This window comes from Brevibacterium permense, from assembly GCF_025506275.1.
In the GTDB taxonomy this organism is placed as follows: Bacteria; Actinomycetota; Actinomycetes; order Actinomycetales; family Brevibacteriaceae; genus Brevibacterium; species Brevibacterium permense_A.
Genome location: NZ_QYCP01000091.1, coordinates 115343 through 173013, shown reverse-complemented (window position 1 = coordinate 173013; position 57671 = coordinate 115343). Strand labels below are relative to the sequence as shown.

The 57671-nt window shown below is 65.0% G+C and carries 48 protein-coding genes and 4 tRNA genes (2 of these 52 running past the window's edge); 41 read left to right on the top strand and 11 right to left on the bottom strand.

Annotated features, from left to right (window positions below; all coding sequences use genetic code 11):
* Window positions 1-721: the start of an AMP-dependent synthetase/ligase gene (locus D3I60_RS13145; RefSeq protein WP_262776741.1), read on the bottom strand. 1088 nt of this gene lie to the left of the window's left edge; only the first 721 of its 1809 coding nucleotides appear in the window; the start codon lies at window positions 719-721; its stop codon lies off the left edge, out of view.
* A 189-nt stretch (window positions 722-910) separates the two neighbouring features.
* Here D3I60_RS13145 and leuS point away from each other — a divergent pair, with 189 nt between their 5' ends.
* Window positions 911-3826 carry a leucine--tRNA ligase gene (gene leuS / locus D3I60_RS13140; protein WP_262776740.1) on the top strand — a complete coding sequence of 972 codons (2916 nt, stop codon included), beginning with the start codon at window positions 911-913 and terminating at the stop codon, window positions 3824-3826.
* Between the two features lie 96 nt (window positions 3827-3922).
* A complete protein-coding gene (gene nadE / locus D3I60_RS13135; protein WP_262776739.1) occupies window positions 3923-4756 on the top strand; it encodes an ammonia-dependent NAD(+) synthetase in 834 nt (277 codons plus the stop codon).
* A 103-nt stretch (window positions 4757-4859) separates the two neighbouring features.
* Here the strand turns inward: nadE and D3I60_RS13130 are convergent, their stop codons facing one another.
* Window positions 4860-5576: a hypothetical protein gene (locus D3I60_RS13130; RefSeq protein WP_262776738.1), complete on the bottom strand. Its 717-nt coding sequence runs from the start codon at window positions 5574-5576 to the stop codon at window positions 4860-4862.
* A gap of 95 nt (window positions 5577-5671) precedes the next feature.
* Between D3I60_RS13130 and D3I60_RS13125 the strand changes: the two genes are divergently transcribed.
* The 5 genes from D3I60_RS13125 (at window position 5672) to holA (ending at window position 12281) form a co-directional block, all read left to right on the top strand.
* The gene (locus tag D3I60_RS13125; protein WP_262776737.1) at window positions 5672-6979 is read left to right on the top strand and encodes a UDP-glucose dehydrogenase family protein; all 1308 of its coding nucleotides are present in this window, start codon (window positions 5672-5674) and stop codon (window positions 6977-6979) included.
* An 11-nt stretch (window positions 6980-6990) separates the two neighbouring features.
* The gene (locus D3I60_RS13120; RefSeq protein WP_262776736.1) at window positions 6991-7851 is read left to right on the top strand and encodes a DegV family protein; all 861 of its coding nucleotides are present in this window, start codon (window positions 6991-6993) and stop codon (window positions 7849-7851) included.
* A 127-nt stretch (window positions 7852-7978) separates the two neighbouring features.
* The gene (locus D3I60_RS13115) at window positions 7979-8914 is read left to right on the top strand and encodes a ComEA family DNA-binding protein (RefSeq protein ID WP_262776735.1); all 936 of its coding nucleotides are present in this window, start codon (window positions 7979-7981) and stop codon (window positions 8912-8914) included.
* Between the two features lie 208 nt (window positions 8915-9122).
* On the top strand, window positions 9123-11237 hold the full coding sequence (locus D3I60_RS13110; protein ID WP_262776734.1) for a ComEC/Rec2 family competence protein: 2115 nt from the start codon (window positions 9123-9125) through the stop codon (window positions 11235-11237).
* Between the two features lie 60 nt (window positions 11238-11297).
* Entirely contained in the window at window positions 11298-12281 is a 984-nt protein-coding gene (holA, locus tag D3I60_RS13105) for a DNA polymerase III subunit delta (RefSeq protein ID WP_262776733.1), read from the top strand.
* A 129-nt stretch (window positions 12282-12410) separates the two neighbouring features.
* On the opposite strand, the gene rpsT is transcribed toward holA, so the two are convergent.
* The 3 genes from rpsT to D3I60_RS13090 all read right to left on the bottom strand — a co-directional run bounded on the left by rpsT (window position 12411) and on the right by D3I60_RS13090 (window position 14442).
* A complete protein-coding gene (gene rpsT / locus D3I60_RS13100) occupies window positions 12411-12671 on the bottom strand; it encodes a 30S ribosomal protein S20 (RefSeq protein WP_262776732.1) in 261 nt (86 codons plus the stop codon).
* A 245-nt stretch (window positions 12672-12916) separates the two neighbouring features.
* Complete coding sequence (locus D3I60_RS13095) at window positions 12917-13531, bottom strand: type II toxin-antitoxin system PemK/MazF family toxin (RefSeq protein WP_262776731.1); 615 nt, start codon at window positions 13529-13531, stop codon at window positions 12917-12919.
* Window positions 13532-13677: 146 nt separating this feature from the next.
* The gene (locus D3I60_RS13090) at window positions 13678-14442 is read right to left on the bottom strand and encodes an endonuclease/exonuclease/phosphatase family protein (protein WP_262776730.1); all 765 of its coding nucleotides are present in this window, start codon (window positions 14440-14442) and stop codon (window positions 13678-13680) included.
* Between the two features lie 161 nt (window positions 14443-14603).
* Between D3I60_RS13090 and lepA the strand changes: the two genes are divergently transcribed.
* Window positions 14604-16472, top strand: a complete 1869-nt coding sequence (gene lepA / locus D3I60_RS13085) for a translation elongation factor 4 (RefSeq protein ID WP_101547210.1) — start codon at window positions 14604-14606, stop codon at window positions 16470-16472.
* Entirely contained in the window at window positions 16473-17702 is a 1230-nt protein-coding gene (gene hemW / locus D3I60_RS13080) for a radical SAM family heme chaperone HemW (RefSeq protein WP_262776729.1), read from the top strand.
* A gap of 87 nt (window positions 17703-17789) precedes the next feature.
* Here the strand turns inward: hemW and D3I60_RS13075 are convergent, their stop codons facing one another.
* From D3I60_RS13075 to D3I60_RS13065, 3 genes are all read right to left on the bottom strand, one after another.
* The gene (locus D3I60_RS13075) at window positions 17790-18602 is read right to left on the bottom strand and encodes a DUF4870 domain-containing protein (RefSeq protein WP_262776728.1); all 813 of its coding nucleotides are present in this window, start codon (window positions 18600-18602) and stop codon (window positions 17790-17792) included.
* Between the two features lie 85 nt (window positions 18603-18687).
* Entirely contained in the window at window positions 18688-19380 is a 693-nt protein-coding gene (locus D3I60_RS13070) for a DUF4870 domain-containing protein (RefSeq protein ID WP_262776727.1), read from the bottom strand.
* A 151-nt stretch (window positions 19381-19531) separates the two neighbouring features.
* Window positions 19532-20395 carry a DUF3097 domain-containing protein gene (locus D3I60_RS13065; protein ID WP_262776726.1) on the bottom strand — a complete coding sequence of 288 codons (864 nt, stop codon included), beginning with the start codon at window positions 20393-20395 and terminating at the stop codon, window positions 19532-19534.
* A 160-nt stretch (window positions 20396-20555) separates the two neighbouring features.
* Between D3I60_RS13065 and hrcA the strand changes: the two genes are divergently transcribed.
* From hrcA to zapE, 8 genes are all read left to right on the top strand, one after another.
* Window positions 20556-21596, top strand: coding sequence for a heat-inducible transcriptional repressor HrcA (hrcA, locus tag D3I60_RS13060; RefSeq protein WP_262776725.1), 1041 nt, complete (start codon window positions 20556-20558; stop codon window positions 21594-21596).
* A 122-nt stretch (window positions 21597-21718) separates the two neighbouring features.
* Window positions 21719-22834 (top strand): molecular chaperone DnaJ, encoded by a 1116-nt coding sequence (dnaJ, locus tag D3I60_RS13055; RefSeq protein ID WP_262776724.1) that lies wholly within the window; start codon window positions 21719-21721, stop codon window positions 22832-22834.
* Window positions 22831-23592 (top strand): 16S rRNA (uracil(1498)-N(3))-methyltransferase, encoded by a 762-nt coding sequence (locus D3I60_RS13050; protein ID WP_262776723.1) that lies wholly within the window; start codon window positions 22831-22833, stop codon window positions 23590-23592. Before dnaJ ends, D3I60_RS13050 begins: the two co-directional genes overlap by 4 nt.
* Window positions 23593-23647: 55 nt before the next feature.
* The gene (locus tag D3I60_RS13045) at window positions 23648-24727 is read left to right on the top strand and encodes a PhoH family protein (protein WP_262776722.1); all 1080 of its coding nucleotides are present in this window, start codon (window positions 23648-23650) and stop codon (window positions 24725-24727) included.
* Window positions 24724-25212, top strand: a complete 489-nt coding sequence (gene ybeY / locus D3I60_RS13040; RefSeq protein ID WP_262776721.1) for an rRNA maturation RNase YbeY — start codon at window positions 24724-24726, stop codon at window positions 25210-25212. Before D3I60_RS13045 ends, ybeY begins: the two co-directional genes overlap by 4 nt.
* A gap of 8 nt (window positions 25213-25220) precedes the next feature.
* A complete protein-coding gene (locus tag D3I60_RS13035; RefSeq protein WP_262776758.1) occupies window positions 25221-26528 on the top strand; it encodes a hemolysin family protein in 1308 nt (435 codons plus the stop codon).
* 1 nt (window position 26529) lies between these two features.
* Window positions 26530-27468 carry a GTPase Era gene (era, locus tag D3I60_RS13030; protein ID WP_172169757.1) on the top strand — a complete coding sequence of 313 codons (939 nt, stop codon included), beginning with the start codon at window positions 26530-26532 and terminating at the stop codon, window positions 27466-27468.
* A gap of 154 nt (window positions 27469-27622) precedes the next feature.
* Window positions 27623-28630, top strand: a complete 1008-nt coding sequence (gene zapE, locus D3I60_RS13025; RefSeq protein WP_262776720.1) for a cell division protein ZapE — start codon at window positions 27623-27625, stop codon at window positions 28628-28630.
* 62 nt (window positions 28631-28692) lie between these two features.
* Here the strand turns inward: zapE and D3I60_RS13020 are convergent, their stop codons facing one another.
* Entirely contained in the window at window positions 28693-29169 is a 477-nt protein-coding gene (locus D3I60_RS13020; RefSeq protein WP_262776719.1) for a PGPGW domain-containing protein, read from the bottom strand.
* Between the two features lie 136 nt (window positions 29170-29305).
* Between D3I60_RS13020 and D3I60_RS13015 the strand changes: the two genes are divergently transcribed.
* The 17 genes from D3I60_RS13015 to D3I60_RS12935 all read left to right on the top strand — a co-directional run bounded on the left by D3I60_RS13015 (window position 29306) and on the right by D3I60_RS12935 (window position 46393).
* Window positions 29306-29378: transfer RNA gene (locus D3I60_RS13015), tRNA-Gly, on the top strand.
* Between the two features lie 26 nt (window positions 29379-29404).
* Window positions 29405-29475, top strand: a tRNA-Cys gene (locus tag D3I60_RS13010).
* Window positions 29476-29505: 30 nt separating this feature from the next.
* A tRNA-Val gene (locus tag D3I60_RS13005) sits at window positions 29506-29577 on the top strand.
* 37 nt (window positions 29578-29614) lie between these two features.
* Window positions 29615-29686: transfer RNA gene (locus tag D3I60_RS13000), tRNA-Val, on the top strand.
* Window positions 29687-30223: 537 nt separating this feature from the next.
* On the top strand, window positions 30224-31537 hold the full coding sequence (locus D3I60_RS12995; RefSeq protein WP_262776718.1) for a DUF4190 domain-containing protein: 1314 nt from the start codon (window positions 30224-30226) through the stop codon (window positions 31535-31537).
* Between the two features lie 196 nt (window positions 31538-31733).
* On the top strand, window positions 31734-33740 hold the full coding sequence (thrS, locus tag D3I60_RS12990) for a threonine--tRNA ligase (protein WP_262776717.1): 2007 nt from the start codon (window positions 31734-31736) through the stop codon (window positions 33738-33740).
* Window positions 33737-34342 carry an HIT family protein gene (locus tag D3I60_RS12985; RefSeq protein ID WP_262776716.1) on the top strand — a complete coding sequence of 202 codons (606 nt, stop codon included), beginning with the start codon at window positions 33737-33739 and terminating at the stop codon, window positions 34340-34342. The genes thrS and D3I60_RS12985 overlap by 4 nt, the downstream gene beginning before the upstream one ends.
* Window positions 34339-36381, top strand: coding sequence for an alpha/beta hydrolase family protein (locus tag D3I60_RS12980; RefSeq protein WP_262776715.1), 2043 nt, complete (start codon window positions 34339-34341; stop codon window positions 36379-36381). Before D3I60_RS12985 ends, D3I60_RS12980 begins: the two co-directional genes overlap by 4 nt.
* A gap of 130 nt (window positions 36382-36511) precedes the next feature.
* Window positions 36512-36991 carry an NUDIX hydrolase gene (locus tag D3I60_RS12975; RefSeq protein WP_262776714.1) on the top strand — a complete coding sequence of 160 codons (480 nt, stop codon included), beginning with the start codon at window positions 36512-36514 and terminating at the stop codon, window positions 36989-36991.
* Between the two features lie 137 nt (window positions 36992-37128).
* Entirely contained in the window at window positions 37129-37881 is a 753-nt protein-coding gene (locus tag D3I60_RS12970; RefSeq protein ID WP_025777859.1) for a YebC/PmpR family DNA-binding transcriptional regulator, read from the top strand.
* Window positions 37881-38477: a crossover junction endodeoxyribonuclease RuvC gene (ruvC, locus tag D3I60_RS12965; RefSeq protein ID WP_262776713.1), complete on the top strand. Its 597-nt coding sequence runs from the start codon at window positions 37881-37883 to the stop codon at window positions 38475-38477. The genes D3I60_RS12970 and ruvC overlap by 1 nt, the downstream gene beginning before the upstream one ends.
* Window positions 38478-38541: 64 nt before the next feature.
* Window positions 38542-39138, top strand: a complete 597-nt coding sequence (gene ruvA / locus D3I60_RS12960; protein WP_262776712.1) for a Holliday junction branch migration protein RuvA — start codon at window positions 38542-38544, stop codon at window positions 39136-39138.
* Window positions 39135-40211 (top strand): Holliday junction branch migration DNA helicase RuvB, encoded by a 1077-nt coding sequence (ruvB, locus tag D3I60_RS12955; RefSeq protein WP_262776711.1) that lies wholly within the window; start codon window positions 39135-39137, stop codon window positions 40209-40211. Before ruvA ends, ruvB begins: the two co-directional genes overlap by 4 nt.
* 80 nt (window positions 40212-40291) lie before the next feature.
* On the top strand, window positions 40292-40867 hold the full coding sequence (gene yajC, locus D3I60_RS12950) for a preprotein translocase subunit YajC (RefSeq protein WP_262776710.1): 576 nt from the start codon (window positions 40292-40294) through the stop codon (window positions 40865-40867).
* 38 nt (window positions 40868-40905) lie between these two features.
* Window positions 40906-43062 carry a protein translocase subunit SecD gene (secD, locus tag D3I60_RS12945; RefSeq protein ID WP_262776709.1) on the top strand — a complete coding sequence of 719 codons (2157 nt, stop codon included), beginning with the start codon at window positions 40906-40908 and terminating at the stop codon, window positions 43060-43062.
* The gene (gene secF, locus D3I60_RS12940; RefSeq protein WP_262776708.1) at window positions 43059-44075 is read left to right on the top strand and encodes a protein translocase subunit SecF; all 1017 of its coding nucleotides are present in this window, start codon (window positions 43059-43061) and stop codon (window positions 44073-44075) included. Before secD ends, secF begins: the two co-directional genes overlap by 4 nt.
* A gap of 20 nt (window positions 44076-44095) precedes the next feature.
* Window positions 44096-46393 carry a RelA/SpoT family protein gene (locus tag D3I60_RS12935; protein ID WP_346659570.1) on the top strand — a complete coding sequence of 766 codons (2298 nt, stop codon included), beginning with the start codon at window positions 44096-44098 and terminating at the stop codon, window positions 46391-46393.
* On the opposite strand, the gene D3I60_RS12930 is transcribed toward D3I60_RS12935, so the two are convergent.
* Together D3I60_RS12930 and D3I60_RS12925 are read right to left on the bottom strand one after the other, a co-directional pair.
* The gene (locus tag D3I60_RS12930) at window positions 46372-46926 is read right to left on the bottom strand and encodes a hypothetical protein (protein WP_262776707.1); all 555 of its coding nucleotides are present in this window, start codon (window positions 46924-46926) and stop codon (window positions 46372-46374) included. The genes D3I60_RS12935 and D3I60_RS12930 overlap by 22 nt on opposite strands.
* A gap of 122 nt (window positions 46927-47048) precedes the next feature.
* Window positions 47049-48401 (bottom strand): DUF349 domain-containing protein, encoded by a 1353-nt coding sequence (locus D3I60_RS12925; RefSeq protein ID WP_262776706.1) that lies wholly within the window; start codon window positions 48399-48401, stop codon window positions 47049-47051.
* Between the two features lie 119 nt (window positions 48402-48520).
* On the opposite strand from D3I60_RS12925, the gene D3I60_RS12920 reads away from it, so the two are divergent.
* From D3I60_RS12920 to alaS, 7 genes are all read left to right on the top strand, one after another.
* The gene (locus tag D3I60_RS12920) at window positions 48521-49165 is read left to right on the top strand and encodes an MBL fold metallo-hydrolase (protein WP_262776705.1); all 645 of its coding nucleotides are present in this window, start codon (window positions 48521-48523) and stop codon (window positions 49163-49165) included.
* Between the two features lie 149 nt (window positions 49166-49314).
* Window positions 49315-50649, top strand: coding sequence for a histidine--tRNA ligase (gene hisS, locus D3I60_RS12915; RefSeq protein WP_262776704.1), 1335 nt, complete (start codon window positions 49315-49317; stop codon window positions 50647-50649).
* Window positions 50650-50707: 58 nt separating this feature from the next.
* Window positions 50708-52492 carry an aspartate--tRNA ligase gene (aspS, locus tag D3I60_RS12910; RefSeq protein WP_262776703.1) on the top strand — a complete coding sequence of 595 codons (1785 nt, stop codon included), beginning with the start codon at window positions 50708-50710 and terminating at the stop codon, window positions 52490-52492.
* A complete protein-coding gene (locus tag D3I60_RS12905; protein ID WP_262776702.1) occupies window positions 52492-53895 on the top strand; it encodes a replication-associated recombination protein A in 1404 nt (467 codons plus the stop codon). Before aspS ends, D3I60_RS12905 begins: the two co-directional genes overlap by 1 nt.
* A gap of 65 nt (window positions 53896-53960) precedes the next feature.
* Entirely contained in the window at window positions 53961-55550 is a 1590-nt protein-coding gene (locus D3I60_RS12900; protein WP_262776701.1) for a cation:proton antiporter family protein, read from the top strand.
* 277 nt (window positions 55551-55827) lie between these two features.
* Window positions 55828-56469, top strand: coding sequence for a 30S ribosomal protein S4 (gene rpsD / locus D3I60_RS12895; protein WP_373270422.1), 642 nt, complete (start codon window positions 55828-55830; stop codon window positions 56467-56469).
* Window positions 56470-56916: 447 nt separating this feature from the next.
* On the top strand, window positions 56917-57671 hold the beginning of the coding sequence (gene alaS / locus D3I60_RS12890) for an alanine--tRNA ligase (protein ID WP_262776700.1). The gene runs 1900 nt beyond the window's last position; the window shows 755 of its 2655 coding nt (coding positions 1-755); its start codon is at window positions 56917-56919; its stop codon lies beyond the right edge, outside the window.

Sequence of the window (57671 nt, the reverse complement as noted above, 5' to 3'; positions counted from 1 at the left end):
AGACGTGAGCCTGCGGCAGGAACAGCAGGCAGCGCATCTTCGTGTCGAGAACGCTGGGGATCTGGTGGCGAGCGGCCTGGGCGGTCTGCACGAAGTTCGCGTGGGTGAGCACACACCCCTTGGGCTTGCCGGTGGTGCCGGAGGTGTAGATGATCGTCGCCACGGAATCGGAGCCGACCTGCGAGCGAGCGGCTTCGAGCTCCTCATCGGTGACGGCCCTGCCGGCTTCGGTGAGGTCGGCGAAAGCGCCTTCGTCCCAGACTCGCAGGGCCGGCTCTTCCCGTCCGGCAGCCTCGGCTGCCGCCCGCACCCGATCGGCATGCTCGCGTGAGGCGACCAGCCCACGAGTGACATCGGCGTCGGTGAGCATCCAGCTGAGCTGGCTTTCCGAAGAGGTGTCGTAGAACGGCACGGAGATTCCGCCGGCGTACCAGATGGCATAGTCGCTGAGCGTCCACTCGTAGGAGGTGGGGCCGAAGATCGCGATCCGATCACCGACTCCCACGCCCAAGGCGATGAGTCCCTTCGCGGCCGCCTTGACCTCCGCGAGGAAATCGGCCGCAGTCAGTTCGTTCCAACTGTCCCCGTCGGGCTTGGCGACCAGAGGGCGGTTGGGGTTCTCAGCGACTGTGCTGAGGAAGACATCGGTGGTCGACGAGGCGGTATCGACCTCGAAACCGACGACGGGTGTTGACGACTGCGGCATGGTCGTTGAGCTCATGAGTCTCCTTCGAGGACGTAAGTTACTGCTCGGTTATCCTACAGTTGGGCCGGGTCTCAGTGAAATCGATCACGTTTGCCGAGATAACCGGCGTCCGCTGACCTGTGAGCAGTCTAACGAAGTCGAATCAGGGGGCGTTCAGAGTACGATGGTCAGAACCCGCTCACGTCTGTTCTGCGAAGGAAGGTAATGACGACGAACCCTGAGGAGACCGGTTTCCGCTATGATGCGGCGCTGGCCGAAAAGATCGAGAAGTCTTGGCAGCGCACTTGGGAGGAATCGGGCACGTTCCACACCCCGAACCCCACCGGAGACCTCGGCGAGCTCGACTCCCAGGATGCTTCGTCGCCCTACGGTCCCCCGGCCGACCTCAGCGAGCGCGAGTCCCTGTACATCATGGACATGTTCCCCTACCCGTCCGGTGTGGGACTGCACGTCGGCCACCCGCTGGGCTACCTCGGCACCGACGTCTACGGCCGCTACCAGCGGATGCGCGGACACAACGTCATGCACGCCCTGTCCTACGACGCCTTCGGGCTGCCCGCCGATCTCTACGCGGTGCAGACCGGGCAGCACCCGCGCATCACCACCGACGCCAATATCGCGAACATGACCGAGCAGCTGCGTCGCCTGGGGCTGGCCCACGATGTGCGCCGTCGCTTCGCCACGACCGACGACGAATTCGTCAAATGGACGCAGTGGATCTTCCTGCAGATCTTCAACTCTTGGTACGACACCGAGGCGACCACCCCCGATGGTGAGGCCAAGGGCGCGGCTCGTCCGATCGACACGCTCATCGAGCAGTTCGCCTCCGGTGCACGCCCCACACCCGACGGTCGCACCTGGTCGGAGCTGAGCTCGGCGGAGCGCGAGAACGTCCTGCAGGGCTACCGCCTCGCCTACGTCTCCGAATCTCCGGTCAACTGGTGCCCAGGGCTGGGCACCGTGCTGGCCAATGAAGAGGTCACCGCCGAGGGACTGTCCGAGCGCGGAAGCTACCCGGTCTTCACGCGCCGTCTGCGGCAGTGGAACATGCGCATCACCGCGTACGCCGACCGTCTCATCGACGACCTCGAGGTTTTGGACTGGCCGCATGCGATCCATGCGATGCAGGTCAATTGGATCGGCCGGTCGAAGGGCGCCCTGCTCCGCCTGCCCATCGCCGGTGACGATGCTTCCGACATCGAGGTCTACACCACCCGTCCGGACACCCTGTTCGGTGCCACCTACCTCGTCCTCAGCCCCGAACACCCGCAGGTCGCCGACCTGACCGTTGAGTCCTGGGATGAGTCCACCCCCGAAGCCTGGCGCGGGGGAGAGGCCACCCCCGCCGAGGCGATCGCCGCCTACCAGCGCGCCGCCGCGGCCAAGACAGACGCCGACCGGCAGCAGAGCCGGGAGAAGACCGGCATCTTCACCGGCTCCTATGCGCTCAACCCGGCCACCGGGGCACAGGTTCCGATCTTCATCGCCGACTATGTGCTCATGGGATACGGCACCGGAGCGATCATGGCCGTGCCGGCCGAAGACGCCCGCGACTGGGACTTCGCAAAGGCCTTCGGACTGCCCTATATCCGCACTGTGCAGCCTCCAGCCGACCACGACGAGGACGCGCCGTTCACCGGCACCGGCGTGATGATCAACTCGGCCAATGCCGAGATCGACATCAACGGCCTCGAGATCGACGCGGCGAAGGCCCGGGTGACCGAATGGCTGGCCGGAAAGGGACTGGCCACCGAGTCCACTCAGTACCGCCTGCGCGACTGGCTTTTCTCTCGCCAGCGCTACTGGGGCGAACCGTTCCCGATCGTCTACGACGAGAACGGCACCCCGATCGCTCTGCCCGACGAGATGCTGCCCGTCCAGCTGCCCGAAGTCGACGATTTCGCACCGCGGACCTACGCGCCGGACGATGCCGACAGCCGGCCCGAACCGGCGCTGAGCCGGAACCAGGAATGGACGAACATAGAACTCGACCTCGGCGACGGTCCGAAGACCTACCAGCGTGAGACGAACACGATGCCCAACTGGGCCGGATCCTCGTGGTACCAGCTGCGCTACGCGGACCCGCACAACGACGAACGCCTCGTCGATCCCGCCAATGAGAAGTACTGGCTGGGACCGCGGGCCTCGAAGCCACGCGGCGGCGCCGATCTCTACGTCGGCGGGCAGGAGCACGCTGTGCTCCACCTGCTCTATGCCCGCTTCTGGCACAAGATCCTCTTCGACCTCGGACACATCTCCTCGTCCGAGCCGTTCCACCGCCTGGTCAACCAGGGATACATCCAGGCCTATGCCTACACCGATTCCCGCGGCGTCTACGTCCCCGCCGCCGAGGTGGAGGAGAGGACCGAATCGAACGGCGAGCTCACGTTCTGGTACAACGGCGAACAGGTCAATCGGGAGTACGGAAAGATCGGCAAATCGCTGAAGAACTCCGTCATGCCCGACGAGATGTACGACGCCTTCGGCGCAGACACCTTCCGCGTCTATGAGATGTCGATGGGCCCGTTGGAGCAGGACCGTCCCTGGGACACCCGCGCCGTCGTCGGCGCACAGCGGTTCCTGCAGCGCGTGTGGCGACTCTTCGTCGACGAGACCACCGGCGAGTCCGTGGTCGCAGACGGCGAAGCCGACGCCGAATCGCTCAAGGTCCTCCACCAGGTCATCGACGGCGTGCGCGAAGACATGGACCATCTGCGGTTCAACACCGCGATCTCCAAGCTCATCGTGCTCACCAACCATGCCACCAAACAGGGCGGTGCGCCCCGGGACGTCCTCGAACCGCTGACGATCATGCTCGCGCCCTTCGCCCCGCACCTGGCCGAAGAGCTGTGGTCACGTCTCGGGCACGAGTCGACGGTCACCTATGCGACCTTCCCCGAGGCGGACCCGAACCACCTCGTCGCCGAGACCGTGACCTGCGTGGTCCAGGTCAAGGGCAAGGTACGCGCACGGCTCGAGGTAGCCCCGGACATCTCCGCAGAAGAGCTCGAGAAGCTGGCTCTCGAATCGCCGAACGCCCTCAAAGCCCTCGGCGGCGCCGGAGTGCGCAAGGTGATCGTGCGAGCCCCCAAGCTCGTCAACATCGTCCCCGACGCCTGAGACCTGGCCGATACTTCGCCGTAACACGGCATCTGGGAGACTGCATGAGTGCGGGCGCCGAACGGCGCTTCGACCCCGACTACGACTGGTGAGAGCATGACGAACGACAGAGTTCAAGACGAGATTCGGCACGCCCTCGGCGTGCGACCGCAGATCGACCCTGCGACGGAGATCGCCCGCCGTGTCGAGTTCCTCGTCGACTATGTGCTCACCACCGGGGTCAGAGGACTCGTGCTCGGCATCAGCGGCGGGCAGGACTCCACACTGGCCGGCAGGCTCTGCCAGCTGGCGGTGGAGGACCTGCGCCGCCGTGGGGCCTACGCCGAGTTCTGGGCCGTGCGCCTGCCGCACCATGTGCAGACCGATGAGGCCGACGCCCAGGATGCTCTGTCGTTCATCGCCGCCGATCATGAGCTGGCGATCAACATCGGAGCCGCCACGGATGCGGCCGCCGAGGAGTACGAGAAAGCCACCGGAGAGCCGATCACCGATTTCGGCAAGGGCAACGTCAAGGCCCGGATGCGGATGATCGCGCAGTTCGAGCTGGCAGGGGAGAAGAAGACGCTCGTCGTCGGCACGGACCACGCCGCCGAGGCGGTCACCGGGTTCTTCACGAAGTTCGGCGACGGCGCGGCCGACGTCATCCCCCTGGCAGGTCTGAACAAACGGCAGGGACGGGAACTGCTGCGCCACCTCGGCGCTCCCGAACATCTCATCGTCAAGGTCCCCACCGCGGATCTGCTCGATGACGAACCCGGGCAGACGGACGAATCGTCGCTGGGTCTGACCTATGACCAGATCGATGACTTCCTCGAGGGGAAGGAGATCGAGCCCGCGGCCGCCTCGGCGCTCATCGAAAAATACCGTCGCTCAGAGCACAAGCGCCGCACACCCGTGGCTCCGCTGGATTCTTGGTGGATCCGGCACTGAGCCGAGCAGATGAACACTGACAGCAGTTGAGGCCCTCACAATGTGAGGGCCTCAACTGTATACCGAACGTCGTCTGTCGAACGTCGGCGTCTGTCGAACGTTGTCAGTCGTTGAACGGTGGGGTGCCTGAGACGAGTCCGAGTTCGAGTGCTGTCTGGTTGAACTCCCACCGGGAGGAGACGAAGTCGTCGCTGAGGCGTTCGCCCCGGCTCTGAGCCTCGGTGTAGCCGCGCCAGCCGTCCTTGCGAGCATCGCCGGGACGGATCTCACGGATGCCGGCATCATCGGGGGAGACCTGGGTCTCCTCCTTCACCCAGATCGACAGGCCCTCGGCTGCCCGATAGAGGTTCATGAACGCGGTGTGCGAACGCGGGTTGTCGAAGCTGGCCTTCTTGAACTCAGCGCAGAAGGTGGTGAGCGGCTCGAGTTCGTCGACGGCGACGGTGGCGAAAGTCGCATCGAGTCGCAGGGACTGGACGAGGCCCGACGAATCCGGGATGAGCTCGAGGATGCGACGCGCGCGACGCTCATCGGGAAGCAGCTCGACCTTGTCCTCGACCGGGGTCAGTCCGAGAGTGTCCATCCGCCCGCGCTCGACGCTGAGCTGTTGGCGCAGTGCGTCGATCTGCTGTTGGGCACGGCGCCATTCGCCGTGGAACATCAGCAGCGCGGCGATCACGCCGAGGCACAGCACGAGTCCGATGACCCAGGCTGCAGAGTGCAGCCCGGGGATGGCGAAGGCGATGATGCCGAGCACGGTGAGCACCGCAAACGTCACAGCCGCCGGTGAGTTGGTGAGGAAATCAAGGAAACGCTTCACAAATCCAAGCCTACTGTTTCAACCTCCACATATCGTGCAACCGGGTGGCATATAGTGTGGTCGAAAACGCATGCCAATACCCAGGAGAGCTCGGTTTGAAGATTTCAGTCATCGGTTGCGGATATCTGGGCGCGGTCCATGCGGCGGCCATGGCGTCTCTGGGCCATGAGGTCACGGGAGTCGATGTCGACATGGAGAAGGTCGAGGCCCTGACCTCCGGTCGTCCGCCCTTCTATGAACCGGGACTGAGTGAACTCCTCGTGAAGGCTCAGGAACGCGGCAAACTCGAATTCACCACCGATGTCTCCCGCGCCGCCGACGCCACCGTGCACTTCGTGTGTGTGGGCACTCCGCAGAAGCCCGGTGAGTTCGCCGCCGATGTCACCTATGTCGATGCGGCCGTGGAATCCCTGCACCCGCACCTGACTGCGACGTCGGTGGTTGTGGGAAAGTCGACCGTTCCCGTGGGCACCGCCGAGCGTCTGGCCGGAATCATCTCCGACACCGGCGCCGCCATGATGTGGAACCCGGAGTTCCTGCGAGAAGGCCATGCCGTCGAGGACACCCTCCACCCGAATCGCCTCGTGTACGGAGTCGCCGACGGTGCGCCCGGGCAGGCCGCGGCCGCCACTCTCGACGAGGTCTACGCCTCGATCCTCGCCGACGACACGCCCCGGATGATCACGGACTTCGCGACCGCCGAACTGGTCAAGACCGCGGCGAACTCCTTCCTCGCCACGAAGATCTCATTCATCAACGCCATGGCCGAACTCTGCGAAGCCTCGGGAGCCGATGTCACCCAGCTCGCCGATGCGATCGGCATGGATGACCGGATCGGCCGCAAATTCCTCAACGCCGGGCTCGGATTCGGGGGCGGATGCCTGCCCAAGGACATCCGCGCCTTCATGGCCAGGGCCGGGGAACTCGGCGCCGATCAGGCGGTGGCGTTCCTCAAGGAGATCGACTCGATCAACATGCGCCGGCGTGTGCGGATGGTCGACATCGCCCGCGATGCCCTGGGCGGGTCGTTCATCGGCAAGAAGATCACCATCCTCGGTGCCGCATTCAAACCCGACAGCGATGACGTCCGTGATTCGCCGGCCCTGGCCGTGGCCAGGCTCATCGCCACCCAGGGCGGGCTGGTCACCGTCACCGATCCGCAGGCGATCGGCAACGCGAAGAAGTCGTTCCCAGAACTCGACTACGTCGCCGACACCTCTGAGGCGATCACCGGGGCGCAAGCCGTGCTGCTGCTGACGGAATGGCGCGAGTACCGCGACCTGGACCCGGCGGCGACCGCCGACCTTGTGAGCGGAAAGGTGCTCGTCGACGGCCGCAATGTGCTCACTCCCGAACTGTGGCGGGCAGCGGGCTGGACCTACCGAGCCCTGGGCCGTCCATGAGAATCGGGCTGGTGACCGACTCCACGGCGCAGCTCTCCGCGGACGAACGCGAAGCGCTCAGCGAGGCCACCGGCGGTCTCTTCGCGGTGGTGCCGCTGACCGTGCTCATCGGCGGGGTCGCCTTCGCCGACGGTGAGGTCGATGCCGGGCATCTGTGTGCGAAGATGACCGACGGAGTCGAGGTCACCACGTCCATGGCCACCCCGTCCCAGTTCTCCGACGCCTATGCACGGTTGCACGAGGACGGCGCGGAAGCCATCATCGTCGTGACCATGTCCGCGGCGCTCTCGGGCACCCGCGATTCCGCGGTCAAGGCCGCCGAAGCCGAGGACATCCTCGTCGATGTCGTCGATTCGAGGACCACCTCGGCGGGACTGGCCGGGGCACTGTCTGTGGCCGTGGCCGGGATCCGGCAGGGTCTCGACGTCGAATCGATCGCCGGAACCATCGCCGACTGGTGCGCGGCCGAAACCCGTTCCGTGTTCGCCCCCGGCAGCCTCGAACACCTGCGCCGAGGCGGCCGGATCGGCGCCGCGTCCTCTTTGCTCGGCCGGGCCCTGCAGATCGTCCCCGTGCTCGGTCTCAGCGCTGGAGTCGTCGTTCCGCTGGCCCGGGTGCGCACTCGCACCAAAGCCCTGGAGAAGATCGTGGCCCTGGCCGCGCAGGCCGCTGCGGAGATGGCCGACCCCGAGGACACCGTGCACGTCGAAGTCCAGAACGCCGAAGGGGAGATGGACACAGCGGATGCCGAGCTGTTGAGCTCACGGCTGCGCGAGCTCGGATTCGACTCGTCGTTCAGGACGCTGTCGACGATCATCACCGCGCACGTCGGCCCCGGTACGGTCGGTGTGACCGTGCAGACCACACCCTGACTCACACACTCCCGACTGGGGATGCTCGAGTGACTTGACCACCTCTGCCCTGTGGACGCAGATGCTCTGTCCACAGGCGAAGATTCTGCCCTGGCCGCTGCGTACCGGCGCGTTCTAACCTCGGACCATGGCTGTGTCTCCGGATGATCGTTTCGCCGGCCTCCTGGGCGCCAGCGCCGAGCGCGGCGGTTGGGTGCCTGGCGACATCTATACCGCCGACACCGCCGGGGAGGAAGAACCCGTCGAGCCCCGTCGCGTGCGCCTGCCCGTGCTGGCAGCTCTCGGCATCGCCATGGTCGGAATCCTCGTTCTCGCCTTCTTCATCTTCCGTCCCGCTCCACAGCATCCGCCCGTGGGCGGCGGTGACGATCCCGGCCGAGGTACGGAAGCCGGTCAGTCGCCTGCCGCGACCGGCGCGGGAGGCGAAACGGGCGAAGCCCGTGAGGGATCGGAGGGATCAGCCGCAGGAAAGGAAGGAGCCGCCTCGGCGAAGTCGGCGAATGCGAACGGCGAGGTGATCGTCCATATCACCGGGGCGGTCAACGACCCCTCCGTGGTCACGCTGAAGGCAGGTGCGCGGGTCCAAGACGCCGTCGAAGCCGCTGGAGGACTGAGCGCCGGAGCCGACGGCGACGCGGTGAATCTGGCGCGCGTGCTCGCCGACGGTGAGCAGATCCACATCCCGACAGAAGGCGAAGAGCCGGCAGCCGGCGTCGATGGTGCCGATGCGAACGGGGCTGGGGCGAACGGAACCGGTCAGGACGGAACCGGTTCGTCTGGAACTGGGGGAGCGGGCGTGGGAGGAGGCAGCGGTTCGCCGGGAACCGCAGATTCATCCGCCGCGGCGAACGGCGGGGCACCCGGTCAGGAGGGGAAGGTCGACCTCAACACCGCCGATGCCACGACCCTCGAGACGCTGCCCGGGGTCGGACCCGTCACAGCCGAGGCGATCATCAGCCACCGCACCCAGCAGCCGTTCGCGAGCGTCGATGATCTGCTGCTCGTCAAAGGCATCGGGCCGAAGACCTTCGAAAGCCTCAAAGACCTTGTCACCATCGGCTGACCGGGGCCCCGCGGCGGCACACTCGCGGCTGCGAACGAGGCGATCTCGGCGGCAGGCGTGGGAGCGCAGACTGATTGCCCTGCGGCGCGGGTGCGCGTCTGCGGTTGCCTGGGTGCGGGAGCGGGCGGCGCTGTGGCCGGGCTCCGTCCGTCTCCTCTGCTGTGCTGCCGGGCTCTGGGCCAGCGCTCTCCTGTCACCGGAGCCATGGGTGCTCTTCGGCGTTCCCATGCTCGGACTCCTCGGGATCGTGATCCTGCTTCGGCACCACCACCTCGGTGTCGGTGTTCTCGTCTTCACCTGTCTGCTGACGATCCAGATCACCGCCCTGGCCGCCGCCCACGGACCGGATGATGAGGCCGAGACCACGGGGATCGTCGTCGGCCACAGCGAACCCGGCGCGTCCGGCTGGACGCGACTGACCCTGCTCACCACCACCGGATTCACTCACGTGCTCAGTCCCAAAATCGCTGCCGACGGAGCGACCGTGCGGATGCGCACTCAGCGCCTCGACGATATCCGCTCGTCCGAGGCGGAACCACAGGTGCTCGAAGAACCGAACCGACTGTGGCGGTGGCGTGAGCGGCTGCGCACCGAACTCCGCGTCGATTCTCTCGCCGCCGGCAACGACGGCGGACGGCTGCTGCCTGGACTCGTCGTCGGTGACACCTCGCCTCAGGACGACCAGATGATCGACGATATGCGGGTCGTCTCCCTCGCCCACGTCTCGGCCGTGTCGGGCAGCAACGTCACGATCGTCAGCCTCGGTGCCGGACTGCTCGCCGGAGCCTGCCGAGCCGGCCCACGGCTGCGCGTGAGCATCGGAGTGCTCACCTGCCTCGGCTACGTCTTCATCGTCGGGTTCGAACCCAGCGCCATCCGGGCCGCCGGAATGGCGATTGCGGCGGCACTCGTCTTCCTGCGCGGCGGCGGGATCTCCCCGGTCGCGGTCATGTGCTCGACCGCCAGCCTGCTGCTCGCCTTCGTGCCTGTGTTGGCCACCTCGGTGGGGTTCGTCCTGTCCGTGGTGTCGACGGCCGCGATCATGTTCGTCGTCCCGATCCTGCTGCGCCGTCTCGCCGTGCACATGCCGCTGCTGCCTACGGTGCTCGTGACCGCGCTCATCGTGCCCTTCGTCGCTCAGCTCGCGTGCACCCCTGTGCTCGTGGCGATCGACCCACGCATCGGACTGTGGTCGGTGGCTGCCAACGCCGCGGCCGCACCGGCGGTCATGCCGGCGACGGTGGCGGGCTTCCTCAGCCTCATGTCCACCGGCATCGCGACGACAGGGCTGCCCGGAGCCGACTTCGCCTCTGCCCTGCTGGCGTGGATCGGTTCCTTCCCGGCCTGGTGGATCGTCCTCGTCGCCCGAGTCTGCGCCGCACTGCCGGGAGCGGCACTGGACTGGCCGGTGCCGCCGCTCGGAACGCTGCTGGCGCTCGGGCTGCTCGGCCTCGCCGTGGCCGGTACGTGGATGCTCGTACGTCGTCGCCTCTGGGGTCTGCCCGTCCTCGTCCTGTGCTGCCTGCTGACGGCCGCCGTCATCGTCACGGTGAGGGCCAAGCCGCCTGCAGCGGACTGGCTGGTGCTCGTCTGCGATGTCGGTCAGGGTTCGGCTGCCATCATCAACCTCGGTGATGGTCGGGGTCTCGTCGTCGACACTGGGCGTGAGCCGAAACCCATCGACACCTGCCTCGACGAATCCGGGATCGAGGAATTCGATCTGCTCATCTCCCACTTCGACGCCGACCATTTCGCCGGCTATGCGGGCACGACGTGGGGGCGCAAGGTCGATCGGCTGTTCGTCTCCGCGAACGTCGCGACCGCGCCCGAAGCCAGGCGCGTGATCGCTGACATCGGCGCCGAGGCGGTCCCCACCCACCGCGGCCGGACGCTGAGCTTCGAGGCAGCGAGCCTGGAGGTGCTGTGGCCGCCCCTGCGTTCGGTGCCTGCGGCAGAGGACGAGGAGCTGCGCAACGAAGACTCCCTGGTGGTGCGGGTCGAACAGGAGGGTCTGAGCACTCTGCTGCCCGGCGACGTCGGAGCCGAGGAGCAGTATGTGCTCGCCCAGCAGGTGGGGCCGGTGGATGTGCTCGTCGCACCGCACCATGGTTCCTCCGATCTGGCTCCCGAGTTCTTCGCGGCCGCGGCTCCCGGCCTCGGCGTCGTCTCGGTGGGGAAGAACAGCTACGGGCATCCGAGCGAGAAGTCACTGCGATCCTTCGGCCCCGTGCCTGTGCTGCGCACCGATCACTGCGGTTCGGTCGCGCTCTACGCGCAGAGTCGATTCAGCACGGGTCACAGGTGTCCGGAGGACAAGGGATGAGATGGCGGGTGTTGGTCCGCCATGCCGGTCATGTCGGGCAGCCGCGATAGGCTGTGGTCCATGGCAGTGAAGAAGACCCTGATCCCGTGGAGCTCGGCGAAACCCGCCCCTGTCGTCATGATCTCCGGTGGCGAATCGGTGCTCGTGCGCATGGCCAAGGACGGCATCGTGTCGGCCGCACGGAAACAGGATCCCGAAGAGATCGAATTCGACGCTGCCGGATACCAGTCCGGCGAGTTGGCGATGGCGGCTTCACCGTCTCTGTTCTCGTCCTCGAAGCTCATCGTCGTCGATGCCGTCGAAAAGTGCTCGGAGGACTTCCTGGTTGACGCTTTGGCTTATCTGGACGCTCCGAACGATGACGCCGTCGTGGTGCTGCTGCACGCCGGCGGCAATCGGGGAGCGAAGCTCATCAAGAAACTCGATTCCGCCGGCTTTCCCCGCGTCGACGCGGCGGTGCTGAAAAACGAAAGCGATCGGGCGAAGTTCGCGCAGACTCGGTTCAAGACCGCGAAGCGGCGCATCGACGAGGCGGGAATGGCCGCGCTCATGTCGGCGCTGGGCTCCGACCTCGCCGAACTCAATGCCGGAGTCGACCAGCTCATCGAAGACACCGAGGGCACGATCACCGCCGAGGTCGTCGACCAGTACTACGGCGGACGGGTCGAAGCCACCGGATTCAAGGTCGCCGATGCGGCAGTGGCCGGAGACGCGAAGAACGCACTCAGCCTGCTCAGGCATGCCCTGTCGACGGGGTCCGATCCGGTCCCGCTGGTAGCGGCAGTCGCGATGAAGCTGCGCGGCATGGCGAAGGTGCAGGGATTCTCCGGCACCAGCGGAGAGTTGGCCTCCGAGCTGAAGATGGCACCGTGGCAGGTCGATCGGGCCCGCCGGGAGGTGAGGCGGTGGAATGAGGTGGCGCTCGGCCAGTCGCTCATCGCTGCAGCCGAGGCCGATGCGGCCGTCAAGGGCGGGGGACGCGACCCTGTCTACGCCGTCGAATGGTTCGTCTCGGAAGTCGCCCGCCTAGCCCGCCTCCGCTGATTACTACCTGACTGCGGCCCAGCAACCTCGCGCGAGGTTGCTGGGCCGCCGTCAGGTAGTAATAGGGAAGAGAACGGGGTCCGAACCGTGTGGTTCGGACCCCGTGAAGCTATAGCCTCAGTCGTGCGCTCAGAGAGCGTTGATCTGCGTGGCCAGGCGCGACTTGCGGTTCGCAGCGTTGTTCTTGTGCAGAACACCCTTCGAAACAGCCTTGTCGAGCTTGCGGGCAGCCACAGCATAAGCCTGCTGTGCCTCTGCCTTATTGCCGGCAGCAATGTTCTCGCGAACGACGCGGACGTAGGACCGAACCTCGGACCGGACAGCCTTGTTGCGCTGACGAGCCTTCTCGTTGGTCTTGATCCGCTTGATCTGGGACTTGATATTAGCCAATTTCAACACTCTTTCGTGTTAGTGGTACATGGTCGTGAGGGCGCATCGAACCGACAGGATCATCTCCGCGGGGAAACACATCGACGACATCGAATCCGACGGCGTCTTCACCCGACCTCGGCGAGACACACGCCTTGATGAAGACACAATCACCTATGATACAGGCTCTGGTCCCGGGCTGGAAATCCCTGTGCGCCCAACAACGCAGGGAAGATGAAGGCTTCGCTCGGTCGATCTGCCGGGGCTCAGCCGGAGATGTGCTCGGCCACCCGGTCGAAGACATCGCGGGGCATGATCGCGCCTTCCCTGCGGATCGAATCGGGATCGAGCCGGATGATGCGATCGAGGCGGAGCTCTGAGGGCCGACCCTGCGAATCCCAGTCCCCGGTGCCGATGTTCATCCACTTCGCGTGCCGGTCCTGCCGGACCTCGCCGACGCCGCCGGGGATGTGATCCTTGCTGGTGAGCATGAGCGCGAGCACCCATCTGCCGTCACGTCCGACGACGAGGGACGGTCGATCCTTGCCCTGCGAGTGGTCCTCCTCAAAGGGGACCCACCCCCAGACGACTTCGCCCGGATCGGCGTCGCCGTCGAGGTCGGGGGAGTAGCTGACCGCGATCGAGCCAGTGTAATCGCCGGGATACGCACCGGATCCGCCCTGGCCGCCCGAGTCGGAACGATCGGCAGAACCCGCCGAGGCGGCACCTCCACCGCCGGACCGTGCCGGATTCGGCCGGCTGGCATCCGTTGGCTGCGATGCGCCTCCGGAGTTCTTCCTCGACTGCGATTGGCGCAGATAGCGCAGCCCTTCGCGGACACCGATTTTCGCGGCCCGATTGACCAGTGATCTCCAATTCATACGTCCAGCCTAAACGAGCCGGCTGTCACAGGCTGCAAAGAACTGTGTGCCGACCCGGACGGGCAAACGAGCCGTAATGATCCGGCGAACGAGCCGTCACGGTCCGGCGAACGAACCGTCACGGTCCGGCGAACGAGCCGTCACGATCACGAGAATTCGAGGACCGCCTCGACGGGAAAATGGTCGGACGGGTACTTCCCGTCGACCTCGAACGTGTCGATGCGCGTGGACAGTGTGCGCAGGCCCGGGGTTGTGAGGATCCAGTCGATGCGCGGCTCGCCTGCTTTCGGACCCTTGTAGCGGTGGAAGGTGCCGATGTCCTCACCGGGGACATCGGCGGCGGTGTCGGTGAGGCCGAGCTCGGTGCAGAAGAAGTTGTAGACCGGGGAGCCGGTGGCGACATTGAAGTCACCGGTGACCACGCAGGGAGGGGCCGCCTCGGCGATGGTCTCGGCCATGATCCTACCGGACTCGAGACGGGCGCGCTCGGACTTGTGATCGAGGTGGGTGTTGAGCATACGCAGACGCCGGTCGGATTCGAAGTCACGGACATCGACCGTCGTCAGGGTGCGCGCATGCGAGACTCCCCACGATTCCGAGGCCACGGTGTCGGGCTGTTCGGACAGCCAGCTGATGTCCACGGCTTCCACGTCGAAGCGCTTCGAATCGAGGATCACGGCTGTGAACTCGCCGGAGTTGCCGCCGGAGTGGCCCTCTCCGAGCCAGATGTACTCCTCGGGCAGAAGGCTGATGAGCGTCTCGAGCTGGTCGAGTTCGCCCTCTTGGGTGCCGATGAGGTGCGGACGTGCACGCCGGATGAGATTCGCGGCGATGGGCAGCCGCTCGGCCACCGGATGACCGTCCATAGCGGGATAGCGGAGGTTGAAGCTCATGACCCGGAATTCGCTCATGACTCCATCTTCCCCGATCGGCACTCCCCGGCGAGGCGAATCGCGAAAGTTCCGGAGGATCACGACGTGCTTTCCCGTGGATTCCAGGTCCGCGCACAAGTCATGAAACAATGGGGGATCCGGTCTGTCTGGGGACCTGGTCTGTCAAAGAAAGGGCGTTCATGTCACCTCAGGTGAATAAGGAAGCTGCAAAGCGGATCTCACCGTCTGCCACCTCACCCGAGCTGATTCGCAATTTCTGCATCATCGCTCATATCGACCACGGCAAATCGACCCTGGCCGACCGCATGCTCCAGATGACCGGCGTTGTCGAGAACCGCGATATGCGTGCCCAGTACCTCGACCGGATGGACATCGAACGCGAACGCGGAATCACCATCAAATCCCAGGCCGTGCGCATGCCGTGGGAACACGAGGACACGCCGTACGCGCTCAACATGATCGACACTCCCGGCCACGTCGACTTCAGCTACGAGGTCTCGCGGTCCCTGGCCGCCTGCGAAGGTGCCCTGCTGCTCGTCGACTCCGCTCAGGGCATCGAAGCCCAGACGCTGGCCAACCTGTACCTGGCCATGGAGAACGATCTGACGATCATTCCCGTGCTCAACAAGATCGACCTGCCGGCCGCGCAGCCGGAGAAGTACGCGGAAGAGCTCGCCAACCTCATCGGCTGCGAACCCGAGGACTGCCTGCTCGTGTCCGGCAAGACCGGCGAAGGCGTCGAGGAGGTCCTCGACCGCATCATCACCGATATACCCGCGCCCGTCGGCGATGCCGATGCCCCGGCCCGCGCGATGATCTTCGACTCCGTCTACGACACCTACCGGGGTGTGGTCACCTATGTCCGCGTCATCGACGGCTCTCTGTCCCCGCGCGAGAAGATCGAGATGATGTCGACCGGCACCACCCATGAGCTGCTGGAGATCGGCGCTTCCATGCCCGAGCCCAAGGCGACGAAGGGACTGGGAGTCGGTGAGGTCGGCTACCTCATCACCGGTGTCAAGGATGTGCGCCTGTCGAAGGTCGGTGACACCGTCACCGCCGCTGCGGGGCCCGCGACAGAGGCCCTTGGCGGCTACCGGGAACCCAAACCGATGGTGTTCTCCGGACTCTTCCCGATCGACGGGTCCGATTACCCGGTGCTGCGCGACGCTCTCGACAAGCTCAAACTCAACGACGCCTCTCTCGCCTACGAGCCCGAGACCTCGACGGCGCTGGGCTTCGGCTTCCGCTGCGGATTCCTCGGTCTCCTCCACCTCGAAGTCCTGCGCGACCGCCTGGAACGGGAGTTCGATCTCGACCTCATCTCCACCGCCCCGTCCGTGATCTACGACGTGACCATGGAAGACGGTTCGGAGACCGTGGTGACGAACCCGAGCGAGTACCCGACGGGCAAGATCAAGGAAGTCCGCGAACCGATGGTGCAGGCCACCATCCTCACCCCCAGCGACTACATCGGCGCGGTCATGGAACTGTGCCAGGATCGCCGCGGCAAACTCCAGGGTATGGACTATCTGTCCTCGGACCGTGTGGAGATCCGCTATCGCCTGCCGTTGGCCGAGATCGTCTTCGACTTCTTCGATCAGCTGAAGTCCAGGACCAAGGGCTACGCCTCCCTCGACTACTCCGATGACGGCCAGGACGCCTCCGACCTCGTCAAGGTCGACATCCTGCTGCATGGCGACCAGGTCGATGCGTTCTCCGCGATCGTCCACCGCGACAACGCCTACTCCTACGGTGTGGCGATGGCCGGAAAGCTGCGCAAGCTCATCCCGCGCCAGCAGTTCGAGGTGCCCATCCAGGCAGCCATCGGCTCGCGCATCATCGCCCGCGAGACCATCCGCGCCATCCGCAAGGACGTCCTGTCGAAGTGCTACGGCGGCGACATCAGCCGTAAGCGCAAACTGCTCGAGAAGCAGAAGGAAGGCAAGAAGCGGATGAAGATGGTCGGCACCGTCGAGGTTCCGCAGGAAGCGTTCATCGCGGCCCTGTCCTCTGACGAGCCGGAGACGAAGGACAGCAAGAAGTAAGTGCCCGCACAACCGACCGGTGAGGTCCCTCCGCGCGACGGTTCACTGCCGACATCGGTGGGGATCGGGGCCGCCGAGCGGGGGCTGAGCCTCTACATCCACGTCCCGTACTGCCGGGTCCGCTGCGGCTACTGTGACTTCAACACCTATACCGCCGACGACCTCGGCCCCGGCGCGTCCCGCGAGGACTACCGCAGCAATCTCGCCCGTGAGCTCGATCTGTCCGTGTCCACCCTCGCCGAGGCGGGGGCCGGCGACCGTGAGGTCTCGACGATCTTCTTCGGCGGGGGCACCCCGACCTTGCTCGCAGCGGATGTGCTCGCCGGGGTGATGGACGATGTTCGCGCCCGCTTCCGCTTGGCCGGGCATGTCGAAATCACCACCGAAGCCAACCCCGACACCTTGGACCCCGCCTACATCGCGGCCCTTGCCGGAGCCGGTTTCAACCGGATCTCCATGGGTATGCAGTCGGCCGTGCCGCACGTGCTTGCGACCTTGGACCGCACCCACGATCCGGAGAAGATCCCCGAGGTGGCCCGCTGGGTCAAGGACGCCGACCTCGAGCTCAGCCTCGACCTCATCTACGGCACCCCGGGGGAGTCGATCGACGATTGGCGTCGCTCTCTCGACGTGGCCCTGTCCAACGAAGTCGATCACATCTCGGCATATTCCCTCATCGTCGAGCCGGGAACGAAGATGGGCGCGATGGTTCGCCGTGGCGAACTGCCGATGCCTGATGAGGATGACCTGGCCGACAAATACGAGATCGCAGACGCAGCGATATCCGCTGCTGGTCTGCACTGGTACGAAGTGAGCAATTGGTCGACCGGACCTGAAGCCCGCTGTGAGCACAATATGGCCTATTGGCGCAACGCCGACTGGTGGGGGTTCGGGCCCGGTGCCCACTCACACGTCGGAGGTGTGCGGTTCTGGAACGCCAAGCACCCCCGTGCCTGGGCCGATCGGCTGTTGGCGGGGGAGTCCCCGTCTATCGGTCGTGAGGTCCTCGACGATCGGACCCGGGAGATCGAACGGATCATGCTGGCGGCCAGGATCGACCGCGAGCTGCGTCTGGATTCTCTGGCCCCAGGCAGCGAGCAGGCGATCAGAACTTTCGTCAGGCAGGGTCTGCTCGACGCCGATGGTGCCGCGGCCGGCTGGTTCCAGCCGACTCTGCAGGGACGTCTCATGGCCGACTATATGGTGCGCATCCTCACCGAATACGTCTGATAGTGTCTCGCCCCGCCACTCGGGAACGAGTGGCGGGGCGAGCTGCTCTGCGAATCTGGCGGGGTGAGGCTGTCACTGCGCGTCAGATCACTTGATCCAGTTCGGCGTCATCGGAATGCGGTAGCCCTCACCGCGGTTGGCTGCCATGCCGGCGATGATCTCGATGACGATCATGTAGATCGAGAGCACCGGCAGGAGCAGGAGGATGAGGAAGCCGATGCCGACGATCGTGAGGATTCCGCCGATCAGCCCGATGCCGAACGCCGCGATGACGCCGATGATCAGCAGATTCAGCGACTGTGCGCCATGATGGCGGAGGAACGGCGACTTGTCCTTGTTGATGATGAAGAGGATGAGCGTGACGATCCAGCCGACACCGACGACGTAGGTGGCGGCGTGAGCGAGGTGCGACCACAGTGCGGTTGTCCGCTCGCTCTGATCCGCGTTCCAGAAGCCGAGCGAATTCGGGCCGTAGGCTGCATCCGGCAGTTCGGCTCCCATGGGCACTCCGGCGGCAGCCGACTGCGCCGAGGATGCTCCCTGGAATCCGTAACCGGGCTGAGGGTGACCCTGCGGAGCGCTGTAGGCCTGCTGAGATCCGTACGGCTGCTGGGCGCCGCCCGCCTGCTGCGAACCATATGACTGCTGAGGATTCTGCTGCTGGGAGCCGTACCCGGGTTGGGGCTGCGAGCCATAGCCCGGCTGCGATCCCTGCTGAGGGGTCTGCGGTTGGGAGCCGTACTGGGCCTGACCACCCTGCTGCGGCTGCGAACCCTGCTGCGGCTGCGAACCCTGCTGTGGCTGCTGGGTGTACGGCTGCTGCGACCCCGACTGTGGGGAATAGTTCGAAGGCATCGGCTGTGACTGTCCGTTGTTCGGCTGCTGCGGGTTGTCCGACATGAGAGTCCCTTCAGAGTGTGCGATCACTCCACACTAACCCAGAGAGTCCGGGCTGACCCAGAGAATCCGGGGTGAGCGGGAATGGTCACTTCACGAAATTGATGGTGAGCGGGAACTTATACCCCTCACCCTTGTTCGCGGCGACGGCCGCGATGATGTAGAAGACGCAGTAGACGAGCGGGACGATGAGCGCCGCATACATGACGATGATGCCGATCCCGAATGTCACCAGTGCCAGGATGAAGCCGACGAAGCCGAAGACGAAGAGCGCTCCGAAGGTGACGATCGTGTTCGTGATCATCGCGTTGAGACCCTGACGTGAGTGCTCGCGGACGAACGGGGATTCGTCCTTCTTCACAAGGAACATGATGAGCGGCATGAAGCCGAAGATGAGCGAGCCGAGGTGGGCCCACAGAGCCGTAGTCCGGTCGGGTTCGTGGGCCATCCAGAACTGCTCGGAGCCGGGTCCATAGGCTTGCTCAGGCAGGGAGCGGGAGTCGAACATCGCCGGGTTGTGCATCTGCGGCCTACCGTAGCCCGGCCGCGCGCCAAATCCAGGCTGGCCCCCGTTGGTCGGCTGCTCGCTGTATCCCGGCTGAGCGCCGTACGCCCATTGCGAACCGAACCCCGACTGCCCACCGGAACCCGTCTGACCACTGTGCGTCTGCGGCTGAGAATACTGCTGGCCCTGCGGCGCGTAGGGCTGCTGCGGGCCGGAGGCCTGAGAGTAGTTCGGCGGCATCGGCCGGCTGCCCGGCTGCTCGGGGTGATACGACATGGGGATCCTTTCGAGAAACGCTTGCCGTTCACACTAGCCGAGCCAAGTCGCCCGAGGATGTCGGGAAAGCCTCACTCCTGTGACAGATTCGGCACACGCCGACAGCTCCGCGTGACCACGACGCCCCACCGCGCCGTACCACCGTAGGCACTCAGCCGACGGTGACGAAGTCGATGAGCTCCTCGACCCGACCGGACAGCGTCGGTTCGACGTCGGCGATGGTGCTCACCTTCCCGAGGATGCGCACCCACCCGCGGGCAACGTCCCGATGGTCGGAGTGCGGCCATCCGATGCGACGGAGGATTCCCGTCTTCCAATCCTCACCGCGGGGGACGACCGGCCATTCGCGGATGCCGACGACATGGGGTTTCACCGCCTGCCAGATATCGACGTACGGGTGACCGATGATGTGGACGACATCGCGGTAGCGCGGATCGGCACGGACCGCCTCGGCGATCTTCGATTCCTTCGTCCCACTCACCAGATGGTCGGCGAGAACACCGACTCGGTGGTCCCGATCCGGACCGAAGGCCTCAAGCTTGTCGGCGACATCATCGAGACCGCCCAGGGGTTCGACGACGACGCCTTCGATGCGCAGATCATCGCCCCAGATCTTCTCGACGAGTTCGGCGTCGTGCTTGCCCTCGACCCAGATCCGCGACCCACGAGCCACTCGAGCTTTCGCGCCGACCACGGCGCGAGACCCCGAGGCCGTCCGTCCGGGCTGCTGCGCCTTCTTCTTCGGCAGCTGCACATCGACGGGCTGTCCCTCGAGGAGGAAGCCCGGCCCCAGGGGAAAGGCACGTACCTTGCCGACGCGATCTTCGAGCTTGACGACGACACCGGCCGTGGTCTTCTCCGCGCCGACGACAGCGCCGACATAGCCGCTCATCGCATCCTCGAGAACCATGCCCAGGCCGAGCTCGACCTGACGGGACTTCTTCGGGCGGTGCGACGACGGGGAGGAACCGGAGAGCACATCGGGGCCATATCGATCAAAAGCATTCACGGGCACCCACCATAATCAAGGACGGTCCCGCAGGCGTGCAGACCCGCAGGCCACCCCAGAAATGAATTCCGGGAACGAGAGGCGTAGAATTGGCACTCAGGCTCACAGAGTGCCAAGCGCAGGCACGGAACCGCGATGGATCGGCGAGACGGAGAGGAGATCTGCGATGAATGACAGCAGACGTGCACAGGTGCTGCGCGCCATCGTCGAGGACTTCGTCGCCACCAACGAACCCGTGGGATCGAAGGCGATCGTCCAGCGCCACACCCTCGGCGTCTCTCCCGCCACGATCCGCAACGATATGGCCGCGCTCGAACAAGAGGGCTATATCGCCCAGCCCCACACCTCTGCCGGACGGATCCCCACCGACCTCGGCTACCGGATGTTCGTCGACCGGATCGACGAGTTCAAACCGCTGACCACCGCCGAGCGGCGCGCGATCTTCCAACTCATCGACGGCGACGTCGATCTCGACGAGATGCTCGACCGCACCGTCCGCGTCCTCTCCGGCCTCACCCGACAGGTCGCGCTCATCCAATACCCGACGGTGTCGCGGGCGCGCATCAAGCACATCGAGATCGTCGGTCTCGGACCCGGCCGGATCCTCGTCGTCCTCATCACCGATGCCGGCCAGGTCGAGCAGAAGACCGTGATCACCCCGAGCCCGCTCGACGAAGACGCCGTCCGCGGACTGCGCGATCAGATCAACGCCGAATTCGCCGGACGCACACTCGCGCAGGTCTTCGGATCGGCCCCCGCCGCCGAGGCGACCGCCTCCGAATCAAGTGAGCCGACCGCTCGTGACGACTCCGGACTCAAACAGGTCAGGGCCGCCGTCGTCGACCTCGTGGCCGCGACGCGTGAAGAGCGCATCATCATGGCCGGCACCGCGAACCTCGCCCGCTCCGGAAGCGAATTTGGAGAGAAGATGGCCCCGATCCTCGAAGCCTTCGAAGAACAGGTCGTCCTGCTCAGGCTGCTCACCTCGATGGCCGAAGACCACGAGGAGATCAGCGTGCGCATCGGGCGTGAGAATACTCACGAATCATTCAGCTCGACTTCCGTCGTCGCCGCCGAATATGGTCATGACGCGGGTTCCTCGGCCAGACTGGCAGTGCTCGGCCCGACCCGAATGGACTATCCGACGACGATCTCGGCAGTCCGTGCCGTCGCCAAGTACGTGTCCTCGATCCTCGATCGAGGGTAGGTGCCTTGGCATCGACCAGGGGCGCCCGCAGACGGGCAGCACAGAACCGGTGAGCACCGCGAAAGGGCGCAGCCACCACCACGAACAGAGAAGACCACTACGTCAGGGAGAGAGAAGTTTCTGTGGCCGATCACTATGAAACACTCGGAGTGTCCAAAGACGCTTCCGCGGCTGAGATCAAGTCGTCGTACCGGAAGCTGGCACGCAAGTACCACCCGGACGTCAATCCCGGTCACGAAGACGAATTCAAAGCCATCTCACTGGCCTACGATGTGCTCTCCGACCCGGAGAAGCGCCGCAACTACGATATGGGCGGCGGCGAGAACGGTCAGGGCTTCCCGGCCGGCGGCGGATTCGGCGGATTCGGCGACATCTTCGAGACCTTCTTCGGAGGTGGCGGCGGTCAGGCAGGCGGCCCGATCCCGCGCACCCAGCGCGGCAAGGATGCCCTCGTCGGAGTCAATATCGACCTGAAGACCGCGGCCTTCGGCGGCACCGTCGACCTCGATGTCACCACTGCAGTCGTCTGCGACACCTGTTCGGGCGCCGGCACGCAGGAAGGCACGAAGATCGAGACCTGCTCGCTGTGCCACGGAGCCGGCAGCGTCCAGCGCATGACCCGGACCCTGCTGGGTCAGATGGTCACGAACCAGACCTGCAACTCCTGCCACGGCTTCGGCACCGTCATCCCGAACCCCTGCCTCAACTGCCAGGGCGACGGACGCGTGCGCAAACAGCGGACCATGAAGATCCGGATCCCCGCCGGGGTCTCCGACGGCACCCGCATCCAGCTGAGCAGCCAGGGTGAGGTCGGCCCCGGAGGCGGACCCGCCGGTGACCTCTTCGTCGAGGTCATGGTCACCCGCCACGAGGTCTTCCAGCGCGACGGCGACAACCTCCGGGCCGCCGTCTCCGTGCCGATGACCGCAGCGACCCTGGGTGCGACCATCCCGTTCGAGACCTTCGACGGCACTCAGGACCTCACCATCGCCGCCGGCACCCAGTCCGGCACCATCGTCAAACTCCCCGGGCTCGGAGCCACCCGCCTGCGTTCGGAGACCCGTGGTGACCTGCTCATCACCGTCGACGTCCTCACCCCGGACAAACTCGACGACGAACAGCGCGAACTGCTCGAGAAACTCGCCGAACTGCGCGGCGAAGAGACTCCGCGCGCCCAGATCTCGACCGAGAACCGCGGCATGTTCTCCCGCATGCGTGAGAGGTTCGCCGGTCGGTGAGTCTTCCCGTCTTCCGTTCTGCCACCGCCGCCGAGGCGGTCGTCGGGTCCGCCCTCACCTTCGGTGAAGACGTGGCCGGGCATGCGGTGCGGGTGCGGCGGATCGGTCCCGGCGAGGAAATCGACATCGTCGATGGAGAAGGCATACGTGCGCGCGGAACCGTCACGGCCGCCTCGGCGAACGAGCTGACGATCGACGTCACCGAGGTGACGGTCGCGGCGCGCACGGGCCCGCGCCTCGTCCTCGTCCAAGCCCTGGCCAAGGGCGACCGGGACCTGCAGGCCATCGAAACAGCCACCGAGATCGGCGTCGACGACGTCATTCCCTGGGCCGCCGAACGCTCGATCGCCGACTGGCCGGCCAAGAAGCGGGAGAAGATGGCCGCGAAATGGGAGAACCTTCTCGGAGCGGCCTCCCTGCAGGCCAGACGAGCACGCTTTCCCATCCTCCACGACCTCGTCCGCGGAGCCGCCCTGGCCAAGACCCTCAACGACGCCGATGCGGTATTCGTCCTCCACGAGACCGCTCAGCGGAGGCTCTCCGAAGCACTGAACGACCTGATTGCGAACGACACGGCGCAGCCGCCGGAACGCATCGTCTTCGTCGTCGGCCCCGAGGGCGGCATCAGCGACGGCGAGCTCGCCGCCCTGACCGGCCGTGGAGCAGCCCCGGTGCTGCTGGGACCGACGATCCTGCGCTCGTCATCGGCGGGACCTGCCGGTCTCGTCCTGGCCCAGAATTCATTGGGCCGTTGGTGAGGCATCGGACTAGGATGGAAGCACACTCAGGCGCTGCCGGTGACGGTGCGCTCACTTGCAAAGGAACATTCTGGACATCACCCCACCGAACCCGAACTCCATGAACCCCACCGACTCGGGCACCGGCGCAACCGGCGACGGTGCCGCTGTCGATGACGCCGTGACGGACACCCAAGGTGCCGATCGTGACACCGTGCGACTGGTCATCCCCGACTCCATCGACCTCGTCGCCTTCTTCGGTCCCGGAGAAGCGAACCTGCGCGCCCTGGAGAAGACCTTCGCCGACCTCGACATCCACGTCCGGGCCAACCAGGTCCAGGTCACCGGCGAGCCCACCCGCGTCGAAGCCTTCGTCAGCGTCATCGGGGAACTCAAGAAACTCCACGCGGCCGGCCACCGCATCAACGAAGAGACGATCGAGAGGGTCACGACGTTCTCCTCCGAAGGAGCGGCCGCCTCGGCGGTGCTGGGCACGAACATCCTCTCCACCAGGGGAAAGTCGATCCGGCCGAAGACGATGGGCCAGCACGACTACGTCAAGGCCATCCGCAACCACACGATCACCTTCGGCATCGGTCCGGCCGGAACCGGCAAGACGTATCTGGCGATGGCCATGGCCGTCAACGCCCTCCAGCACAAAGAGGTCTCACGGATCATCCTCACCCGCCCGGCCGTCGAAGCCGGAGAATCCCTGGGCTACCTGCCGGGCACGCTCAACGACAAGATCGACCCGTACGTCCGCCCGCTCTATGATGCCCTGCACGACATGGTCGACCCCGAATCGATCCCGCTGCTCATCGAGACCGGCACGATCGAGGTCGCGCCCCTGGCCTATATGCGCGGGCGCACCCTCAACGACGCCTTCATCATCCTCGACGAAGCACAGAACACGACGGCCGAGCAGATGAAGATGTTCCTCACCCGCCTCGGCTTCGGATCACGCATGGTCGTCACCGGCGACATCTCCCAGATCGACCTGCCGGGCAAGACCCGCAGCGGACTCAAGGTCGTCCGCGACATCCTCGACGGAATCGAGGACCTGCAGTTCTGCGAACTGGGCAGCAAGGACGTCGTCCGGCATTCGCTGGTGACGAAGATCGTCGAAGCCTACGACCTGTGGGGGAATGCCGAATGAACACCGAGATCCTCAACGAGACCGACGCCGAGGTGGACCTCGACGAGGTCGTGGCCCTGACCGAATATCTCGGTGAGGCCCTGCACATGCACCCCGGTGCGGAACTGGCCGTGACCATGGTCGACTCAGCGGCCATGTCCGAACTCCACGTCACCTGGATGGACCTCGAAGGACCGACCGATGTGATGTCCTTTCCCATGGACCAGCTCCACCAGGGCGAGCCGGAGAAGCCGACCGAAGGCCAGATGGGCGATATCATCATCTGCCCCGAGGTCGCCGCAGCCCAGGCCCGGGCCGCCGGTCATTCGACGATGGACGAGATCCTGCTGCTGACCGTCCACGGATTCCTCCACCTGCTCGGCTACGACCACGGCGAGCCCGAAGCGCGGGAAGAGATGTTCGCTCTCCAGCGGCATCTGCTGCTGACCTTCTTCGCGGCCCGCTACGACGGTCGCACCGACATTCCCACCCCCACCGAGGTCTGATCGTGTTCATGTTCTTCCTCGGGGCGGCACTGTGCCTCATCATCGCAGCCACCCTCTCTGCCGTGGATGCCGCGCTGCTCAACGTCTCCCACCATGCGGTCGAAGAGGCGAAGGAGGACGGCAAGCGCTCAGCGGTGCGTGTCGAGAAGATCCTCGCGGACCTGCCGACGAACATCAACGTCATCATCTTCGTCCGCAACTTCCTCGAAGCACTCGCCACGGTGTTCATCGCCCTGGCCTACGACTCCTACTACTCCGTGGGACCGCTCATGGTCTTCCTCACGGTCATCACCGCCTCGGTGGCGGTCTTCATCATCGCCGGAGTCTCCCCACGTACGATCGGCAAGCGCCGATCGCTGGCCGTCAGCCTCAACCTCAGCTGGGTCGTACGCATCGTCCTCGTCGCGCTCAAACCGCTCACCCGCATCCTCGTCGTGCTCGGCAATCTGCTCACACCGGACCAGGTGTACAAGGACGGTCCGTTCGTGACCTCCGAACAGCTGCGCGATCTCGTCGAGCGGGCGAGCGAATCTGACATCATCGAAGACGGCGAACGCGAGATGATCCAGTCGGTGTTCAACCTCTCAGACACCTCGGCGAACGAGGTCATGGTGCCGCGCACCGACCTCATCACCGTCGATGCGGACGTGAGCCTGCAGAAGGCGATGAACCTGTTCTTCCGCTCCGGCTTCTCCCGCATCCCCGTCTGCGGGGAGGATCTCGATGACGTCCGTGGAGTCGCCTACCTCAAGGACGTCGCCCGCCGCCTCCACCTCCACCCCGAGGAGGCTGACCGTCCCGTGGGCAATCTGGCCCGCTCCGTCCTGTTCGTCCCGGAGACGAAGCCGGCAGATGACCTGCTGCGGCAGATGCAGCTGGACTCGACCCATCTGGCGATCCTCATCGACGAATACGGCGGCACCGCAGGGTTGGTGACCATCGAGGACATCGTCGAAGAGATCGTCGGCGAGATCGAAGACGAGTACGACAACGGCGATGACGAACTCGTCGCCGCCGAAGACGGATCGTTCATCATCAGCACCCGCATGTCGATCTCCGACTTCGCCGAATACTTCGATGTGCGCATCGACGAAGACGATGTCAACAGTGTCGGCGGACTGCTCTCGAAGCTCATCGACCGAGTGCCCATCGACGGCTCGCATGCGTCGATCGAGGGCCTCGAGATCGAAGCCATGGAGGGCCAGGGCCGACGCCATCGGATCACCCACGTGCGGGTCACCCGCACCCAAGAGAACAGCAGACACGCACAGCGCACCGCCGCAGCCGAAGGTTCGGGGATGAAGGAAGAGGATTGAGATGGAATTTCGCACGGACTACCCCGATGACTATCGGGCCGGCTTCGCCTGCTTCGTGGGTCGCCCGAATACCGGAAAGTCGACGCTGACGAACGCCCTGGTGGGGGAGAAGGTCGCGATCACCTCGGCCAAACCTCAGACGACTCGGCATACGATCCGCGGAATCGTCCACAAGGACGACCACCAGCTCATCCTCATCGACACCCCCGGACTGCACAAACCACGCACCCTGCTCGGTTCCCGACTCAACGATCTCGTGGCCTCCACGCTCGGTGAGGTCGACGTCATCGGCTTCTGCCTGCCCGCCGATGAGCCGATCGGTCCCGGAGACCGCTATATCGCCTCCCAGCTGGCGCTGCTGGACGGACGGACCCCGATCGTCGCGCTCGTGACGAAGGTCGACCGGGTGCCCAAGGACAAGATCGCCGAGGCGCTGCTGGCCGTCGGCGAGCTCGCCGACTTCGCCGATGTCGTTCCCGTCTCTGCGGTCGAGGACTTCCAGGTCGACACCGTCGATTCGGTGCTCGCCGCACATCTGCCGAAGTCTCCTCCGCTCTACCCCGACGGTGACCTCACGGATGAGCCGGAAGAGAAGATGATCGCCGAGCTCGTACGCGAAGCGGCCCTCGAAGGAGTGCGTGACGAACTGCCCCATTCCCTGGCCGTGCAAGTCGAGGAGATGTACCCGCGGGAAGGACGCAGCGAGGACAATCCGCTGTGGAACGTCCACGTCAACCTCTATGTCGAACGTCCCAGCCAGAAGGCCATCATCATCGGCAAGGGCGGCAGCCGGCTGAAGACCATCGGGTCGGAATCCCGGCAGGGCATCGAGCGGCTCCTCGGCACGAAGGTCTACCTCGACCTGCACGTCAAGGTGGCCAAGGACTGGCAGCGCGATCCCAAGCAGCTCGGCCGCCTCGGCTTCGACTTCAACAACTGATCTGCCGGGTCGGTCGCCGCTGGTGATGTGAACAGCTCGTCGGCGGGGCGGTGGACGGACGGCGGAAGTGCCGCTGATGCGCTCCTTGTGTCGGGCATCACCCTGCGAGGCCCGGGTTGAACCGGGCACTCGAGCCTGCCTTAGACTAGGCCGAGTGAATGCCGAGCAGACTCTGGTCGCACTGAGCGACCGATCCCCACAGGTTGCCCCCGAAGAGCTCATCGCAGGTCTCGTGCCGCCGCCTCAGTTCGAGGACGTGTCCTTCGACAGCTACCGCACCGACCCCGCGGAGCCCTCGCAGGAAGAGGCACGGAGCAAGCTGCGGGAATTCACCCAGCGCTCGACCGACAAGGGATTCTTCGGCAAGCTGTTCTCGAAGGGAAGATCCGGTGCCAAGGGCGTCTACCTCGACGGCGGCTACGGTGTCGGCAAGACTCACCTGTTGGCTTCGGCCTGGCATGCCAACGAGAAGCCGGCGACCTTCGGCACCTTCGTCGAATACACGAATCTCGTCGGTGCCCTGGGCTTCGCCCGGGCTCGCGACGACCTGTCGAAGATGAAGCTCGTCTGCGTCGACGAATTCGAACTCGACGATCCCGGCGACACCGTGCTCATGTCCCGGCTGATGCGCGAACTCACCGACGCCGGAGTGAAGATCATCGCGACATCGAACACTCTGCCCGGGGCTCTGGGAGAGGGGCGCTTCGCCGCTCAGGACTTCCTGCGCGAGATTCAGGCGCTGGCCGATCAGTTCGAGGTCTATCGCATCGACGGCAAGGACTACCGTGCCCGTGAGCTGACCGCTCCAGTGGACCCGCTGCCGGAATCCGAACTCGATTCGGCCGCGAGCCAGCTTGACGGAGTTGTGGCTCGCGATGACTTCTCCGCGCTGCTCAGCCACCTGTCCACCGTTCACCCTTCACGTTACGGGCGGATGGTCGACGGAATCGACGCGGCTGTGTGGGAGAACGTGCGCACGATCGAAAACGAGAGCGTGGCTCTGCGCTTCGTGGCGCTTGTCGACCGGCTCTACGATCGCAATGTGCACATCATCAACTCCGGTGCCGCTCTCGATAAGGTCTTCACCGAGGAATCGCTGGCCGGCGGCTACAAGAAGAAGTACATGCGCTGCCTCTCGCGACTGACCGCTCTGTCGTCCTGAGTCGAGAGGCCATCGACGCCCGTCGCACCTCTGATGAAGGTGGGGCGCGCGTCGGTCATCTCTCAATGCAGGCCGATCACATCGAAGAGACGCAGGTCCGGGACCCAATCGGGCAGGCCGGTGAGTTTCAGGGTGAGCCACACGATGACAGCCACGAAGGCGGCCGTCACGGCCCCGATGGTCCACCGCACCCACAGCCGCTGAGCCATGATCAAGTGCGTCCAGCGTTCGACGTTCACGCGCACGAAGTGCAGAAGCCGCTGAGCCCAGTGGAACTCGCTGGAGATGATGAATAGGCCGATGATGACGATGAGCCAGCCGGGACCGGGCAGCGGAACGAGAACGAGGCCGATGAGGACGATGAGTGTGCCGAGGCCGCCGACGATGGTGCGATAGAGGCGTGCAGTGTGCGGGTTGGCCAACACTGTGCGCCGCCAGCGGAGGAACCCCAGACGCAGTTTCCGCCACGGTCGGGGACCTTGCCGGTGGTGGCGTGACAACCAGCCTTTGGGGCGGGTCTGCGGGCTCTCTGCATTCACCCAACCACTATAAGATGGTGACCCTGAAAGCTTGATCGATACGTGTGACCACGATCACCCGATTCTGATTTTGCGTAAGCCGCCACCTGCGTATAGAGTTATATCTCGTTGCCAGGGAAACCGGGCAGCGAGAAATGCGGATGTGGCTCAGTTGGTAGAGCATCACCTTGCCAAGGTGAGGGTCGCGGGTTCGAGTCCCGTCATCCGCTCGGAGGCGTCATGGCACTGCCTTGGCGGTGGCGTGGCCGAGAGGCGAGGCAGCGGCCTGCAAAGCCGTATACACGGGTTCGAATCCCGTCGCCACCTCGGATGGCCGGCAGAAATGTCGGTTGACCAGCGCGATTGGCGCAGCGGTAGCGCGCTTCCTTCACACGGAAGAGGTCACTGGTTCGATCCCAGTATCGCGCACAGGGACCCTCGGGTTCCGGTGCAACAAATGAATAGAGCGCGATTGGCGCAGCGGTAGCGCGCTTCCCTGACACGGAAGAGGTCACTGGTTCGATCCCAGTATCGCGCACAGAAGTAGCCCCGAGTGATCCACTCGGGGCTTCGTGCATTCAGAATTGAAAAGATTCTGCTCGTTCGGATATGGGTCGTGCATTCACGCTCGAGGAGACTTTCTGACCATTAGCCCTCGATCCCCATTAACTCTCAATCACCCTCTTCACCCGAGCACGCCGGTGAGATTCTCCCGGTCCCGCTGGTGGATTTCGCCCAAGCACGCCGGTGAGATTCGCCCAGTCGCGCCGGTGAGCACTGTTTCGGCTCTGTTTTCTCTGGAATCATCACGTTCCTCGGTGTGCAATGCAAAGAAGCGTGTACCAATCGGTCCTATCTCAGCCGCAAAGCGTCGCTGCTGTGACCGAGCCTCCGGGGTGAGCAGTCATGTTCGGTGAGGTCGAGAAGAAGACGCTCGAGGCACTGAACGCGAGAAACAGAATTGTGTACGTTTAGTTCACCGTGTTCCAGGACTGAAACGCGGTCAGCATGCGGGATCAAAGGGGTTTGCTAGTACGCTAGGTGTTGTACTAAACGACGATGACTCGGAGCACCTATGTCTACTCCTCAGAACCCGTACGGTTCGGGTGACGGTTCGCCCAACAACCCCAACGGGCAGAACCCGAACAACCAGCCGCCGAATGCCCCCAACTACGGCAACGATCAGAACGCCGGTCAGCAGCCCGGTCAGTACGGTTTGGGGCAGTCCGGTCATCAGTACGGATCGTCGGGCGACCAGCCCAATGGTTCGCAGCCGAACTACGGTCAGGGCGGCAACGACGGCTCGCAGCAGTACGGACAGCAGGCTCCCCAGTACGGCTCCCAGCCGAACTACGGTGCGTCGAACGATCAGAATCAGTATGGCCAGAACCAGTACGGCCAGGATCCGAACAATCAGAACCAGTACGGTCAGGGCCAGCCTGACCAGAATCAGTACGGGGACAATCAGTACAGGCAGAACCCCTACGACGCCAATGCGCAGGGATACGACGCCAACCAGTACGGTCAGCAGCCGGCCTACGCAGGCGCGGACGGATCCTCCGACCAGTTCATCCCGGCCAACCCGAACTCCGGCTACGGCCAATATCCCTCGGGCGCCGGCGGCAGCACCTCGAAGAACATCTGGGGCATCCTCGCCCTCATCGGCGGCATCGTCGGCGTCCTGGGTGCCTTCGTCTTCGGCGCCGGCGCTCTCTTCGGAATCGCAGCGGTGATCTTCGGCTTCGTCGGACTCTCCGCGGTCAAGAAGGGCCTGGCCAGCAACAAGGGCCTCAACATCACCGGCATCATCCTCGGTATCGTGTCGGTCGTCATCTCGATCGCAGTCGTCATCTTTACCATCCTCGGCATCGGAATGCTCGGCAAAGCCATCGACGAAGCGGCCAGCTCCTCCGCCCCTGCCGACCCGAGCCAGGGAGCCGGACAGGACCCGAGCCAGGGCTCCGGCGGCTCCGACGGCGGACAGGCCGCACCTGCTCAGGCCGGCGAGGTCGAGATCGGCACCGACGTCACCGCCCAGATCAACGTCCGCGAGGGCACCGCATCGTCGTCGGCCTCCGGCGCAGAGTCATCCAACGGTGAGATCGCCATCGTGACGATGACCGTGAAGAACAACTCGAGCTCCGACCTGCAGATGACTCTCACGAATCTCTCTGCCAACAACGGCGGCAGCACGGAATACGACGACGTCTTCGACGGTGGAAACTACAAGGGCTCGCTGGCCTTCGCCGATCCGGTTCCCGCAGGCGGTGAGACGACCTATGAATTCGCCTTCGGTGTTCCCAAGGCCGAAATCGATGGGATGCACCTCAAGCTCGAACTCGTCGACGACCTCGGCAAGGGCACGGACTTCGAGTTCTACAAGCAGTGACGCCCTGTATCCCGAGGTGACATGGCCTTTTCGGCCCTGCCGCCTCGGGTACAGGCTTCGGCAGACTCAGTGTGGGTGGCAGTCATTCGACTGCCACCCAACTGATTTGTCACAAGCGAATTGGTACTAGAATCTGAGGGTGACCAGCCCACCGAAAGGACTGGTCGAATGAACACATGACGAACGGAGAAGATCAGTGGCAGACAGCATCGACTGCGCGGGCGAAAGCATTCCCTGGAAAGAGGGTCTGACCGGAACGGAGATCTTCTCCACCGACCGCACAGTCGTCGCCATGTGGCTGAACGGCGAACCCGCCGACCTCAGCCGCGAGCTGCAGTCAGGAGACCGGATCGCTCCGATCACCATCGACTCCGACGCCGGACTCGACATCCTGCGCCACTCCACCGGTCACGTCACCGCTCAGGCCGTCCAGGAGCTCTTCCCCGGAACCAAGCTCGGCATCGGGCCCTACATCACCGACGGCTACTACTTCGATTTCGACGCCGCCGAACCCTTCACCCCTGAGGACCTCAAGGCGATTCAGAAGAAGGCCGCCCAGATCGTCAAGTCCGGTCAGACCTTCAACCGCGTCGTCGTCTCCGAAGAGGAAGCCCGCGAGCGGATGGCCAACGAGCCGTACAAGCTCGAACTCATCAACGACAAGGGCAAGGGCGGCGACGAGGAGACCTCCGTCGAGGTCGGCGGCGGTGAACTCACCGTCTACGAAAACGTCGACCGCAAGGGCGAGGTCGTCTGGCAGGACCTCTGCCGCGGCCCCCACCTGCCCAACACCAAGCTCATCGGCAACGGCTTCGCCATCACACGATCCTCGGCGGCCTATTGGCGCGGCGACCAGGCGAATGCGAGCCTGCAGCGCGTCTACGGAACCGCCTGGGCGTCGAAGGACGACCTCAAGGCCTACCAGGACCGCATTGCCGAAGCTGAGCGTCGCGACCATCGCAAGCTCGGTGCCGAGATGGATCTGTTCTCGTTTCCCGAAGAGCTAGGCTCCGGCCTGCCCGTCTTCCACCCCAAGGGCGGGGTCATCAAACGCGAGATGGAGGACTACGTCCGCGCACGTCATATCGATGAGGGCTTCGAATACGTCGGGACCCCGCACATCTCGAAAGAGACGCTGTACTACACCTCCGGACACCTGCCCTACTACGGGGAGAACATGTTCCCGGCGATGTCCGTCGACGAGGTCCGCGACGAGTCCGGCGAGATCGTCAAGGAGGGCACTCCCTACCGGCTCAAGGCCATGAACTGCCCCATGCACAACCTGATCTACCGCTCCAGGGGCCGCTCCTATCGTGACCTGCCGCTGCGGCTGTTCGAGTTCGGCACCGTCTACCGTGACGAGGCCTCCGGAGTCATCCACGGCCTCACCCGTGTCCGCGCCCTGACCCAGGATGACTCGCACTCCTATGTCGCTCAGGAAGATGCGGCCAAGGAGATCCGCCACCTGCTGGGTTTCGTGCTCAGTCTGCTGCGTGACTTCGGCCTCGACGACTTCTACCTCGAGCTGTCGACCCGAGACGAGGATGGAAAGAAGGCCGACAAGTTCATCGGCTCCGACGAACAGTGGGCCGAAGCCACCAGTGTGCTCGAAGAGGTCGCTCAGGAAACCGGGCTCGAACTCGTCCCCGACCCGGGCGGCGCGGCCTTCTACGGCCCGAAGATCTCCGTCCAGGCCCGTGACGCCATCGGCCGCACCTGGCAGATGTCGACCGTCCAGCTCGACTTCAATCAGCCCGAGCGCTTCGGACTCGAATACGTCGCCGCCGACGGCTCCCGCAGACAGCCGGTGATGATCCACTCCGCGAAGTTCGGTTCCATCGAACGCTTCCTCGGCGTGCTCACCGAACACTATGCCGGGGCCTTCCCCGTGTGGCTGGCGCCCGTGCAGGTGACCTGCATCCCCGTGGCCGATGAGTTCAACGACTACCTCGCCGAGGTGGCCGACCAGCTGCGCAAGTCCGGGGTCCGCGTCGAGATCGACGACAGCGACGACCGGTTCCCGAAGAAGATCCGCAACGCCTCGAAGTCGAAGGTGCCCTTCACCCTCATCGCCGGCGGAGAGGACCGCGACGCCGGTGCCGTGTCCTTCCGCTTCCGCAACGGCGAACAGGAGAACGGCGTCCCCGTCGCCGAGGCGGTGCGACGGATCCTCGACGCGATCGAGACCAAGGCCCAGGTATGAGCGGAGGCGACGACAGCCGAACCGCAGCGGAGAACTCGGACGGCCGCCTCGGCGAAGGGATTCCCTACCCCGAGGCTGCCGCCGGGTTCCCCGGGGAACCCGACGGATTCCAGCGTCTGTGGACCCCGCACCGGATGGTCTACATCGACGGTCAGGACAAACCGAAGGACGACCGCGCCGAGGAGTGCCCGTTCTGCACTGCGCCGTCGAAGACCGACGAGGACGGACTCATCGTCGCCCGCGGTCAGCACGTGTACGCGGTGCTCAACCTCTACCCGTACAACCCGGGCCACCTGCTCCTCTGCCCCTATCGTCACGTGGCCGACTACACGGATCTGACCCAAGAGGAGACCGTCGAACTCGCCGAGTTCACGCAGAAGGCGATGCGCGTCATCCGGGCGGTATCCGGTCCTCACGGATTCAATCTGGGCATGAACCAGGGGCCCGTGGCCGGCGCAGGCATCGCCGCCCACCTGCACCAGCACGTCGTCCCGCGCTGGGGCGGCGACGCGAACTTCCTGCCTGTGATCGCCCAGACCAAAGCCCTGCCGCAAGTGCACGCCGATGTGCAGGCACGGCTCAAAAAGGAATGGAACAGATGAATCCTGAAGACCTCGGCACTCTTGCCGAGTACTCCTCACCCGTGTTGCGCGGCGACGACGCCGTCATCACGATCCGACGACCAGACCTCGAGACCAACAGCTACCTCTCCCAGCTGTTCTCCTTGAGCGACGACAACTCCAGACGGCTGACCCACTCATGGTCGGACTCCAACCCAGAGTGTGGCCCGAATTGGTCCGGTTATCTGAGCGCGGAGAAGAAAGCCGCCCCGCAGCTCTTCGTCGGCGACAGCCTGGAGACGGCACACCAGATCACGGACAACCACCTCGGAGTGTCCGAATTCGCCCTCGACGACACCCGTTCCAGGGCCCTCTACGTCGCCCGCGTCGCCGAACCCGGACGCTACGGGCTCGACGATGCCATTTCGGCGGCGGAAGAAGCTCCACGCCGGATCACCACGGCCTCCTACCTGGCCAACGGCCTCGGCTATACGAACGACCGTCCGGCCCGCGCCTTCCTCGTCGACCTCGCCGAACCCGGTCTCGGCACCGTGGGCCTGCGTGGGGCCTCCGAAGTTCCGCTGTCGACTCTGCTGACGACCCCGGACAGCGACGTCCACGATCCGCAGTTCTCCCCGGACGGCACGCGAGTGTCCGTGGTCTCCGCGCTCCACCCCGACCGGGGGCAGCCCGACCTGCGCTCGACGGTCTGGCTGCTCGGGGGAGAGGCGCCGACACCACTCGAGCTGCCGCCCATGGACGTCGGTCTGCACCGGTGGCTCGACGAAGACACCGTTGTGCTGATCGGCAATGCGCTGACCCGTGACGAACTCGACTTCGTCGGGCAGATGCCCGGGCTCTTCATCCACACCGTATCGACCGGCTCCACGAGGCGGCTGACCGACCCGGAGACCGTGGCGCTGGCACCGATCCCGCCGCAGATCCACGGGGGAGCGGTCATCGCCGCCGTCGACACAGACGGGGCCACCCGGATCGTTCGCATCGGCCTCGACGCCGCAGAGATCGGCGTGAATGACCTCGAGTTCCTCACCGACGACACCACCGTCGTCAACGGCTTCGACGCCGACGAGGAAACGCTCGTCTTCACCGGGTCGACCCCGCACTCTCCGGCTGTGCTCGGCCGTATCGCCCTCGGCCGGCACACGGATTCCGGGACCGCCTCGGCGGTGGGGTCCTCTGTCATCGTCAAGGAGCATCCGGCACCGGCGAACTCCGTCCTGCCCCAGGTGCTGCGGGTGCCAGGCGTTTCCGGGACGATCACCGGCTGGCTGGCCAAACCGCACGGAGACGGGCCGTTCCCCGTCATCCTCAACATCCACGGCGGGCCCTTCGCCCAGTACACGCATTCGTGGTTCGACGAGACCCAGGTGCTCACGTCCGCAGGCTACGCCGTCGTGTTCTCGAACCCGCGCGGATCCGGCGGCCGCACCCGCAGCTGGGGGACCGCCGTCCAAGGAGACATGGCGGCACCGGCGATGGCCGATGTGCTCGCCGTCCTCGACCATGCTCTCGACCTCGATCCCTCCCTCGATCGCAGCCGTCTGGGCATCCAGGGCGGATCGTATGGGGGATATCTCACAGCCATGACGATCGCCGCGGACCATCGCTTCCGCGCCGCCATCGTCGAACGCGGCTACCTCGACCCCGACAGCTTCGTCGGGACCTCCGACATCGGCCGCTTCTTCTCCGAGGAGTACACGAGCCGCAGCCGCGAGGCGATCGCGGCCCAATCACCTCTGGTCCACGCTCCACAGGTCGGCACACCGACCTTGGTGATGCACTCGGAACTCGATCTGCGCTGCCCGTTGGAGCAGGCACAGCAGTACTATGCGGCCCTGCAGAGAGCCGGGGTCGACACCGAGATGCTCATCTTCCCCGGGGAGAACCACGAGCTCTCCCGGGCCGGGCAGCCCCGCCACCGCAGGCAGCGCTTCGAAGCCATCCTCGAATGGTGGGATCGCCGTCTGGGCGGCGAAGATCGGGAACAGTCCCAGGATGGACGACATCGTCCTGAGGCGGCTGATCCCGATGTGGCCGCAGCGGCCGACTCCGCGTCATGAGCGCCGAGTTGGCCGGGACCGTACAGAGCCGATATCGTTCTCTGGGCCGCTGCCGCGCTCTTGCCGAAATCCCCCAGCGTCATTATTCTGCAAACACTTGCCTCCCTTCGCCGCCGACCACTGGAGAAACATGAAACCTCGTAAAGCCTCACGGGTCGTATTACTCAATGAGCGCGACGAGGTTCTCCTGATCCGTGCCCAGGATCTGCTGACCCCCAGTCACCAATGGTGGATGACCTGCGGAGGCGGTTCCGAACTCGGCGAGTCAGCCGCGCAGACGGCGGCCCGGGAACTGGCCGAGGAGACCGGCATCGAATGCGAACCTCACGAACTCATCGGTCCCTTGGCCACGCGCGACGAAGTCTTCGAATTCACGGAGAAGTCGCTGCGCCAGGTCGAAACCTACTTCGCGTTCCGCACCAGCGAGGACATCGAGCTCGAAGATGCGGTCTGGACGGACATCGAGAAGCGCAGCCTGCTCGAATTCCGCTGGTGGGCCCGGGAGGAGCTCCTGGCCACGACGGAGACGATCTATCCGAAGAACCTCCTCGGCCTCATCGACCTGGCCACCGCCGGGTCAGTTCCCGACGTGCCGCTGGTCATCGACTGAGCGCACGAGCGCGCTCCGGAACAGGTCCGCAATGAGGTCCGGTGCGAGCCCGGACGGAATCGCGAAGGGGAAGTCTGCACGAGTCGGCGCGGTCAGCGTATAGACTTGAGAGGCTGTAACTACAGGAAGGAACACCAGTGTCAGGTCATTCCAAATGGGCAACGACTAAACACAAGAAGGCTGCCATCGATGCCAAGCGCGGCAAGCTCTTTGCCAAGCTGATCAAGAACATCGAGGTTGCCGCACGCAACGGTGGACCCGACCCCGACGGCAACCCGACGCTGTTCGATGCGATCCAGAAGGCGAAGAAGAACTCGGTCCCCGCGGACAACATCACCCGTGCGGTCAAGCGCGGCGGCGGTCTCGACGGCTCCGGAGTCAACTACGAGACGATCATGTACGAAGGCTACGCCGCCGGCGGTGTGGCTCTGCTCATCGAATGTCTCACCGACAATCGCAACCGCGCCGCCTCCGAGGTGCGCGTGGCCGTGACCCGCAACGGCGGTTCGATGGCCGATCCCGGTTCGGTGACGTACAACTTCAACCGCAAGGGCGTCATCACCGTGGGCGCCGAAGAGACCGACGAAGAGGCCATTCTGCTGGCGACCATGGACGCCGGAGCCGAAGAGGTCAAGGAAGTCGGCGAGAAGTTCGAGATCATCTGCGAGGCCACCGACCTCGTGGCTGTGCGCACGGCCCTCGTCGACGCCGGAATCGACTACGACTCGGCCGAGGCCTCCTTCGTGCCCGAACTCGAGGTCAGCCTCGACGCGGAGACCGCACAGAAGGTCTTCTCCCTCATCGATGCGCTCGAAGACAGCGACGAGGTGCAGAACGTCTACTCGAACGCCGATGTCAGCGATGAGGTCCTCGCCGAACTCGATGCCTGATGCGCATCCTCGGTGTTGATCCAGGGCTGACCCGGTGCGGGCTCGGTGTCATCGACACCCTGCCCGCCCGGAAGGCGAAGATGGTCGCCGTCGACGTCCTGCGGACTCCTTCGGCCGATTCCGTCGACCTCCGACTCGGTGCCATCGCCGAGGCGTTCGACAGCTGGTTGGACACGTACCGTCCCGATGTCGTGGCCATCGAACGCGTCTTCGCCCGCAACGATGTGTCCACGATCATGGGCACCGCCCAGGCATCGGGACTGACTATGGGACTGGCCGCCCGACGCGGGCTGCCCGTGGCCATGCACACCCCATCCGAAGTCAAGGCCGCGATCACCGGTTCGGGCCGTGCGGACAAGAAGCAGGTCACCTCGATGGTGACGCGGATCCTCGGACTCGACGCACCGCCGAAGCCCGCCGACGCCGCCGACGCCCTGGCCATCGCGATCTGCCATTCCTGGCGTGGGGCGCTGTCGGCCCAATCGACGCCGGGGACGAATAAGGATCTGACCGAACGCAAGGCCGGCGGGCGACAGGGCAGCGGACTGACGAAGGCCCAGCAGCAGTGGGCCGAGGCCATGCGGCGCGCCAAGTGAGCATGGGGGAGCGGGTGCCTGCTAATCTGGATTCGTACACGTGTTCCCCTAAGAAAGGCTGTCCGTGATCAGTTTCCTCAGCGGTACGGTGCATCGGATCGCAGCTGACCACCTCGTCGTTCTCACCTACGGCGTCGGCCGGAAGGTCCACGTCACCCCCGATACTCTGGCCGGGACTCGGCACGGCGCCGAGATCGAACTGGTCACCAGCCTCGTGGTGCGTGAAGATTCGATGACGCTCTACGGCTTCGGCACCGAAGACGAGAACCACACCTTCGAGGTGCTGCTGTCGATCTCCGGGATCGGTCCGCGTCTGGCGATGGCCATCCTTTCGGTGATGGAACCCGACGAACTTGCCGCCGCGATCACGAATCAGGATGCCAATGCACTCACCCGTGTCCCCGGAATCGGGAAGAAGGGCGCCTCGCGCATCATCCTCGAGCTGGAGAACAAACTGCCGAAGCTCACCGCTGCCGCTCCCGGACCCACGCTGTCCTTCGGCGGCGGCAACCAGCAGGTCGTCGACGCCCTTGTGGGACTCGGGTGGAAGGAAGCGCAGGCCGAGGAAGTCGTCGCCGACGTCGTCAAGGAGACCGGTGCTGATGCCGGCACCTCTGTGGTCCTCAAGGCCGCTCTGAAGGTCCTGGGTGCGAAGAGATGACGGGCTCGTTCGACCCCGACTCCTACGAGGTGGACTTCGGTGATCAGGACCTGACCGGAGCCGAACAGGAGAGGCTCGTCTCCGGTCGTGCCGAGACGGCCGAACGCGATGCCGAGGCGGCGCTGCGTCCGAAGGGCCTGGCCGATTTCATCGGCCAGCCGCAGGTGCGTGAGCAGCTCTCCCTCGTCCTCGACGCGGCGAAGGCCAGACAGAAGGCCCCCGACCATGTGCTGCTCTCCGGTCCTCCCGGGCTCGGTAAGACCACACTGGCGATGATCATCGCCCACGAGATGAACTCGAGCCTGCGAGTGACGTCCGGCCCGGCCGTCCAGCATGCCGGTGACCTCGCTGCCATCCTGTCCTCCCTCGAGGAAGGTGAAGTCCTCTTCATCGACGAGATCCACCGCATGGCCCGGGCCGCCGAGGAGATGCTGTACGTGGCGATGGAGGACTTCCGAGTCGATGTCATCGTCGGCAAAGGACCCGGTGCCACCGCCATCCCGCTCGACCTCCCGCAATTCACCCTCGTCGGAGCGACGACACGATCCGGTCTGCTGCCCGCGCCGCTGCGTGACCGCTTCGGCTTCACCGCCCTGCTCGACTTCTATTCGAGCGCCGATCTGCTCACGGTTCTGCAGCGGTCTGCTCGGATGCTCGGCATCGAATCCGAGCTCGCCGGACTCGAAGAGATCTCCACGCGGTCACGGGGAACCCCGCGAATCGCGAACCGCCTGCTGCGCCGCGTCCGCGACTGGGCACAGGTGCGGGGGAGCGGAATCATCGACGAGGTGGCCGCCACCAGCGCCCTGCGCGTCTACGAGGTGGACGAACTCGGTCTGGACCGCCTCGACCGGTCGGTCCTGCAGGTGCTGTGCAAGCGCTTCGGCGGAGGTCCGGTCGGGCTGGGAACCCTCGCCGTCTCCGTCGGCGAAGAAGCGGATACGGTCGAAACCGTGTCCGAGCCCTACCTCGTCCGAGAGGGCCTGATCAGTCGCACCCCACGTGGACGTGTGGCCACCACGGCGGCCTGGAAGCACCTGAAAATGCAGATCCCAGCAAACTATGAGTTCTGACCGGGCCTTTGAGTTCGCTATGAGAGGTGAGGACGAACTAAGCTGGTTCACTGATTCATTCATATGAAAGGCTGATATCTGTGGATTTGCTGATCCCTCTTGCGCTTGCCGCGCTGCTGATCTTTTTCCTGTTCAATTCTCGGCGTAAGCAGAAGGCGCGTGCGGAGCAGATCAAATCGGGCCTCGTGCCCGGCGCGACCGTGATGACGACCTTCGGTGTCTTCGGCACCGTGCTCTCCATCGACGAAGAGAACAACCAGGTGACCATCGAGTCGGGTCCCGGCACGGTGCTGCGCGTCCACCGCCAGGCCATCGGTCAGATCGAGAACAACCAGGCCGCAGCGCCCGTCGACGCTCCCGGTGCCGCAGTTCCCGCCGCCGATGTCGATGCCGACGCAGCCGACGAGAAGCCGGCCATCACCGACGCCGAGCTCGACGCCATGAACGAACGCAAACGCGCCGAGAAGGACACCACGGACGACGCATCTGACGACGTCATCGAGGATGAGTCCCCTGCGAAGACCGAGGACGCCGACGCCGAGGCAGTCGCTGAGACCGAGGACGTCGACACCGAGGCTGCCGCTGAGACCGATGCCGACTCCGCCGCTGCGGACTCCACGGACCCGACTGATTCGGATTCCGACAAGAAGAACTGATCCGGTCTCGCACTCTTCTCCCGACTGAAAGCTGAAACGTGTCCGATATCGAAGAAAAACCACGCCCTGGTTTGCGCTTCCTGTGGCTGACCATCATCACTCTGGTGCTGGCCGCAATCATCGCCGGCGGTGTCATCTGGTCGAATGCCACGATGACTCCGAAGCTCGCGCTCGACCTCGAGGGCGGAACGTCGATCATTCTGGAACCACAGGTGTCCAAGGGCACGGACATCAGCAAGGAGCAGCTCGATCAGGCCGTGGCGATCATCCGCCAGCGCGTCGACTCGACCGGTGTCTCCGAAGCAGAGATCACGACGCAGGGCGACCGCAACATCGTCGTGAATCTGCCGGGCAACCCCGACGAGGAAACCCGAAACCTCGTCCGCTCGTCTGCTCAGCTCGTCTTCCGTCGTGTGGCGCTGGTCGGTGACCCGCGTTCGCACGAGCAGATCCAGAAAGAGCAGGAGAAGAGCGGCGAGGAATCGGGTGGCGATGACGGGCTGAGCGACGAAGAGCGCAAACGCCTCGAGGACCTCACCGGTGCCGACTCGCAAGGCGACGGACAAAGCGAGGACCAGGCTCCTTCCGGCGGCGGCGATGTCGTCAATGCCGGCGGCGAGGCGAAGAAGACGGACGAGTCCTCTCAGAAGACGACGTCCTCGGAGTCGGAGACCAAGGACGCGGAGAAGTCCGGAGAAGGCAGCGGATCGAGCGACAGCACGAAGGTCACCGACTCGACGCCTCGGCCGCTCTTCGATCCGGAGAAGGACGCCTCCGAATGGCAGTCCGACAAGATCATCAAGGAGTACACCGAGCTCGACTGCACGAACAAGAAGAACCGGACGGGCGGCCAACAGCAGCCCTCGGACGAACCTGTCGTCTCGTGCTCCGAGGACGGACAGGCGAAGTACATCCTCGGCCCCGTCGAACTCTCCGGCGATCACCTCGCCGATGCCAGTGCCGGCTATGCCGCAGGAGCCAACGGCGTGCAGACCAACAACCCTGCCGTCAATCTCTCCTTCGACTCCACCGGTCGTGAGATCTTCAAGCAGATCACCTCGGACATCACCGGCAAACAGCAGCCCTACAACCAGTTCGCGATCGAACTCGACGGTCTCGTGCTGTCGGCTCCGTCCTCGAACGCGGTGATCAACGACGGCAACGCCCAGATCACCGGCGACTTCTCCCTCGACGAGGCACAGACTCTGGCCAATCAGCTCAAGAACGGCTCGCTGCCGCTGAGCTTCCAGGTCCAGAGCGAGGATCAGATCTCGCCGACCCTGGGATCGAACTACCTCAAGATCGGTCTGCTCACCGGCCTGGTCGGACTCCTCCTCGTCGTCGTCTACTCGCTGCTGCAGTACCGGGTGCTCGGCCTCGTCACCGTCTCGAGCCTCGTCGTCGCCGGTGTGCTCACCTACCTGCTGCTGCTCTTGGCATCGTGGCGATACGGGTACCGACTGTCCCTGGCCGGTGTCGCCGGTATCATCATCGGAATCGGCATGGCGGCAGACTCGTTCATCGTCTACTTCGAACGTGTCCGAGACGAACTGCGCAGCGGTCGCAATCTGCTCTCCGCGGTCGAGGTCGGCTGGGACCGTGCCAAGCGCACGATCTACGCCTCGAAGGCAGTGAACATGCTCGCCGCGGTGATTCTCTACATCCTGGCCGTCGGCTCGGTGCGAGGCTTCGCCTTCACCCTGGGTCTGACCGTGATCATCGACGTGCTCATCGTCTTCCTGTTCACCCACCCGATGCTGCAGTTCCTGGCCCGCACGAAGTTCTTCGGCGAGGGCCACCCGATGTCCGGAATGGATCCGCGTCTGCTCGGAGTCAAACCCGCCGCCTACCGCGGAGCGCTCAACCTGTCCATCGACGACAAGGACAAGACGCCCGAGGCCAAGCGGCGCGAGAAGGCACGGATGCGCAAGGCCGGGATGAGCACCGACGACAGCTCCGATACGACCGCCGCGGGAGCAGCTGTGTCCGAGTCGGCGGAAACCACGACGAAGCCCAAGGCAGACAAAGCCGCGACCGGCAAGGCCACGAAGTCGAAGAGCACGAAAGCGGCGAAGTCCGCTGCTGCGACGGGCGGAATGACCATCGCCGAGCGAAAGGCTGCGGCCCGACGGGCCGAGGAAGACGATGCCGTCACAGACTCGACGGCTGACGACGGCAAGGAGGCTGACAAGTGAAACGATTCTTTGCCTGGGGCAACCGCCTGCACAGCGGCGAATCATCGATCCCCTTCGTCGGCAAGGCGAAGCTGTGGCTGGCCATCTCCGGACTCCTCGTCCTCCTGTCCCTGCTCGTTCCGCTCATCTTCGGCTTCAACTTCGGCATCGCCTTCAAAGGCGGTTCGCAGTTCCAGGTCGACCATGTCAGCGATACCTCGGCCGCCAAGGGCGAAGGCATCATCACCGATGTCGTGTCCGGGGCCGAGCCGCGCCTGACGCCGACCAGTGACACGGCCGTCCAGATCGAGACGAACCAGCTGACCGACCCGCAGATGCAGGAAGTCCGAGACGCCCTCGTCTCCGGCTACGACGTGAAGGTCGAAGACGTCACCTCGACGTTCGTCGGTCCCGAATGGGGTCAGGACGTGACGTCGAAGATGATCCGCGCACTGGTCATCTTCGTGGCCATCGCCCTCGTCGTCATGGCCCTGTACTTCCGCACCTGGAAGATGTCGCTCGCGGCGATCGTCGGCCTCTTCGTCGTGATGATCGTGACGATGGGCATCTACTCGGCCACCGGCTTCGAAGTCACGCCGGAGGCCATCATCGGCTTCCTCACCGTGCTCAGCTTCTCGCTCTATGACACGGTGGTGGTCTTCGACAAGATCCGAGAGAACACGACGAGATTCGAGGAGAAGCGGAACCTCAAGTTCTCCGAACTCGTCAACCTCGGCGTGAATCAGACGACCGTGCGCTCGATCAACACCTCAGTGGTGTCGGTGCTTCCGATCGCCTCGATCCTCTTCATCGGCGTGTTCCTGCTCGGCGCGGGAACACTCGTCGATATCTCGCTGTCCCTGTTCATCGGTACTATAGTGGCAGCCGCTTCGACGCTGTTCGTCGCGAGCCCCCTCTACGCCCTCCTCCGGGCAAATGAACCGGCGGTCAAGGCGCAGGAGGAAGCCGTGCGTGAACTACGCTTGAAGGATGGGGGAGCAGACGTCCCACCGGTGACTCACGCCGAAGTCTGATTCCCGAGAGAGGAGATGTTGTGGCTTCGTCCGCTGATTCGCGCCGTCCGCGAGGCATCTCCCGCTTAGCCTGGTGGGCGGCCAGGGCGCAGAACAATCCTGGCTACCCGCGAGTGCTCGGCCCGATGATCCGGGCCCTGCAGTCGAACCATCCGAAGGCGGACATCGACCTCGTCGTCAGGGCCTACAAGGTCGCCGAGGAGGCCCACCGAGGGCAGACCCGCAAGTCCGGTGATGCCTATATCACCCACCCCATCGCGGTGGCGACGATCCTTGCGGAGATCGGCATGCTGCCGGTCACGCTGGCCGCCGCTCTGCTGCACGACACCGTCGAAGACACCTCGTACTCGCTCGACGAACTCACCGAGGAATTCGGCTCCGAAGTCGCGGCCATGGTCGACGGGGTGACGAAGCTCGACAAGCTCACGTACGGGCAGGCCGCGCAGTCCGAGACCGTGCGCAAGATGATCGTGGCGATGGCCAAGGACATCCGCGTCCTCGTCATCAAGCTCGCAGACCGCCTGCACAATGCGCGCACCTGGCGCTTCGTGCCCGCCTCGTCAAGCACGAAGAAGGCTCGCGAGACCCTCGACATCTTCGCCCCGCTGGCACACCGGCTGGGGATGAACACGATCAAATGGGAACTCGAAGACCTATCCTTCCAGGTCCTCCATCCGAAGGTCTACGACGAAGTGGTCCGGCTCGTCGCGGATCGGGCTCCCGAGCGTGAGAAGTATCTGGCCACGGTCTCCGAAGAGCTGCAGGGCGTACTCAAGGAATCCGGAATCGACGCCTCCATCACGGGGCGCCCCAAGCACTACTACTCGATCTATCAGAAGATGGTCGTCCGCGGCCACGAGTTCGCCGACATCTACGATCTCGTCGGAGTCCGTGTCCTCGTCGAATCCGTACGCGAATGCTATGCCACCCTCGGCATCGTCCACGCCCGCTGGAATCCTGTTCCCGGACGGTTCAAGGACTATATCGCGATGCCGAAGTACAACATGTACCAGAGTCTGCACACCACGGTGATCGGACCGGCCGGCAAGCCCGTCGAGATCCAGATCCGGACTCACGAGATGGACCGCCGTGCAGAATTCGGCGTCGCCGCTCACTGGAAGTACAAGGATCTGAACAAGTCGTCGAAGGCCGTGACCTCGAATACCGCGCGGTCGGTGAAGGTCTCCGACGCCGGTGAGGTCGACGACGCCGCCTGGCTGCGACAGCTTCTGGACTGGCAGCGAGAGGTCTCCGACCCCGACGAATTCCTCGACAGCCTCCGCTACGAGGTGAACTCGAAGGAAGTCTACGTCTTCACTCCCAAGGGCGAGGTGATGAGCCTGCCGTCGGGAGCCACCCCCATCGACTTCGCCTACGCCGTGCACACCGAGGTCGGGCACAAGACCATGGGCGCCCGCGTCAACGGTCGCCTCGTCGCTTTGGACACGGAGCTGAAGAACGGCGACTCCGTCGAGGTCTTCACTTCGAAGGACGAGAACGCCGGCCCCAGCCGCGACTGGCTCGGCTTCGTCAAGAGCCCGCGTGCCCGCAGCAAGATCCGGCAGTGGTTCTCGAAGGAGCGCCGCGAAGAGGCGATCGAGAACGGTCGCGAACAGCTCGCCCGGGCGATGCGCCGCCATTCGATCTCCGCCGCGTCGCTGATGAGCCAGGAGGCCCTTCAAGTCGTCGCCACGGAGATGCGTCTGCCCGATGTCAGCGCCCTCTACGCCGCGATCGGCAACGGCGTGTCTTCGGCTCAACATGTCGTTGATCTGCTGGCCAAGGAAGTCGGTGAGGACGACGAGTCGGTCGTGCTTCCGCCGGAGCCGCGCAACCGCACCGGCCAGTCCTCAGGGCACCATTCCTCGTCCGAAGGCGTCATCGTCAAAGGCGTCGACGATGTGCTCGTCAAACTGGCTCGCTGCTGCACCCCGGTGCCGGGAGACGAGATCCTCGGTTTCGTCACCCGCGGGTCGGGGGTCTCCGTGCATCGCGTCGACTGCCCGAACGTCACCTCGCTCAAACGTGAACCCGAACGCATGGTCGAGGTCTCGTGGGGTGAGAAGACGAGCGGAATCTACCTTGTCCAGATTCAGGTCGAGGCCCTCGATCGTGCCGGTCTGCTCTCCGATATCACCAAGGTGCTCACCGAGACCCATGTGAACATCCTGTCGGCGTCGGTCGGCACCTCCCGGGCTCGCGTGGCGCAATCGAAGTTCGTCTTCGAGATGAGCGACGCCAGCCATCTCGACACTGTTCTCTCGGCCGTGCGCAAAGTCGAAGGCGTCTTCGACGTCTACCGCATCTCCGGCGGCTGATCCTCCCTGTCCAGCGCCGCGCGCATCTGGGCGACGAACGGTCGACGGGCCACCTCGGTGAGGTAATCCCGGAGACGCTGACGCAGACCGTTGGGGATCTCTGCGATGATGCCCTTGAGCGCCCGCGGCGACTCCGCGGACCAGTTCCGGAAATGCGGGAAGAGCAGATCGTAGAGCGTGCGTTCCTCCGTGGTGATCGGCAGCTCGTCGATGAGGCACCAATCATCCTGCGCCAGATTCGTCTCGTGGACGTCGAACCCGTCATCGGCGATCCACCGGCGCCTGGGCAGCGTGATGAAGCTCAGCGGAGCGGGAGCCCTGCCGAGTCCGCGGTGCACCCACCAGGCGCTGTCGTGGGAGAGCGCGAGTCCGGGCGGGATGAGCGAATGCAGGGCGGCCATCCGCTCAGTGGGGGAGAGGATCGCACCCTTGCGCACCCAGGTCGATTCGGTCAGTCGGATGAGCAGGCCGTCGAGGGTGAGCTCGGTGAGCTGCTCGTACCCGAAGTCCCGCAGATGAAACAACGCCTCCATACCCGAACTATCGTCGGATGTGGAGGCGTTGACAAGACTTCGGTGAGCGCCTGTGGACAGGTGCTGACTCGAACGTCAGAAGCTGTGGACGAGTGCCTCAGCGTCAGCCGAGCACTGCGGTCTCAGTCGAGTTCTGCGGCGGTCTGGGCGAGCTGATCCCGCCAGGCGCGGCGAGCGTCGAGAGCTTCCTGCGCTTCGGCGACGGACTTCTCATCGCCGCCGGCCTTCGCGGCCTCGAGCTTCTTCTCGAGGTCGACGATAGACTCGTCGAGCTGACTCAGCGCTCCCGAGGTGCGGGCCTTCGTCTCAGGGTTGCTGCGCTGCCACGCGGCTTCCTCGGCATCGGCGAGCGCGCGTTCGACATCGCGCAGACCGTTCTCCATCCGCGAGACATCGGCGCGAGGGACCTTGCCGGCTTCCTCCCACTGGTCCTGGATGGTGCGCAGCTCGCGCTTGGCCGCCACCGGGTCGGTGATCGGGAGCAGCGCCTGAGCCTTCTTCAGCAGCTCCTCCTTGACGACGAGGTTGCCCTTGAATTCCTCGTCCAGAGCGGCATTCTCGGCATCACGGGCAGAGAAGAACACGTCCTGTGCTGCACGGAACCGTGCCCACAGTGCATCATCGTCCTTCCGCGAAGCACGCGGGGCGCGCTTCCACTGGCTCATCAGGTCCTTGTACTTCTGCGACACGGTGCGGAAATCGGTCGAGGCCGACAGCGACTCCGCCTCGGCGACGATCTTCTCCTTGATCCGCTTGCCCTCGGCATTGACCTTGTCGAGCTCGGCGAAGAACTCTTTGCGCATGTGCTCGAAGGTGTTCCGAGCCTGTGAGAACCGACCCCAGAGCTCCTGATCGACGGCACGCGGCAGACGGGGTCCGCTGCGCTGCATGTCCTTCCACTGGGCGAAGAGCTCGCGCAGACGCGCGCCTGACTGCTTCCACTGGATCTTCGACGGATCCTGCTTGGCCAGAGTCTCGGCCTCGACGACGAGAGCCTCACGATCCTCGGCGGCGGCGAGTTTCGCGGCCTGCGCCCGGGCCGCCTGACGGGACTCCGTGGCCTCGGCATCTGAGATGAGGGTGTCGAGAGTGGCGCTCAGTCCCTTGAGATCGCCGACGACGTTGGCTTCCGGCAGCGTTTCCTGCAGCGTCTTCGCCGCAGACACGACCTCACGGCCGGGAGCGCCGGCGGAGAGACGATTGCGCAGCAGGACCGCGCTCTCGGCGAGTTCGACGTACTTCTTCGCGAAGTACTCGAGCGCCTCCTCGGGAGTGGCGTCCGGGTACTGACCGACGGCACGTTCGCCCTCCGGAGTGGTGACGAACACATTGCCGTCCGAATCGGCACGACCATGTGTCACCGCGCGAGCCACCTCGGCGTCGTGGTCGATATGGCTGGCATTGACCACCTGTGCCGCCTGCGGACGCGGCAGCGACGACGGACGGGGGGTCGGCTTCGGTGTCGGGGTCGACATGGTTCTCACCTTGTTTCCATCGGTCGAACCGGCAGGTCATTCCACCCGCCGATCACTCGATTGTGGGATAGACGTTATCCCAGCATAACCATCGGCGGACGTGTAGATAGACTTTGCACATGGATGTGTTCTCGACCAACGCCGAATTCCTCGACGTCAACTGCTATGCCGTGCGCGCAGACGGCTCCAGCGACTGCATTCTCATCGACTCCGGATACGACTGCGCCCCAGGCCTCGAGAAGCTGCTGAGCGACGAGGGACTCGAACCTCAGGCGATCTTCCTCACCCACGGCCACCCCGACCATATTCTGGGCCTGACCAACGTGCTCGCCCGCTGGAACGTGCCCGTCCACCTCGGCGCCGCCGACCGGTACCGCCTGGATTCGCCTGCCACAACGCTCAACCCGCAGTTCGCGGCAATGCTGGCCCCGCTCGTCGCAGACTGGAACGCCCCGGCAGCCACTGACATCGACGACGGGCAGAGCCTCGAGATCGCCGGACTCAGCATCACCGCAGTCTCCGCACCCGGGCACACGGAAGGTTCCATGCTGCTGCGAGTGAAGGACGGGGACGAGGAAGTCATCTTCACCGGTGACGTCGTCTTCGCCGGAGCCATCGGCCGCGTCGACCTGCCCGGGGGAGACCCTCAGGCGATGGCCGAATCCCTGCGAACCTTCGCGACACTGCCGGACGTGCCGATCTATCCTGGACACGGCCCGGCATCTCGCGTGAGCGCAGAACTCGCGACGAATCCGTTCTTCTGAGGACTGAGCGACCGAAGTCTCGGGTCTTCCTGCCTGAGGCGGCCGCGCAATCCCGGACGACACCACACCATTCAGACCCCACCCGATACACACCACATGACCCCGCGGCGCCGTACGGCACCGCATCCGCACCGAAAGCAAGGAGCACCATGGCGAAGTCAGCCCGTCTGTCCGGATTCCCGGAACGACTCCCGGCCGAGCGCGTGATCGAGAAGACCATCATCGACACCCTCGAACACACCTTCGCCCTGCACGGGTTCTCCGCGCTCAACCACCGCGCCGTCGAACCGATCAGCCAGCTGGCCAAGGACGGCGAGATCGACAAGGAGATCTTCGCGGTCTCCCGCCTCCACTCCGAGGGCACCGAACGCAACCCGCTGGGACTCCACTTCGACCTCACGGTGCCCCTGGCCCGCTATATCGCAGACAATGCGAACGAACTGAGCTTCCCGTTCAAGGCCGCTCGCGTCCAGCCCGTCTGGCGCGGCGAACGGCCGCAGGCCGGTCGCTACCGTGAGTTCATCCAGGCCGATATCGACGTCATCGCCGATGGGGACCTGCCCGGACACTTCGAGGTCGAGATCCCCCTGGCAGTGGCCGATGCGTTCTCCCGGCTCGCCCCGCTCGGCGTGCCCGGAATCAAGATCGTCGTCAACGACCGCAGGCTGCTCGAAGGCTTCGCCCGCGGAATCGGGCTGACGAACATCCAAGCCGTGCTGCGCTGCCTCGACAAATACGACAAGATCGGCCCCGACGAAGTGGCGAAGCTGCTGGCTGCCGAGGCCGGCGCCGATGAGGAGCAGCAGCGCCTGTGCCTGGAGCTGGCAGCCATCGAATCCGACTCCCCGGACTTCGCCGACGAGGTGCGCGCCCTCGGCGTCGACCACCCCCTGCTCGAAGCCGGACTCGAATCGCTGACGACGCTGCTGCGAGCCGCAGCCGTTCGCGCACCCGGAGTCGTCGTCGCCCAGCTCAAGATCGCCCGCGGCCTCGACTACTACACGGGCGCGGTCTACGAGACCCAGCTGATCGGCCACGAAGAGCTCGGTTCCGTATCCTCCGGCGGGCGCTACGACTCGCTGGTGACCGTGGGGAAGAAGAACTATCCCGGGGTGGGCATGTCCATCGGCGTCTCCCGCCTGATGGCGTTCATCCTCGGCGAGACTTCGGAGGTCCGCGCCACCCGCGGTACCCCCTCGGCCGTCGTCATCGCCGTCACCGAGGAGGCCCGACGGGCTGACGCCGACGCCGTGGCCGCGACGCTGAGGTCCCGGGACATTCCGTGCGAAGTCTCGCCGAACGCTGCGAAGTTCGGCAAGCAGATCCGCTACGCGGAACGCCGCGACATCCCGTTCGTCTGGTTCACCGACGGTGAGTCCGGCCACGAGGTCAAGGACATCCGCTCGGGAGAGCAGACCACGGCCGACCCGGACACATGGACGCCCGCGGAAGACGACCTCTGGCCCCGCGTGTACCGGAGCTGAGCGCGGGGCGACTATCATTGTTCAGGCGCTAGACCACAACATCACAAAGGAGCCCTAGGTGCTGCGAAGCCACGAAGCCGGAAGCCTGCGAGCCGCGAACGCAGGAGAAACCGTCACCCTCACCGGGTGGGTCGATCGTCGTCGCGATCACGGAGGGGTGGCCTTCATCGATCTGCGCGACGCTTCGGGAATCGTGCAGGTCGTCGTCCGTGAGGACGATGCCCACCAGCTGCGCAACGAAACCGTCGTCAAGGCCACCGGCACCGTCTCGGTGCGCCCCGAGGGCAATACGAACCCGAACCTGCCCACCGGCGAGATCGAGATCATCGACACCACCGTCGAGGTGCTCTCCGAAGCAGCGGCCCTGCCGTTCCAGGTCTCCGACCATGCCGAGGACTCCGGCGCCGTGGGCGAAGAGACCCGTCTGCGCTACCGCTACCTCGACCTGCGCCGTTCGGGCCCGGCCAAGACGATCCGTCTGCGCTCCGATGTCAACAAGGCCGCACGGTCGGTCCTCGACGCCCACAGCTTCGTCGAGGTCGAGACTCCGACCCTGACGAAGTCGACTCCGGAAGGTGCCCGCGACTTCCTCGTCCCGGCCCGCCTCAAGCCCGGCTCCTGGTATGCCCTGCCGCAGTCGCCGCAGCTGTTCAAGCAGCTGCTTCAGGTCGCCGGCATGGAACGCTACTACCAGATCGCCCGCTGCTACCGCGACGAGGACTTCCGCGCCGACCGTCAGCCGGAGTTCACCCAGCTCGACATCGAAGCCTCCTTCGTCGAGCAGGAGGACATCATCGCTCTGGCCGAAGAGATCCTCACCGCACTGTGGAAGCTCATCGGCTACGACATCGCCACGCCGATCCCGCACATCACCTACCACGAGGCGATGGAGCGCTACGGTTCGGACAAGCCGGACCTGCGCTTCGGCCTCGAGCTGCACAACCTCACCGAATTCTTCCAGGACACCCCGTTCCGCGTCTTCCAGTCGCCCTATGTCGGCTCCGTCGTCTACCCCGGCGGCGGCTCGCTGCCCAGGCGTCAACTCGACGGCTGGCAGGACTGGGCCAAGCAGCGCGGGGCGAAGGGCCTGGCCTATGTGCTCATCGGCGAAGACGGAACCCTGTCCGGTCCGGTGGCCAAGAACATCTCCGAGGAGGAGAAGGCGGGACTCGCCGAGGCGGCCGGTGCGCAGCCGGGCGACGCGATCTTCTTCGCCGCAGGTGATGCGAACTCCTCCCGTGCCCTCCTCGGTGCCGCCCGCAATGAGATCGCCGAACGCACGGGTCTCATCAAGGACGGAGACTGGGCCTTCGTATGGGTCGTCGACGCACCTCTGTTCGAATCGGCCGCCGAAGCGCAGGCCGCTGGAGACGTGGCCATCGGCGGCGGACAGTGGACGGCCGTCCACCACGCCTTCACCGCTCCGAAGCCCGAATTCCTCGACTCCCTCGAAGAGGACCCGGGCGCGGCACTGGCCTACGCCTACGACATCGTCTGCAACGGCAATGAGATCGGCGGCGGCTCGATCCGCATCCACCGCAAGGACGTTCAGGAACGCGTCTTCAAGATCATGGGCATCTCCGCCGAAGAAGCCGAGGAGAAGTTCGGCTTCCTCCTCGAAGCCTTCAAGTTCGGCGCACCCCCGCACGGCGGCATCGCCTTCGGCTGGGACCGCATCGTGTCCCTGCTGGCCGGCGTCGACTCGATCCGTGAGGTCATCGCCTTCCCGAAGTCCGGCGGCGGTTTCGATCCGCTGACCCAGGCACCGGCCCCGATCACCGACGCCCAGCGCGCCGAGGCCGGAGTCGACTTCGAACCGGAAGACGACGACGCCGAGGCCTGATGAGCCAAGAACCCAATCTGTTCTCCGACGGCCCGGACCAGGATTCCCCTGGTCCGGGCTTCGCCGGTTCCTCCGGGACCTCCTCGGGCCGGGCCCTGGACCCGCTTGCGGTGCGGATGCGTCCCCGGACCTTGGACGAGGTCGTCGGCCAGGAGCACCTGACCTTCCCCGGGTCCCCGCTCAACCAACTCGTCGAAGCCAGCGGGGGAGACCGGGCGGGAGCCTCCTCGGTGATCCTGTGGGGTCCGCCCGGAGTCGGAAAGACCACGCTGGCCCATGTCATCTCCCACGCCCCGGGCCGCACCTTCGTCGAGCTCTCCGCTATCACCGCGGGCGTCAAGGACGTGCGCCAGGTGATCGAGAGCGCCCGCCGCGAACGGGAGATGTACGGACGGACCACCGTTCTCTTCCTCGACGAGATCCACCGGTTCTCGAAAGCTCAGCAGGATGCCCTGCTGCCGGCGGTGGAGAACCGGCTCGTCGTGCTCGTGGCCGCCACCACGGAGAACCCGTCGTTCTCCGTCATCTCACCCCTGCTGTCGCGGTCGCTCATGCTCACGCTGCGTCCGCTCGACGACGAGGCGGTCGGCAATCTGCTCGATCGTGCCGTCGAATCCGATCGCGGCTTGGCTGGTCAGTTCACCCTCACCGAGGAGGCCCGGAACTTCATCGTCCGCATCGCCGGAGCCGACGCCCGCCGTTCACTGACCGTCCTCGAAGCCGCCGCCGGAATCGCCGCCGCGCAGTCGGAGGAGGAGGGCGACGAACCGATCGCGATCACCGAATCGGCCTGCGCCGAGGCGAGCAGCGAAACCGTTCTGCGCTACGACAAGAACGGTGACCAGCACTACGACGTGGTCTCCGCGTTCATCAAATCCATCCGCGGATCCGATGTCGACGCGGCTCTGCACTATCTCGCGCGGATGATCGTCGCCGGTGAGGACCCGCGCTTCATCGCCCGTCGCGTCGTCATCTCTGCGGCCGAGGACATCGGCATGGCCGACCCGCAGGCGCTGCCGATCGCCGTGGCCGCCTCGACCGCGGTGCAGAACATCGGCATGCCCGAAGGGCGGATCCCCCTCGCGGAGGCGGTCACCTACCTCGCGCTGGCCCCGAAGTCGAACGCGAGCTACCGCGCCCTGGACGCCGCGATCGCCGATGTGAAGAACGGACTCGCCGGAGAGGTGCCGATGCATCTGCGCGACGCCCACTATCCGGGGGCCAAAGAGCTCGGCCACGGTGAGGGCTACAAATACTCGCACGACTATCCGCACGGGGTCGCCGATCAGGAGTACCTGCCGGAGTCGCTGCGAGGCAAGCGCTACTACTCTCCGACTGGCAACGGAATGGAACGCAGCATGGCTGAGAGGCTCGAGAACCTCAGGCGGCTTCTGCGACCCTGATAGCTTTGGAGCAGACGCGGTGAGGGGCAGAGACGTCGCCGGCGGCGCTGATCGAGGAGGACGGCATGGCAGACATCGTCATCACGATCGCCGCCGCACTGGCGCTGGGACTCATCGCCCATGAACTGCGCATCCCGCCGCTCGTCGGATTCCTCGCGGCCGGATTCCTCCTGCACGTCTTCGGCTTCACCGCCTTCGCGGGACTGCAGCAGGTATCGGACATCGGAGTCGTCCTGCTGCTGTTCACGATCGGACTGAAATTCGATCTGCGCTCCCTGCTCCAACCCGAAGCCCACGGCACCGCTGCGCTGCACATGACCACGGTGGTCCTCCTCGGTGCCGGGACGATCGGAGCTGCCGCAGCCATCGGCATCGTCAGCGTCGGCGGGGGACTGGGCACCTTGGCGCTGCTCGGCTTCGCCCTCTCGTTCTCCTCCACGGTGCTCGTAGTCAAAGTGCTCGAAGACCGCTCCGACGACGGGGCCTACTACGGGCAGATCGCCATTGCGATCCTCGTCCTCCAGGACCTCGCCGCGGTCGCCTTCATCACGATCGCAGGCGAAGAGCCGCCGAGCCCCTGGGCGTTCGCGCTCGTCCTGATCGTTCCCGTGGTCTGGGTGCTGCGACGGCTCCTCGACCGAGTCGGACGCGGTGAGCTGCTCGTCCTCTTCGGCGTCGTCATGGCCTTGGGGCCCGGTTATGTCGCCTTCGAATCAGTCGGCATTCACGGCGACCTCGGAGCCCTGGTGCTCGGACTTCTCTTCTCCACCCATCCGCGAGCCGTGGAGCTGTCGAAGTCGCTGTTCAGCGTCAAAGAGCTCTTCCTCGTCGGGTTCTTCGTCGTCATCGGACTCCAAGCGGTCCCCACCTGGTCGGATCTGCTCATGGCGCTGGCCCTGTGCGTCGTCCTGCTGCCGTTCAACTTCGCGAGCTTCTACCTCATGGGTCGACTCTTCGGCCTGCGCAACCGCACCAGCGTGCGCACCAGCCTGGCCCTGAGCAACTTCTCCGAATTCGCGCTCATCGTCGTCGCAGTCGGAGTCGACAATGGTCTCTTCCGGGACAACTGGCTGACCATCACCGCCCTCGCCGTGGCACTGGGGATGATCTGCTCCTCCCTGGCGAACGCCTACAGCCTTCAGATCGTCGCGAAGCTCGACGCGATCCTGCCTGACGAGAACGAAAGCCGGCTGCGGGCCAACGATCGGCCGCTCGACACCGGAGATGCGGAAGTCGTCGTCCTCGGCATGGGCCGCATCGGTCGCGGAGCCTACGAGCGCTTCGTCGAACGCGGCGACCGCAGCGTCATCGGCATCGACAACGACCACACAGTCATCGAAGCACTGCACGCCGACGAGTTCACAGTGCTCGAAGGCGACGCCACCGACCACGAATTCTGGCACCGTCTCGTCGTCGGCGGCAGCGCCCGCACCGTCGTTCTCGCCATGGCGCTGCACGACTCGAACACCTTCGCTCTCGAACAGCTGCGCATTGCCGGCTTCCCCGGGACCATCGCCGCGGTCGTCCAACGCCCCGATCAGGCCGAGCACTTCGCCCGTGCCGGGGTCCACGCGGTGATCAATATCTACAGCGGGTCCGGAGCGGCCGTGGCCGATGCCGCCATCGACAGCCACGAAGACGGCTGTCGGAAGTGACAGCGGGCGGCCGGCAGTGACAACAGCGGTGCTGGCGGATCGGTCGGCCGGCAAGGGCGGACGGTTCGCCTCAGTCGGCAAGATCACAGCGGCGAGGCCGCCGATCGGCTTTGCGACGGGCGGTGTGCACCCGCTAAGATGGACAGCTGTTGTGCCTGCACCCTAAAGGCGGTCGGTGCGAGCGGATCTCGACGCTCAATCCCTCTTTCCCATCCGGGGAAACAACAGTCGCGTTCGGGGCGAGAACCGCAGAGGCCCTTCGTGACAGAACACATTGATGAAAGGTAATACAGTGCCAGCACCAGCACGTAATCGCCGCATGACGCGCCTCTCGCGCGCCCTCGGCATTGCTCTGACACCCAAGGCCGAGAAGTACTTCGAGCGTCGCCCGTACCCTCCAGGTGAGCACGGTCGCGCCCGTCGTCGCAACGACAGCGACTACTCGGTCCGCCTCAAGGAGAAGCAGCGTCTGCGCGCGCAGTACGGCATCCGTGAGGCCCAGATGCTCAAGACCTACAAGGAAGCCAACCGTCTGCCCGGTCTGACCGGTGAGACCATGGTCGAGCTCCTCGAATCGCGTCTCGACGCCCTCGTCCTGCGTTCGGGCTTCGCCCGCACCATGGCCCAGGCCCGTCAGTTCGTCGTCCACCGTCACATCACGGTCGACGGACAGCGCGTGGACCGTCCCTCCTTCCGCGTGAAGGAAGGCCAGACCATCCAGGTGCACGAGCGTTCGGCTTCGATGGATCCGTTCCAGGTCGCCGCCGCCGGTGGTCACAAGGACGTTCTGCCCGCGACGCCGGGATACCTCAACGTGAACCTCGAGGGCCTGCAGGCAACTCTGCTGCGCACCCCGAAGCGCGAAGAGGTCCCGATCACCTGTGACGTTCAGCTCGTCGTCGAGTTCTACTCGCGCTGATCCGCTGAACACAGCGCATCGCGCCACGGCGACTGCCCGGGACCGCACGGTTCCGGGCAGTCGTGCATTCACCCTGGCGAGTGTGCCTTCGCACTGGGCAGTCGTGCAGCGACCTCAAGCACGCCGGCGGCGCATCGCACCAGCCGCGGCGAAGGCTGTGTTGTCACATCCTCCTCTGAAATGACCACTTTCCTCCCTGGGCATTTCAGAGAGAGGTGTGCCGAACCGCCGGACAGGACCGGGAATGACTTGCCGACACGGGAGCGGTCTGCCGGGAGGCGCAAGCGCGGCCGACTCCGGGATCGAACTCCCCGGCACGCCGCGCCACATCGCATATTGCGGCGGAGCCATTAAACTGGTCCCTGTTAAGTGCGGGTACGCACGAGTAAGTGTCGCGCCGGGCTCATCCGCCCGGCGGAGCACAGGCAATATCTGAAAGGCCTTGGATTGAAGACGGCAGAGATCAAAAAACGCTGGTTGGACTACTTCGAAGCGAACGGGCACACCGTGGTCCCCTCGGCGTCGGTGATCAGCTCCGATCCGTCCATCCTGTTCAACATTGCGGGAATGGTCCAGTTCATTCCCTACCTCACCGGCCGGGAGCCGGCCCCGTACAACCGTGCCACCAGCGTCCAGAAATGCGTGCGCACCGGAGACATCGAAGAGGTCGGCAAGACGACCCGCCACGGCACCTTCTTCCAGATGAACGGCAACTTCTCCTTCGGCGACTACTTCAAGCGCGATGCCATCAAGTTCGCCTGGGGACTGCTGACGACTCCCGTCGCCGAGGGCGGCCTCGGCTTCGACCCGGACCTGCTGTGGGCGACAGTGCACGAGGACGATCTCGAAACCATCGACATGTGGCTCGAGGAGACCTCCGTTCCCCGTGAGCGCATCCAGCTGCGCGACAACGAGGACAACTACTGGCACACCGGCCAGCCCGGCCCTGGCGGCTACTGCTCGGAGATCTACTTCGACCGCGGCCCCGCCTACGGCGTCGACGGCGGACCCGTGGCCGACGAAGACCGCTATATCGAGATCTGGAACCTCGTGTTCATGGAGTTCGAACTCTCCGAGGTTCGTTCGAAGGTCGACTTCGACGTGGCCGGCGAGCTGCCGGCGAAGAACATCGATACCGGCATGGGACTCGAACGTGTCGCCTTCCTGCTCCAGGGCGTGGAGAACATGTACGAGATCGACGA

Excerpts from the sequence above, each read along its gene's own strand:
- leuS (WP_262776740.1), top strand. The coding sequence starts at position 911 with ATGACGACGAACCCTGAGGAGACCGGTTTCCGCTATGATGCGGCGCTG.
- nadE (WP_262776739.1), top strand. The coding sequence starts at position 3,923 with ATGACGAACGACAGAGTTCAAGACGAGATTCGGCACGCCCTCGGCGTG.
- D3I60_RS13115 (WP_262776735.1), top strand. The coding sequence starts at position 7,979 with ATGGCTGTGTCTCCGGATGATCGTTTCGCCGGCCTCCTGGGCGCCAGC.
- holA (WP_262776733.1), top strand. The coding sequence starts at position 11,298 with ATGGCAGTGAAGAAGACCCTGATCCCGTGGAGCTCGGCGAAACCCGCC.
- D3I60_RS13095 (WP_262776731.1), bottom strand. The coding sequence starts at position 13,531 with ATGAATTGGAGATCACTGGTCAATCGGGCCGCGAAAATCGGTGTCCGC.
- D3I60_RS13090 (WP_262776730.1), bottom strand. The coding sequence starts at position 14,442 with ATGAGCGAATTCCGGGTCATGAGCTTCAACCTCCGCTATCCCGCTATG.
- lepA (WP_101547210.1), top strand. The coding sequence starts at position 14,604 with ATGTCACCTCAGGTGAATAAGGAAGCTGCAAAGCGGATCTCACCGTCT.
- D3I60_RS13075 (WP_262776728.1), bottom strand. The coding sequence starts at position 18,602 with ATGTCGGACAACCCGCAGCAGCCGAACAACGGACAGTCACAGCCGATG.
- D3I60_RS13070 (WP_262776727.1), bottom strand. The coding sequence starts at position 19,380 with ATGTCGTATCACCCCGAGCAGCCGGGCAGCCGGCCGATGCCGCCGAAC.
- hrcA (WP_262776725.1), top strand. The coding sequence starts at position 20,556 with ATGAATGACAGCAGACGTGCACAGGTGCTGCGCGCCATCGTCGAGGAC.
- ybeY (WP_262776721.1), top strand. The coding sequence starts at position 24,724 with ATGAACACCGAGATCCTCAACGAGACCGACGCCGAGGTGGACCTCGAC.
- D3I60_RS13035 (WP_262776758.1), top strand. The coding sequence starts at position 25,221 with ATGTTCTTCCTCGGGGCGGCACTGTGCCTCATCATCGCAGCCACCCTC.
- era (WP_172169757.1), top strand. The coding sequence starts at position 26,530 with ATGGAATTTCGCACGGACTACCCCGATGACTATCGGGCCGGCTTCGCC.
- D3I60_RS12995 (WP_262776718.1), top strand. The coding sequence starts at position 30,224 with ATGTCTACTCCTCAGAACCCGTACGGTTCGGGTGACGGTTCGCCCAAC.
- D3I60_RS12985 (WP_262776716.1), top strand. The coding sequence starts at position 33,737 with ATGAGCGGAGGCGACGACAGCCGAACCGCAGCGGAGAACTCGGACGGC.
- D3I60_RS12980 (WP_262776715.1), top strand. The coding sequence starts at position 34,339 with ATGAATCCTGAAGACCTCGGCACTCTTGCCGAGTACTCCTCACCCGTG.
- D3I60_RS12975 (WP_262776714.1), top strand. The coding sequence starts at position 36,512 with ATGAAACCTCGTAAAGCCTCACGGGTCGTATTACTCAATGAGCGCGAC.
- ruvC (WP_262776713.1), top strand. The coding sequence starts at position 37,881 with ATGCGCATCCTCGGTGTTGATCCAGGGCTGACCCGGTGCGGGCTCGGT.
- ruvB (WP_262776711.1), top strand. The coding sequence starts at position 39,135 with ATGACGGGCTCGTTCGACCCCGACTCCTACGAGGTGGACTTCGGTGAT.
- D3I60_RS12930 (WP_262776707.1), bottom strand. The coding sequence starts at position 46,926 with ATGGAGGCGTTGTTTCATCTGCGGGACTTCGGGTACGAGCAGCTCACC.
- D3I60_RS12925 (WP_262776706.1), bottom strand. The coding sequence starts at position 48,401 with ATGTCGACCCCGACACCGAAGCCGACCCCCCGTCCGTCGTCGCTGCCG.
- D3I60_RS12920 (WP_262776705.1), top strand. The coding sequence starts at position 48,521 with ATGGATGTGTTCTCGACCAACGCCGAATTCCTCGACGTCAACTGCTAT.
- hisS (WP_262776704.1), top strand. The coding sequence starts at position 49,315 with ATGGCGAAGTCAGCCCGTCTGTCCGGATTCCCGGAACGACTCCCGGCC.
- D3I60_RS12905 (WP_262776702.1), top strand. The coding sequence starts at position 52,492 with ATGAGCCAAGAACCCAATCTGTTCTCCGACGGCCCGGACCAGGATTCC.
- D3I60_RS12900 (WP_262776701.1), top strand. The coding sequence starts at position 53,961 with ATGGCAGACATCGTCATCACGATCGCCGCCGCACTGGCGCTGGGACTC.
- rpsD (WP_373270422.1), top strand. The coding sequence starts at position 55,828 with ATGAAAGGTAATACAGTGCCAGCACCAGCACGTAATCGCCGCATGACG.